This window comes from Bradyrhizobium sp. HKCCYLRH3099 (assembly GCF_051167855.1).
Lineage (GTDB): Bacteria > Pseudomonadota > Alphaproteobacteria > Rhizobiales > Xanthobacteraceae > Bradyrhizobium.
In genome coordinates this window covers 223,765-281,084 of record NZ_JBNPTW010000007.1, presented here as the reverse complement: position 1 = coordinate 281,084, position 57,320 = coordinate 223,765, and the positions used below count along the sequence as shown (strand labels likewise).

General features: G+C 65.9%; 45 protein-coding genes and 1 tRNA gene (1 of these 46 running past the window's edge). 23 read left to right on the top strand and 23 right to left on the bottom strand.

Features of this window, described 5'->3' with window-relative positions; all coding sequences use genetic code 11:
• Positions 1-200 precede the first annotated feature (200 nt).
• The 3 genes from ACQR1Y_RS17100 to ACQR1Y_RS17090 form a co-directional block, all read right to left on the bottom strand.
• Positions 201-1,550, bottom strand: coding sequence for a radical SAM protein (locus ACQR1Y_RS17100; RefSeq protein WP_434876005.1), 1,350 nt, complete (start codon positions 1,548-1,550; stop codon positions 201-203).
• A gap of 7 nt (positions 1,551-1,557) precedes the next feature.
• A complete protein-coding gene (locus tag ACQR1Y_RS17095; RefSeq protein ID WP_434876004.1) occupies positions 1,558-2,679 on the bottom strand; it encodes a DUF2336 domain-containing protein in 1,122 nt (373 codons plus the stop codon).
• Between the two features lie 170 nt (positions 2,680-2,849).
• Positions 2,850-3,728, bottom strand: coding sequence for a helix-turn-helix domain-containing protein (locus ACQR1Y_RS17090; protein WP_434876003.1), 879 nt, complete (start codon positions 3,726-3,728; stop codon positions 2,850-2,852).
• A 154-nt stretch (positions 3,729-3,882) separates the two neighbouring features.
• On the opposite strand from ACQR1Y_RS17090, the gene ACQR1Y_RS17085 reads away from it, so the two are divergent.
• Both ACQR1Y_RS17085 and ACQR1Y_RS17080 read left to right on the top strand, forming a co-directional pair.
• A complete protein-coding gene (locus tag ACQR1Y_RS17085) occupies positions 3,883-4,296 on the top strand; it encodes a hypothetical protein (RefSeq protein ID WP_434876002.1) in 414 nt (137 codons plus the stop codon).
• Between the two features lie 348 nt (positions 4,297-4,644).
• Positions 4,645-5,841 carry an acetylornithine transaminase gene (locus tag ACQR1Y_RS17080; RefSeq protein WP_434876001.1) on the top strand — a complete coding sequence of 399 codons (1,197 nt, stop codon included), beginning with the start codon at positions 4,645-4,647 and terminating at the stop codon, positions 5,839-5,841.
• Between the two features lie 29 nt (positions 5,842-5,870).
• Here ACQR1Y_RS17080 and ACQR1Y_RS17075 read toward each other — a convergent pair whose 3' ends face one another.
• Positions 5,871-6,857, bottom strand: coding sequence for an LLM class flavin-dependent oxidoreductase (locus tag ACQR1Y_RS17075; protein ID WP_434876000.1), 987 nt, complete (start codon positions 6,855-6,857; stop codon positions 5,871-5,873).
• Between the two features lie 251 nt (positions 6,858-7,108).
• Here ACQR1Y_RS17075 and ACQR1Y_RS17070 point away from each other — a divergent pair, with 251 nt between their 5' ends.
• Both ACQR1Y_RS17070 and ACQR1Y_RS17065 read left to right on the top strand, forming a co-directional pair.
• Positions 7,109-7,390, top strand: coding sequence for a hypothetical protein (locus ACQR1Y_RS17070; protein WP_434875999.1), 282 nt, complete (start codon positions 7,109-7,111; stop codon positions 7,388-7,390).
• A gap of 124 nt (positions 7,391-7,514) precedes the next feature.
• On the top strand, positions 7,515-8,267 hold the full coding sequence (locus ACQR1Y_RS17065) for a YkgJ family cysteine cluster protein (RefSeq protein WP_434875998.1): 753 nt from the start codon (positions 7,515-7,517) through the stop codon (positions 8,265-8,267).
• 21 nt (positions 8,268-8,288) lie between these two features.
• Here the strand turns inward: ACQR1Y_RS17065 and ACQR1Y_RS17060 are convergent, their stop codons facing one another.
• From ACQR1Y_RS17060 to pcsA, 3 genes are all read right to left on the bottom strand, one after another.
• Positions 8,289-9,263 carry a quinone oxidoreductase family protein gene (locus tag ACQR1Y_RS17060; protein ID WP_434860775.1) on the bottom strand — a complete coding sequence of 325 codons (975 nt, stop codon included), beginning with the start codon at positions 9,261-9,263 and terminating at the stop codon, positions 8,289-8,291.
• A 169-nt stretch (positions 9,264-9,432) separates the two neighbouring features.
• Positions 9,433-10,161, bottom strand: a complete 729-nt coding sequence (locus ACQR1Y_RS17055; RefSeq protein ID WP_434860776.1) for a TerC family protein — start codon at positions 10,159-10,161, stop codon at positions 9,433-9,435.
• Entirely contained in the window at positions 10,158-10,892 is a 735-nt protein-coding gene (gene pcsA, locus ACQR1Y_RS17050) for a phosphatidylcholine synthase (protein WP_434860777.1), read from the bottom strand. Before pcsA ends, ACQR1Y_RS17055 begins: the two co-directional genes overlap by 4 nt.
• A 119-nt stretch (positions 10,893-11,011) precedes the next feature.
• On the opposite strand from pcsA, the gene ACQR1Y_RS17045 reads away from it, so the two are divergent.
• Positions 11,012-12,211 (top strand): UbiH/UbiF family hydroxylase, encoded by a 1,200-nt coding sequence (locus ACQR1Y_RS17045; RefSeq protein ID WP_434875997.1) that lies wholly within the window; start codon positions 11,012-11,014, stop codon positions 12,209-12,211.
• 6 nt (positions 12,212-12,217) lie between these two features.
• On the opposite strand, the gene ACQR1Y_RS17040 is transcribed toward ACQR1Y_RS17045, so the two are convergent.
• Positions 12,218-13,171, bottom strand: coding sequence for an AEC family transporter (locus ACQR1Y_RS17040; protein WP_434875996.1), 954 nt, complete (start codon positions 13,169-13,171; stop codon positions 12,218-12,220).
• 131 nt (positions 13,172-13,302) lie between these two features.
• Between ACQR1Y_RS17040 and hspQ the strand changes: the two genes are divergently transcribed.
• Positions 13,303-13,635, top strand: coding sequence for a heat shock protein HspQ (gene hspQ, locus ACQR1Y_RS17035; protein ID WP_434860780.1), 333 nt, complete (start codon positions 13,303-13,305; stop codon positions 13,633-13,635).
• Positions 13,636-13,755: 120 nt separating this feature from the next.
• Here the strand turns inward: hspQ and ACQR1Y_RS17030 are convergent, their stop codons facing one another.
• Positions 13,756-14,547 carry an invasion associated locus B family protein gene (locus tag ACQR1Y_RS17030; RefSeq protein ID WP_434875995.1) on the bottom strand — a complete coding sequence of 264 codons (792 nt, stop codon included), beginning with the start codon at positions 14,545-14,547 and terminating at the stop codon, positions 13,756-13,758.
• A 260-nt stretch (positions 14,548-14,807) separates the two neighbouring features.
• On the opposite strand from ACQR1Y_RS17030, the gene ACQR1Y_RS17025 reads away from it, so the two are divergent.
• From ACQR1Y_RS17025 to ACQR1Y_RS17015, 3 genes are all read left to right on the top strand, one after another.
• Positions 14,808-16,634: an extracellular solute-binding protein gene (locus ACQR1Y_RS17025; RefSeq protein ID WP_434875994.1), complete on the top strand. Its 1,827-nt coding sequence runs from the start codon at positions 14,808-14,810 to the stop codon at positions 16,632-16,634.
• Positions 16,635-16,647: 13 nt separating this feature from the next.
• Positions 16,648-18,192 (top strand): AMP-binding protein, encoded by a 1,545-nt coding sequence (locus ACQR1Y_RS17020; RefSeq protein ID WP_434875993.1) that lies wholly within the window; start codon positions 16,648-16,650, stop codon positions 18,190-18,192.
• Between the two features lie 113 nt (positions 18,193-18,305).
• Positions 18,306-19,538, top strand: a complete 1,233-nt coding sequence (locus ACQR1Y_RS17015) for a GGDEF domain-containing protein (protein WP_434860783.1) — start codon at positions 18,306-18,308, stop codon at positions 19,536-19,538.
• A gap of 528 nt (positions 19,539-20,066) precedes the next feature.
• Here the strand turns inward: ACQR1Y_RS17015 and mfd are convergent.
• Together mfd and ACQR1Y_RS17005 are read right to left on the bottom strand one after the other, a co-directional pair.
• A complete protein-coding gene (gene mfd / locus ACQR1Y_RS17010; RefSeq protein WP_434875992.1) occupies positions 20,067-23,582 on the bottom strand; it encodes a transcription-repair coupling factor in 3,516 nt (1,171 codons plus the stop codon).
• The gene (locus ACQR1Y_RS17005) at positions 23,582-23,869 is read right to left on the bottom strand and encodes a succinate dehydrogenase assembly factor 2 (RefSeq protein ID WP_434875991.1); all 288 of its coding nucleotides are present in this window, start codon (positions 23,867-23,869) and stop codon (positions 23,582-23,584) included. The genes mfd and ACQR1Y_RS17005 overlap by 1 nt, the downstream gene beginning before the upstream one ends.
• 199 nt (positions 23,870-24,068) lie before the next feature.
• On the opposite strand from ACQR1Y_RS17005, the gene ACQR1Y_RS17000 reads away from it, so the two are divergent.
• A complete protein-coding gene (locus ACQR1Y_RS17000) occupies positions 24,069-24,632 on the top strand; it encodes a hypothetical protein (protein ID WP_434875990.1) in 564 nt (187 codons plus the stop codon).
• 70 nt (positions 24,633-24,702) lie between these two features.
• Positions 24,703-26,805 (top strand): ATP-dependent DNA helicase RecG, encoded by a 2,103-nt coding sequence (gene recG / locus ACQR1Y_RS16995; protein WP_434875989.1) that lies wholly within the window; start codon positions 24,703-24,705, stop codon positions 26,803-26,805.
• 201 nt (positions 26,806-27,006) lie between these two features.
• Here the strand turns inward: recG and ACQR1Y_RS16990 are convergent, their stop codons facing one another.
• Both ACQR1Y_RS16990 and ACQR1Y_RS16985 read right to left on the bottom strand, forming a co-directional pair.
• Positions 27,007-27,858, bottom strand: a complete 852-nt coding sequence (locus tag ACQR1Y_RS16990; protein WP_434875988.1) for a DUF1932 domain-containing protein — start codon at positions 27,856-27,858, stop codon at positions 27,007-27,009.
• A gap of 156 nt (positions 27,859-28,014) precedes the next feature.
• The gene (locus ACQR1Y_RS16985) at positions 28,015-29,895 is read right to left on the bottom strand and encodes an autotransporter domain-containing protein (protein ID WP_434875987.1); all 1,881 of its coding nucleotides are present in this window, start codon (positions 29,893-29,895) and stop codon (positions 28,015-28,017) included.
• 261 nt (positions 29,896-30,156) lie between these two features.
• Here ACQR1Y_RS16985 and ACQR1Y_RS16980 point away from each other — a divergent pair, with 261 nt between their 5' ends.
• The gene (locus tag ACQR1Y_RS16980; protein WP_434860789.1) at positions 30,157-30,531 is read left to right on the top strand and encodes a VOC family protein; all 375 of its coding nucleotides are present in this window, start codon (positions 30,157-30,159) and stop codon (positions 30,529-30,531) included.
• Positions 30,532-30,746: 215 nt separating this feature from the next.
• On the opposite strand, the gene ACQR1Y_RS16975 is transcribed toward ACQR1Y_RS16980, so the two are convergent.
• The 3 genes from ACQR1Y_RS16975 to glmS all read right to left on the bottom strand — a co-directional run bounded on the left by ACQR1Y_RS16975 (position 30,747) and on the right by glmS (position 34,598).
• The gene (locus ACQR1Y_RS16975; protein ID WP_434860790.1) at positions 30,747-31,544 is read right to left on the bottom strand and encodes a DUF502 domain-containing protein; all 798 of its coding nucleotides are present in this window, start codon (positions 31,542-31,544) and stop codon (positions 30,747-30,749) included.
• Positions 31,545-31,738: 194 nt separating this feature from the next.
• Complete coding sequence (locus ACQR1Y_RS16970; RefSeq protein WP_434875986.1) at positions 31,739-32,353, bottom strand: LysE family translocator; 615 nt, start codon at positions 32,351-32,353, stop codon at positions 31,739-31,741.
• A gap of 418 nt (positions 32,354-32,771) precedes the next feature.
• Positions 32,772-34,598, bottom strand: coding sequence for a glutamine--fructose-6-phosphate transaminase (isomerizing) (glmS, locus tag ACQR1Y_RS16965; RefSeq protein WP_434860792.1), 1,827 nt, complete (start codon positions 34,596-34,598; stop codon positions 32,772-32,774).
• A gap of 231 nt (positions 34,599-34,829) precedes the next feature.
• Between glmS and ACQR1Y_RS16960 the strand changes: the two genes are divergently transcribed.
• Positions 34,830-35,054 carry a hypothetical protein gene (locus ACQR1Y_RS16960; RefSeq protein ID WP_434860793.1) on the top strand — a complete coding sequence of 75 codons (225 nt, stop codon included), beginning with the start codon at positions 34,830-34,832 and terminating at the stop codon, positions 35,052-35,054.
• Positions 35,055-35,064: 10 nt separating this feature from the next.
• Here ACQR1Y_RS16960 and glmU read toward each other — a convergent pair whose 3' ends face one another.
• Positions 35,065-36,411, bottom strand: a complete 1,347-nt coding sequence (gene glmU / locus ACQR1Y_RS16955) for a bifunctional UDP-N-acetylglucosamine diphosphorylase/glucosamine-1-phosphate N-acetyltransferase GlmU (protein WP_434875985.1) — start codon at positions 36,409-36,411, stop codon at positions 35,065-35,067.
• A 164-nt stretch (positions 36,412-36,575) separates the two neighbouring features.
• Between glmU and ACQR1Y_RS16950 the strand changes: the two genes are divergently transcribed.
• On the top strand, positions 36,576-37,871 hold the full coding sequence (locus tag ACQR1Y_RS16950) for a hypothetical protein (protein ID WP_434875984.1): 1,296 nt from the start codon (positions 36,576-36,578) through the stop codon (positions 37,869-37,871).
• Positions 37,872-37,980: 109 nt separating this feature from the next.
• Positions 37,981-38,361, top strand: a complete 381-nt coding sequence (locus ACQR1Y_RS16945) for a hypothetical protein (RefSeq protein WP_434860796.1) — start codon at positions 37,981-37,983, stop codon at positions 38,359-38,361.
• Here the strand turns inward: ACQR1Y_RS16945 and ACQR1Y_RS16940 are convergent.
• On the bottom strand, positions 38,321-39,895 hold the full coding sequence (locus tag ACQR1Y_RS16940; protein WP_434860797.1) for a beta-(1-6) glucans synthase: 1,575 nt from the start codon (positions 39,893-39,895) through the stop codon (positions 38,321-38,323). The two genes, ACQR1Y_RS16945 and ACQR1Y_RS16940, sit on opposite strands and share 41 nt — an antisense overlap.
• Before the next feature lie 421 nt (positions 39,896-40,316).
• Here ACQR1Y_RS16940 and ACQR1Y_RS16935 point away from each other — a divergent pair, with 421 nt between their 5' ends.
• Together ACQR1Y_RS16935 and ACQR1Y_RS16930 are read left to right on the top strand one after the other, a co-directional pair.
• Positions 40,317-40,889, top strand: coding sequence for a beta-1-3, beta-1-6-glucan biosynthesis protein (locus ACQR1Y_RS16935; protein WP_434875983.1), 573 nt, complete (start codon positions 40,317-40,319; stop codon positions 40,887-40,889).
• A 336-nt stretch (positions 40,890-41,225) separates the two neighbouring features.
• The gene (locus ACQR1Y_RS16930; protein WP_434875982.1) at positions 41,226-43,928 is read left to right on the top strand and encodes a glycosyltransferase; all 2,703 of its coding nucleotides are present in this window, start codon (positions 41,226-41,228) and stop codon (positions 43,926-43,928) included.
• Between the two features lie 30 nt (positions 43,929-43,958).
• Here the strand turns inward: ACQR1Y_RS16930 and ACQR1Y_RS16925 are convergent, their stop codons facing one another.
• A complete protein-coding gene (locus tag ACQR1Y_RS16925; RefSeq protein ID WP_434875981.1) occupies positions 43,959-45,062 on the bottom strand; it encodes an acyltransferase family protein in 1,104 nt (367 codons plus the stop codon).
• 413 nt (positions 45,063-45,475) lie between these two features.
• Here ACQR1Y_RS16925 and ACQR1Y_RS16920 point away from each other — a divergent pair.
• From ACQR1Y_RS16920 to ACQR1Y_RS16910, 3 genes are all read left to right on the top strand, one after another.
• Positions 45,476-45,551 (top strand) — tRNA-Lys (locus ACQR1Y_RS16920).
• A 43-nt stretch (positions 45,552-45,594) separates the two neighbouring features.
• On the top strand, positions 45,595-46,143 hold the full coding sequence (locus ACQR1Y_RS16915; RefSeq protein WP_434875980.1) for a metallophosphoesterase: 549 nt from the start codon (positions 45,595-45,597) through the stop codon (positions 46,141-46,143).
• 309 nt (positions 46,144-46,452) lie between these two features.
• Positions 46,453-47,355 (top strand): DUF6236 family protein, encoded by a 903-nt coding sequence (locus tag ACQR1Y_RS16910; RefSeq protein WP_434875979.1) that lies wholly within the window; start codon positions 46,453-46,455, stop codon positions 47,353-47,355.
• Between the two features lie 264 nt (positions 47,356-47,619).
• Here ACQR1Y_RS16910 and ACQR1Y_RS16905 read toward each other — a convergent pair whose 3' ends face one another.
• Positions 47,620-48,183 carry a hypothetical protein gene (locus tag ACQR1Y_RS16905; RefSeq protein WP_434875978.1) on the bottom strand — a complete coding sequence of 188 codons (564 nt, stop codon included), beginning with the start codon at positions 48,181-48,183 and terminating at the stop codon, positions 47,620-47,622.
• A gap of 1,123 nt (positions 48,184-49,306) precedes the next feature.
• Here ACQR1Y_RS16905 and ACQR1Y_RS16900 point away from each other — a divergent pair.
• A complete protein-coding gene (locus ACQR1Y_RS16900; RefSeq protein ID WP_434875977.1) occupies positions 49,307-49,936 on the top strand; it encodes a LysE family translocator in 630 nt (209 codons plus the stop codon).
• A 311-nt stretch (positions 49,937-50,247) separates the two neighbouring features.
• Here ACQR1Y_RS16900 and ACQR1Y_RS16895 read toward each other — a convergent pair whose 3' ends face one another.
• A complete protein-coding gene (locus ACQR1Y_RS16895; RefSeq protein WP_434875976.1) occupies positions 50,248-51,885 on the bottom strand; it encodes an isocitrate lyase in 1,638 nt (545 codons plus the stop codon).
• A gap of 146 nt (positions 51,886-52,031) precedes the next feature.
• Between ACQR1Y_RS16895 and ACQR1Y_RS16890 the strand changes: the two genes are divergently transcribed.
• On the top strand, positions 52,032-53,498 hold the full coding sequence (locus ACQR1Y_RS16890; RefSeq protein ID WP_434875975.1) for a helix-turn-helix domain-containing protein: 1,467 nt from the start codon (positions 52,032-52,034) through the stop codon (positions 53,496-53,498).
• 13 nt (positions 53,499-53,511) lie between these two features.
• On the opposite strand, the gene ACQR1Y_RS16885 is transcribed toward ACQR1Y_RS16890, so the two are convergent.
• A complete protein-coding gene (locus ACQR1Y_RS16885) occupies positions 53,512-55,518 on the bottom strand; it encodes an acyltransferase family protein (RefSeq protein WP_434875974.1) in 2,007 nt (668 codons plus the stop codon).
• Between the two features lie 360 nt (positions 55,519-55,878).
• Between ACQR1Y_RS16885 and ACQR1Y_RS16880 the strand changes: the two genes are divergently transcribed.
• Positions 55,879-56,259 carry a hypothetical protein gene (locus ACQR1Y_RS16880; RefSeq protein ID WP_434860911.1) on the top strand — a complete coding sequence of 127 codons (381 nt, stop codon included), beginning with the start codon at positions 55,879-55,881 and terminating at the stop codon, positions 56,257-56,259.
• A 41-nt stretch (positions 56,260-56,300) separates the two neighbouring features.
• Here ACQR1Y_RS16880 and ACQR1Y_RS16875 read toward each other — a convergent pair whose 3' ends face one another.
• Positions 56,301-57,320, bottom strand: partial view of a TonB-dependent receptor gene (locus ACQR1Y_RS16875; protein WP_434875973.1) — the end only. Its footprint extends 1,251 nt past the window's final position; 1,020 of the gene's 2,271 nt are visible here — the last part of the coding sequence; its start codon lies off the right edge, out of view; the stop codon is at positions 56,301-56,303.

The following is a 57,320-nucleotide window of genomic DNA, read 5'->3' as shown; positions in this document are numbered from 1 at the left end:
TGTTCAAGCCGGCGGCCACCGCATGCCAGCGCAACACCCTCCATTCGGTCCTGATCAGTTCGAAGCGCGGCTCCCACGCTAGTCTCGCGGCCTCCGAAACCCAGCCGATTCGAACGAACGGGCGACGTCGTGGAGGGCGGATTGGAGCGCGCTCGGACATGCACCAGCTTCCTTGTTGTCGACCTCGTTGCGTTCAACGCCTACATGCGCCCGTCGAGATCGTTCACGATGTCCGTCAGCAGCGGGACTCGCCGGTCGTCGATCATTGATTGGATCAGCTTGTGCTCGATCTCGGCTCGGCGGGGATCCCGGGACAATGGCGTCTCTCCGGCGGCAAGCAGCTCCTCCTCGATCTGCACGAACAGCGCGGTCCATAGCGCGCATTGCGCGCTGCGATTGCGCCAGTCGCCGTCGATCGAAGTGCCCGGACACTGGCCCTTGCACATCGCGAAGAAGCGGCAGTCGCGGCAGCCGCCGGCCGCCTGCGGCGTGAACCACAAGGCGATGCTGCGTTCGTGACCCGGATCGTCGGATTTGATGAAGTCGATGCCGCGCTTGTTGGTACGGCCGCAATTGCTGCGTTCCCCAAATCCCTCGATGCCGTGCACCGCGCCGGTCGTATACGGATCGCAGCCGTGCCAGACACAGCCGGTCTGGTCGTCCATCCCGCGCAGCAGTGCCCGCACCTCATCGAAGATGTCGAAATGCATCGAGGTGAGCTGCTCGCGCTCGAAATGATAGAAGTGCTGAAAGGCCGCGATCGTCTCGGCATCGCTCATGGCCCAATGTGACTGCACGGCGTCGGAATCGACCTCGAGCGCATGCAACCGGACTTTTTCCACGCCCCTTGCCTGCATCTGCAACAGCCAGTCGTCCATCAAGGGCCAGTGCTGCGGCAGACCGTTGCCCCGATGTATCGTGATGATCAGGCTGGGATGCAGACCCCGCTCGCACAGACCGGCAATCGCGCGGTCGACATTCCTGGTTTGCTCCCGTGTCCTGTCGATGGACCCTGCCCAGCGCGCGTCATTCAGTGCCTCCGGACCATCGATCGAAATGCCGACATGAACCGCATAGGTGGCGAACAGGTCCATATGGCGCTCGGAGATGAGCGTGCCGTTGGTCTGGACCCGGTTTCGGCCGAAGCGCGCCAATCCGAACGCCCAGAGCCTTTCGAGATCCGGTAGGGGCATGAGCAGTGGCTCTCCACCGAACAGTGTGAACGGCTCGGCGTCCTCGGCGAGCGCGGCGAGCATTGCATCCATGTCGTAGCGCTGGCGAAGGCTTCCGCTGTCGCGGATCGGATTCTGGTAGCAATACTGACACATGATGTTGCAGGTCACGCCCAGCGGACGAAGCTCGACACCCATGCGGATCTCCTCGGCGGGAGTCATTTCTGACAGGCGGAGCTCCCGCAGGTGATCCAGACTACAATACAACCTGTGATTTAGAAAGCTGTTGGCGCATCGATGGACTGAAGCGGCAGGAACGGCTTGCTGCAGTGCAGCAAACGCTGCAGCGCCTTCCGCGGCCCAGAGCTCCAGCCTCAAGCCCTGCTCAGTGCGAAGAGCCTGTGGCTCGGAGCGACCAGAGATTCAGGAGGCGAAGCGCCTCGTCCTGCTTCAGTTCGAGGTATTTGGTCTGGAGCTTGATCAGTTCCTCAGGCTTGGTCGCGCCCGACACGAAGCGACTGTCGAGGATCGCGGCCACCGTGCTCCAGCTCAGGCCCGCGACCTTGCAGGGCACGAGAATGCCGTCGCTGCGCAGGCTCTGCATCAACGGCCTCACCAGCTCGATATTGCATTTCGCGAGCTCCGCGATGGCCGCGGTGGTCTCCGCGTAGCGGCGCTGGCGGGCGAAATCCAGCAGCATGGCCTCGTTGAGCCTACCGGTCTGCTTCAGTTGCGCAACCGAGGCCTTGGCGCCGCCGAAGTCGCGCCCCCGTGACATACCCCGCTCGGCGTCCGCCGTTGCGGCTGCAATCGCGCTGCGGATTTCCTCGTAGAGATGCGGCGGCGCCGAGGCCAACAGCCTCGCCTTCACCGCCTCGGTCGCGCCTTGCAGCAGCGTGCGGCGCAACGGCGACGGCAGATCGGCGCGAATGCCGGTCGCAATGGCCAATTCGGGATCGCCGAGCGCCTGAGACAGGATGATCGAGAAGCCCGCCGCGGAAATCCGGGCGCCTGGATTTTTCATCAGCTTGCGGCTGACGCTCGGGAAACGGCGGACCAGCAGCGCGTCGGTCACCACCTCTTGCAGCCACCAGCGACCGGCGACCGCGATCAGGTGCTGCTCACCCCTCGTATTGGCGATGTCGATGAGATCCTCGGTGCTGAGCCGCGGCGATTCCGACAGCACCGGTCCGGCCACGGCGATGTCATCGTGATTGGCCAGACGCCGGATGACCGCCACCGGCGTCTGCGGGACAGGCGCCAGCTGGGCGCTCAGTTCCGCGAGCGCGATCCGGGCGCCGACATCGGCCAGCGCGCGCAACTCGATCGTATTGACGAGACGCTCGAAGACATCGGCGAACAGGGCATATTGCTCGACATCCAGGCTGCTGGCCGACGCAATGAACAGCGATGCGACCCGCTCGGCGACGCCGGAGCAGCGTTCGGCCGAGCCGGCGGCAATCGCCGCCTGAACCTCGTCGGCGATGGTAAGATGGGGATTCGACATCGCTCGTCCTGAGCGCTTGCAATTTCAAGCTCGCTCGCACGGTAAATGTTGCCGCTAAACTTTTGGTAAAATTTGAACGAAAGAGTTCTGTGCCGGGACGACGGACGGGAGCGCGTCGGCGGCGGCCTCCCCGAGAGACGAGGCCACAAGCCGCCCTCCGTGACGCCGCATCACAGCTCGCCCATCAGGCGGTAGACCCAGAAGGGACGTTCGGTTCGGATCCGCCTGCGGAGATCCGCCGGGCTGAAACCGGTCGCCTGCTTCGTTTGCCGTACGAGGTGGGATTGATCCGCGTAACCGGCGTCGTAGGCCAGACGCGCCCAATCCTCGTGCTCAATGCCGATGCGCGTCATCATCTGGCGAAAGATCTCCTCGCTGCGCGCGAGGGTGGCCAGCTCACGTTGCGTCTGGCCCGACCAGGTCTTGAACCGCCGCTCGGCCTGACGAATGCTGCGTCCCGCTCCGGTCGTCGCGGCACGCATCGCGAGATGGCGCGTCCAATCCGTGATGCGTCTCGAGGCCAGCGTGGCCTGCGGGCGTCCGGCCTGCCACATCGGATCGAGGGCATTCTGGATCTGCTCGAACGCGGCCGCCGCGCTGCCGAGCTTCAACGCATCGATGAACAGGCCCTCCAGGGGCGGCGCCAAGGCCGCGGCCAAGTCCACGCTCTTGTCGAAATAGGCCGCCGGCTGTGGCCCGCCCATCGCCTGGAGTGCATCGGGATAGAGGCCGATCCAAAGAACGTGGACGGGCCCCAGATCGAGGCTCACGCGCGGCTGCCCCTGCGGTCCGCTGAACACGGCGGGCGGCAACGGCGTCGGCGCGGCACGACCGTGCTCCATCTCCAGACCATCGAAGAGCAGGCTGCGGCCTTCGAAGAACAGATTGATTCCGCAATAGGGATTCGCCGGAAAGTAGTTGGCGCGCTCGTCCGCGCGAAGTGTCAGGTGGCGCGTGTCGTACACCGTCGCGCAGAAGATGCAGCCCGCCAGCGACGGACGCGGCAGCAGCAGCACGCAGCCCTCGTTGAGTGACGTATCCTGCTTCATGCGGTTGTCCCGAGGGACGATGCAATGATCAAGGTCAGCCCTGCCTCTGGACGGCGGTGAAGATGCGAAACAGCCGAACCATGTCGCTTCGGTTCTATACGCCTCGGAACCCTTGCGCGACAACGGCGCCAGTGCCGCATCCCGAGAGGTGAAAATGATGACGACCAGCGAGCTCCGACTTTTCCGCGTCATGTTTGTCGCGGCCGCGATCTGGAATTTGTGTGGCGGCGTGCTCGGCTATTTCAACACGGGCGAAACGTTCCTCCGCCTGTTTGGCCGCAGCGCGGATGATCCCGTCCTGTTGTCGGTGTTTCAGGGCTCCGCCGGGACGACCTTCACCTACTTCTTCGGCTATCTCATCGTGGCGTTCGATCCGCTGCGGCACACGGGCATCGCCATTGTCGGTGGCATCGGCAAGGTCGGCTTCGCCATCCAGATGCTGAAATTCTATCTCGCCGGGCTCGCCAACGCGCATGCCCTGATCGTGGTCGTCGGGGACATGATCTTCTGCGCCCTGTTCATCGTCTACTTCCTCCGGCTGCTGAAGACCGGCAACCGGCTGATCTAGGCGTCCAGACCGCCCGCTCCCAATGACATGGGGTGGCCCTATCCTCCTCTGTCGGAGCCCTCAAGCCGCAGCCGCGCGCGGCACATGCTTGCCGCAGGCGGCGTCCCCTCCTCTTGACACTCGTCCCGCTTTGCCTGTATGGCCCGCCGCATGATCTTCAACCGGACCAACCGCCGCGCCGCCGTTTGCCGTCGTCACCGCCGTGACGATGCCGGGGCGCGCCGTGTCCGAAGACGTTGCTGATCAGTCAAACTCATCAGCATCAAGGTTTTCGAGAAGGCCGCTCCCGCAAGGAGCGGCCTTCTCGCTTTTGGCCCGTCGTTTTCCCCCTGACATAGGAGACTGCACATGCTGACCGCCCCGCATCCGTATGACGCTCTGATGGAGATCACGGCGCGTCCGCGCACCGTCTTCGTGCAGGGCAAGGGCTCCTGGCTGTGGGACGACAGCGGCAAGCGCTATCTCGACTTCATTCAGGGCTGGGCGGTGAACGCGCTCGGCCATGCGCCGCCCGAGCTTGCCAAGGCACTCGCCGACCAGGCGGCGCGGCTGATCACACCGAGCCCGGCCTATTACAACGATACGAGCCTGCAATTGGCAAAGGCGCTCACCGAGCGCTCCTGCTTCGACCAGGTGTTCTTCACCAACTCCGGTGCGGAGGCCAACGAGGGCGCCATCAAGCTGGCGCGCAGATACGGCACGCTACACAAGAACGGCGCCTATGAGATCATCACCTTCGAGGGCGGCTTCCATGGCCGCACGCTGGCGACGATGTCGGCGTCCGGCAAGAAGGCGTTCGAGCCGTTGTTCGAGCCGAAGGTGCCGGGTTTTTCCAAGGCGCGGCTTAACGATATCGCCTCGGTGGAGGCGCTGATCTCCGACAAGACCGTCGCGATCATGCTGGAGCCGATCCAGGGCGAAGCGGGCGTGTGGCCGGCAACCCCGAAGTTTCTGCAGCAGTTGCAGACGCTGACGACAAGGCACGGCCTGCTGCTGATCGTCGACGAGATCCAGACCGGCATGGGCCGGACCGGAAAGCTGTTTGGCTATGAGCATGCCGACGTCCTTCCGGACATCATGACGCTGGGCAAGGGCATCGGCGGCGGCGTCCCGCTGGCCGCCCTGCTCGCGACCAACGAAGCGTCGTGCTTCGAGCATGGCGACCAGGGCGGCACCTTCAACGGCAATCCCCTGATGTGTGCCGCGGGTCTCGCCGTCCTGGACGTGATCGAGAAACCGGAGTTTCTCAAGTCTGTCGCCGACAACGGCCTCTATCTCGAAAGCGAACTGCAGCGCATCTCGGCGCGGCATGGCCTCGGCGACGTCCGCGGCCGCGGCCTGTTGCTGGCGCTCGATGTCGTCAGGCCGATCGCGCCCTCGCTGGTCGCGCATGCCTTCGAGCTTGGTCTGCTGCTGAACGCACCGCGTCCTGACACGCTGCGCTTCATGCCGGCGCTGAACGTCACCCGCGACGAGATCGCGGGGATGATCGAGGTGCTGGATGGCATCCTGACCAAGGCCGGCGCCCCGCGCTGCGTGGCCTGAAGGCTCGAACGCGAAGGCCGGCCTGAGGATCAGTCGCTCGGTCGGCCTTCCAGGATGTGGACCCAGAACGTCTCGAGCAGGTCACAACGCCGAGCGGCTTCCGTGCTGGTCGGGACCAGCAGCACACTGCGTGGTCCGGCTACGGCGAGGTCGGCGAGCTTGGCCCGGACCTCGTCATGGCTGCCGATCAGCGAACGCGCGAGGAAGCCTTCGATATTCGTCGGCGGCACCAGGGCGCCGGGGCCCGCGGACAATTGCCGCCGGCGATCGAAGAACTGCTGCAGGAACGGCGCGGCTTCGGCAATCGCCTCGTCGCGTGTCGGCGCGCTGCAATAGAAGCGCGAGACCACCAGCCGCGGATCGGCGGCGGCATTGCGCTCCCGGTAGCTGCGCAGCATCTGCCTGACGTCATCGAGTGTCGAGGTGAGGCCGGCCATCAGGCCGTGGCCATGCGCCGCGGCATCATCGAGCGCAGCCTCGCTGGCCGACGCGATCCAGGTCGGAACGGGATCTTGCAGCGGCCGCGGCGTGAGCCGCAGACGATCGACGTGGAAGTAGCGGCCGCGATGGGACACGTCCTCCTCGGCCAGAAGCTGCTGGATCAGGTGCAGCGCCTCGAGCATGCGCGGCCGGGTCTCGTCCGGTGATATGCCGAAATTCCGGTTCTGCTCGGGAAACGGTCCGCCGCGCGCGACGCCGAAGTCGAGACGGCCACCGCTCAGGATGTCGATCGTTGCGATATCCTCGGCGACCTCGACCGGCGGCCTAAACGGCAGCAGGACGGCAGCGGTGCCCAGGCGAATGCGGGTCGTGCGGGCGGCTAGATAGCCGAGCAGCGCGAACAGCGAAGGGCTCGAGCTGCCGGCATCGAAATGATGCTCGGAAATCCAGGCCTCGTCGAAGCCCAGAGCCTCGGCCTTGAGCACCAGATCGGTCTCGGCCTGAATGGCCGCGGCATGACTGAGACCGTGATTGTCGTAGGGGCAGAAGATGCCGATGCGAAGATGGGACGTCATGATGCCAAGCTGTACCGGCATCGCGCACGAATTTCCAGAACCCGTCCGCGGTTGACCTAAATCAAAGACAGCGCGCCCCCTGAAAACCGATCTTGGCGGGGCCAAACACCTGCGGTCCGATGCATGACGGTGTATCCGCATGGATACAGCGTCGTACGGGATGTGATCAGCTCGTCAGGAACGAGGCTTGCCGGAACCAAGCTGATGATCATTCCACCGACAACGATGTCGGAACAGAAGGAGATGCAAGAATGGCGAGAGACAATCTGGCGCGGGTGCAGCCCGTCGAGGACATCCGCAGCCACATCGCCCCCGCTGCCGCGACCGAAGAAGTCCTGATCCACGTCCGCGTCTTCCCGAACTCCGACATCGATATGATCGGCGAGAAACCCGCCGGCCTCACCGCCAACCAATGGTACGAGCGGCTGCTCGACGTGGCCCGTCCGCACTATCAAACGTTTGCCGGCGGCCGCGGCTTCTTCCGCATTCCCCGCCCCTGCTTCGAGGCGATCCTCAAGGATGTCGCGGCCTGAGTCCGGCCGATGCTGTTCGGCTGAGGCAGTTGGCGTCCTCTTCTGCGTCAGTCCTGTCGACCGCGGTGCGCCGGGTGCGCCGCGGTCGCTGGCGTTCCATGGTCATGTCTGACGGAGCACGCGCATGAGCGAGGAGATCTTCAGGCACATCCAGCAGCTGTTCAGCGGCATTGTCGCCGCGACCTCCGCATCGCCCCATCTGGCGGATGCGCTCGCCGACCGCGCATTCGATCTGTTCGAAGCCAACATCGATGCCCAGACGGCGCATCTGCCGGCGCTCGCCTGTGCCAAGGGCTGCCCGTCGTGCTGTGCGCTGCGCGTGACGGCGACGGCACCCGAGATCTTCCTGCTGGCGCGCTATATCCGCCAGATCGATGCGCGGATGCCGGGGACGGCACTCGGCTCGCTGTCGCGCCGCGTCAAGCTCGCCAACCGCGCAACACGCGGATTGGACGAAGCCGAGCGCATGCGGCTGCGCCAGCCCTGCCCGTTCGTCGTGCGCGGCGGCTGCATCATCCATGCCGTACGCCCGCTGGCCTGCCGCGGCCATGCCTCGTTCGACCGGCGCGCCTGCGCCCAGGCCATGGTCGGGCGTGATGTCGACGTCCCGGTCTCTGGCCCGCATGTCGCGCTGCGCAGCCTGGTGCAGGATGCGTTGAGGGCCGCGCTCGACGGTGCTGGACTCGCCTCCGACCTTTACGAACTGAACCAGGGGCTCGCCTTGGCGCTCGCGGATCCCGATCGGGAGACCGCGTGGCGAAACGGGCAGGACAGCCTGGCGCCAGCGCGGATCGGCCCGCCAGATGCCGCGCCTAGCAATGCGGTGCTGTGGAGCCGGGCCTCCGCTCAGGACGCTGCAGTCCGCGACGACGTTTAGGACGACATCGCGTTCAGCCCGTCACGGCTTCAGGATCGACGCGCCGGTGGTGGCGCGGCTCTCGAGGTCAGTGTGGGCTCGCGCGGCATCCTTCAGCGCATAGGCGTGATTGATCGGCACGTGCAGCTTGCCGCTGATCACAGCCGAGAACAGCGTGTCGGCGCCCTCCAGCAGTTCCGAGCGCTTGCCGATGTAATCGTTCAGCTTCGGCCGGGTCGCGAACAGCGAGCCATGGCTGTTCAGCTCGGCGATCGAGAACGGCGGCACCGGTCCGGAGGCGTTGCCGAAGCTGACGAACAGGCCGCGCGGCTTGAGGCAGGACAGCGAGCCCGGAAAGGTCGACTTGCCGACGCCGTCATAGACGACGTCGCAGCCTTCTCCGCGGCTGATCTGCTTCACCCGCGCGACGAAGTCCTCCTCGTTGTAGAGGATGACGTGATCGCAGCCATTGGCGAGCGCGAGATCCGCCTTGGCCTTGGAGCCGACGGTGCCGATGACATGGGCGCCGAGCGCGCGGGCCCATTGGCAGGCCAGCAGGCCGATGCCGCCGGCGGCGGCGTGAATCAGCACGCGGTGATGCGGTTCGACCTTGAAGGTCTTGTGCAGCAGGTACCAGACCGTCAGTCCCTTGAGCATCAGCACCGCGCCCTGCTCGTAGGTGATGTGGTCGGGCAGCTTGACCAGGCGCTGCCAGGCGATATTGCGCTCGGTGGCGTAGCCGCCGAGGTTCTCGTAATAGGCGACGCGGTCGCCGGGATGGAAGTGCGTCACGCCCGGTCCGACCGCGATCACCTCGCCGGCCGCCTCGTTGCCAGCGACGAACGGCAGGCCCGGCGCCTTGTACAGGCCGGTGCGATAGTAGACGTCGATGAAGTTCAGGCCGATCGCGTGCTGGCGGATGCGGACCTCGCCGGGACCGGGCGCGGCCAGTTCGACCGGCTCATAGACGAGCGCCTCGGGGCCCCCCACCTTGTGCACGCGCACCGCCTTGGCCATCGGGCCACCCTCCCTTGCAGAACCTCGCATGGCCGGATCTGACAATCCGGTCCAGCAACCTCGGACAATTACCTGATTCTCATCGAACATCCGGCGGCGTCGAACGCGCCGGCTCGCGGCCGCCGGAAAAGCGAAGGCGATCAGGACGGGCTTGTCAACTCGGCCGTCGTCAGGCCTCGCGCTTCCTGCGGTTGCGCGAGGCCATCACGTTGAAGGCCTCCACCGCGAGCGCGAAGGCGATGGCGAAGTAGATGTAGCCGCGCGGGATATGGAACTCGAAGCCGTCGGCGACCAGCGCGACGCCGATCAGCACCAGGAAGGCGAGCGCCAGCATCTTGGTGGTCGGGTGGTTGGCCACGAAGCGTGAGACGGGTCCCGATGACACGTACATGATGATGACCGCGATGATGACCGCGGCGATCATGATTTCCAAGTCCTGGGCCATGCCGATCGCGGTGATGATCGAGTCCAGCGAGAAAACGAGGTCGATGACGATGATCTGCACGATCACCCAGAAGAAGCTGCTGCGGCCGTCGCCCGCATGCGGCCCATCGCCCTCGCGGGCCTCCACCTCGGCGTGGATCTCATGCGTTGCCTTGGCGATCAGGAACAGACCGCCCGCGATCAGGATGATGTCGCGCCAGGAAAAGCCGAGGCCGCCGATTGTGAACACCGGCTGCGTCAGCCCGATCAGCCAGACCAGCACGCTGAGCAGCATGATGCGGAAGATCAGCGCCAGCGCGAGCCCGATCTGGCGGGCGCGCGTCGACTGCGGCTCGGGGATGCGCGCGGTGATCACCGACAGGAAGATGACGTTGTCGATGCCGAGAACGATTTCGAGTGCGGTCAGCGTGAGCAACGCGGCCCAGGCTTCGGGACTGGTCAGAAGGTCGATCATGCTTTCAAGGATCTCAACAGACGGATCGCGGAGTCACTCGCGACGATATAGAGGCCGATCGCGCACAACAGCGTCGTGACGATCGGACCCGCGGCGAAATTCTTGCTCAACGCATCGATCACCAGCACGCCCCACAGCACCACCAGCGGCAGCGTCAGCCAGCGCAGCCGGCGCACGCGGACCGGATGGATGACGTGGAACGGCGCGAAGGTCAGCGCGATGAGGAGCGCGAGACCGAGCGTGGCGAGCAGCGGCGTCGGATGCAGCAGGAACAAATAGAACGCGGCGATGTTCCACAGACCCGGAAAGCCGCGGAAATGATTGTCGGCGCTCTTCATGCGGCGGTCGGCGAAATACAGCGCGCCGCTGACGGCGACGCCGACCCCGATGACCGGGGCCGCCAGCGGCAACAGCATGCCGCTCGCCGTGATCGCATAGGCCGGCACGAACACATAGGTGGTGAAGTCCACCACGAGATCGAGCACGTCGCCCGACCAGTCCGGCTGGACATTCACCACATCGAGCCAGCGGGCCAGCGGACCGTCGACGCCGTCGATGATCAGCGCCACGCCGAGCCACCAGAACATCGCGGTCCAATGCTCGCGCACAGCCTCCAACATCGCGAGCAGCGCCACGCCGGCGCCGAGCGCCGTGAAGACGTGCACCGAGAACGCGGCGGCCCGATGCAACGGCGTGGCGCTCGCAGCGCTGTGGGGCTTCAACTGATCCATGCTGCGTCAGTGCTACCAGGAATCGGAGCGAATTGCATATCGTCGCTTGCGGCGATGCGCCGCGCAGGCCGGCCGCATCACTCTTGAAAAAGCGCGGTGGGAACGTCAAATGTTCCATCATGAGCAGCACAGACGGAAGCTTCGATGTCATCGTGGTCGGCGGCGGCCCGGCCGGGCTTGCAGCGGCCATCGCCCTCGCGCAGGCCGGCGCGCGGACGGCGCTGGTGGCCCGCAAGGCGCCCTATGCCGACAATCGCACCACCGCCCTGCTCGGCGGCTCCGTCGATTTTCTGGACGATATTGGCGTCTGGGGCGCGTGCCGGGACCGCGCGGCCGGCCTGAAGACGATGCGGCTGGTGGATGATACCGGCCGGTTGATCCGCGCGCCGGAAGTGCGCTTCGTCGCCGATGAGATCGGGCTCGAATTGTTCGGCTACAACATCGCCAATGCCGTCCTGGTCGAGGCGCTCGAGCAGCGCGCCGGCGAGATCGAAGGCCTCGTGCGGATCGCCGAAGATGCCGACAGCGTCCGCAGCGACGCCGAAGCCGTGACCGTCACGACGGCGTCGGGCCATGCGCTGACTGCGCAGCTCGTGGTCGGCGCCGATGGCCGCCATTCGCTGTGCCGCGAGGCGGCCGGCATCGGCGTGAGCCGCCGCACGCTGCAACAGTCGGCGCTGACCTTCAACATCACCCATGCGCGACCGCACCACAACGTCTCGACCGAATTTCACACGCCGCAGGGACCTTGCGTGTTCGTCCCCCTGCCCGGCGACCGCTGCAGCGTCGTCTGGGTCGCCGCTCCCAAGGAGGCCGAGCGGCTCCATGCCCTCGACGATGACGCGCTCTCGGCGGCTGCGGAGCGTCAGTCGCACTCGATCTTCGGCCGCGTGCATGTCGAGCCCGGCCGACACCTGTTTCCGCTCGCGATCGAGCGGCCACAACGCTACGCGCAGAACCGCATTGCCCTGATCGGCGAGGCCGCCCATGTGGTGCCGCCGATCGGCGCGCAGGGCCTCAATCTCGGGCTGCGCGACGGCATCGACATCGCCGACGTCGTCGCGAAGGCCAAAGCGGCCGGCGAGGATCTCGGCGCGCCGCAGGTGATCTCACGCTATGGCTCGGCCCGCCGCGCCGACATCCTGAGCCGCACCTTCGCGATCGACATGGCCAACCGCTCTTTGCTCAGCGATCTCCTGCCGATGCAGTCGCTGCGCGCGGTCGGCATGCACCTGATGGGAGGCATCGGCCCGCTGCGGCGGCTGGCGATGCGCGAAGGGCTCGCGCCCTCCTGGCGCAGCTCTCGCCGCGCCGGCTGAGCCCGATCAGGGAAACACCAGCCGGCCGCTCTGGATCAGCCACATCACGCTGGTCAAGGTGACCACCGAGGCGAAGGTGCCGATCAGCACCGCCGACGAGGCCGGCTCGATCCAGCTGTCGTTCTGGCGCGCGATCACGAACACATTGAGCGCCGGCGGCAGCGCGGCCATCAGCACCGCGGTCGCGGCCCATGGCTGCGCGAACGGCCCGAACAGCAGCATCAGGCCGAACGAGATCAGCGGGTGGATCACGAGCTTCACCACCGTGAGGACCGGCACTTCCCAGGGCAGCCGCTCGAACGGCCGCAGCGCCACAGTGACACCCAGCGCGAACAGCGCGGTCGGCGCCGCGGCATTCTGCAGGAACTGCAGCGTGCGATCGAGCACGGTCGGCGGATGGATTTGAAGCGCCGCCGCAACGATGCCCGCGGCGGTCGCCATGATCAGCGGGTTCTGCAGGATCTGCAGCAGCACGGTGCGCAGGGCATGCCCGACCGAGGCATGGTCCCGCTCGGTCAGTTCCACCAGCAGCGGCACGATCGTGAACAGGAAGATGCTGTCGCAGCAGAAGATCAGCGCGGTCGGCGCCGCCGCCTTGGCCCCGAGCACGGACAGCGCCAGCCCCGGGCCCATATAGCCGATATTGCCGTAGCCGCCGGCGAGGCCGGCCATGGTCGCCTCGCGGAGCGACAGCCGGCCGATGACCTTCCCGAGCAGCAGCGCCAGCGCAAAGGTCAGCATCGTCGCGAGCGTGGTTGCAACCAGGAATGGCGGGTTGCTCAGCTCGGCAAACGGCGTCCGCGCGATGAGGTTGAACATCAGCGCCGGGAGCGACACGTAGAGCAGGAAGAAGTTCATCCAGGCGAGCCCGGATTCCGGCAGCCTCCGCCATTTACCGCAGGCGAAGCCTATGAAGACGACGCCGAAATACGGCAGGGCCAGATTGAGAATGTCGAACATGGCGCTCGGGGGGCGGCCCGCCAGGGCCTGGAATGCGGGGGCGTCAGATCACGACGCGAATCGGCAATCTCTAGATTAAATCCGCGTATCGGGCACTAGCATCGCTCCCCGTCCTGGTCTATTCGACTAGAATGATCAAAGCGCGAACTGCCAAGTTTCAGATCGGCCAGATCGTCCGGCACCGAGTGTTCTCGTTCCGGGGCGTGATCTTCGACATCGACCCCGAGTTCAACAACACCGAGGAGTGGTGGCTGTCGATCCCCGAAGAGGTCCGGCCGCACAAGGACCAGCCGTTCTACCATCTGCTCGCCGAGAACGCCGAATCCGAATACGTCGCCTACGTGTCCGAGCAGAACCTCGTCCCCGACGAGTCCGGCGAACCGATCCGGCATTCCCAGGTGGCCGAGATCTTCGTCAAGGACAAGGCGGGCGGCTATCGTCCGCGCAACCCCCTGCTGAACTGAGGACGGTCCGCGGTCGAGCTTGACCTGCCTGCCCTGCCCTCGACGCACATTCGCTGGCATCAACAAAAAAGGCGCTCCAACCGGAGCGCCTTTTGATTTGATGGAGTGTCGCGGCAGCGCTTACTGCTTCGCCTGCGGCTGAGAGCCTTGCGTCTGCTCGAGCTTCTTGCGCTGCTCCTCGGCGCGCTTCTGCAGCTCTTCCTGCAGCTTCTTCTGCGTCTCTTCGAACTGCTTCGGATCGGTCGGCGGGCCGTCATAGGCCTTGGCGAAGCTGCTGTTGCCTTCCTGCAGCGGCAGCGGCAACGTCAGCGCGGTGCCGTTCGAGTTGATCGCCTGCACGTACAGGGTCTGGCCCTTCTTCAGGCTGTTCACGAAATCAGGCGTCGCTTCGTAGTCCGACATGCAGCCGTTCTGGAAGCAGATGACGTACTTGCCTTCCATGAACTGATTGTTGTCGATCACGATGCGGGTGCCGGGCTGCAGCTGCATGCCGAGCGGCAGGGTCACGCGCAGGATTTTCTTCGGCTCGCCTTCCGGCTCGATGATCACGGCAGCAACCACCGGCTGACCGGACTCGATGCGGCCGTCCTTGCCGATGAAGCAGACCTGCTTGGCGTTGGCGTCCTGGCCCTTCAGGCAGAACTTGGTCCAGGGCGCGTAGATCAGCTGCGGCATCTCCTGCTGCTGCTGGGCCTGCTGCTGGCCCGCCGCCGGAGGCGCGCCGGCAGGAGCCTGCGCGGCCGGAGCGGGAGCCTTGGGAGCGGCAGCCGGAGCTTTCGCCTTGGGCGCGGCGGGCGGCTGGGCCTGCGACTGCGCCTCGGAGGCGAACGAAACGGCCAGCGCGGTGACCGCCAGCAGGGCGACGAGCCGCCCACGCGGCCCAACCGACGAGGCCAAGTCACGGAAATTCATTGCGGAAAACCCTTTCTGAACGGCAGCGCCCGAGACCGCCAAAGGCGCCAACCAAGCCGTCGAAGCGGCTGTCTCCTCAGGAAATGAGGCGGTTAAGTGACAGGCGTTGCCGCCGTAACTCAATCGCCCGCCTTCTTAACGCGGTATGCGGAAGAATCAATGCCGCGAGACCGTGTCGCGGCTGCGGTCTAGCGCTGGCGAGGCTGTGGTAAAAGCCCCTCGTGAGCTGTTCCGAATCAAATGCTTGCGCCTTCGTCCTGATGCTGCAGCGCAGGTTGAGCGTGGCTGCGTGCACAAGCGCGCTGATCCTGGCGCTGTTGCCGCCGATCTACACTTCCAAGGCAAACGCGGCCGAAACTGCGGCGATCGCCATGCACGGCGACCCGGCCCTGCCGGCCGGCTTCGATCACATGCCCTATGCGAACCCGGATGCGCCGAAGGGCGGCCGCCTGGTGTGGGGGCTGCTCGGCACGTTCGATAGCCTGAACCCGTTCATCGTGCGCGGCATTGCAGTGCAGCAAATTCGGTCCCATGTGGTCGAGAGCCTGCTGACGCGCGGCAATGACGAGGCGTTCACGCTCTATGGCCTGCTGGCCAGGAGCGTCGAAACCGACGAGCGCAGGACGTTCGTCACCTTCCGCATCGACCCCCGCGCCCGCTTCTCCGATGGCCGGCCGGTGACCGCCGAGGATGTCGCGTTCTCCTTCGCGCTGCTGCGCGATCACGGCCGTCCCAACCACCGGCAGTTCTATTCCAAGGTGGCGCGGGCGGATGTGCTCGATCCGCTGACGATCCGGTTCGACTTCGGCGGCAGCGAAGATCGCGAACTGCCGCTGATCCTGGGGCTGATGCCGATCCTGCCGAAGCACGCCACCGACGTCGCGAGCTTCGAGGAGACGACGATGGCGCCGCCGATCGGGTCCGGCCCCTATCGCGTCACGGCAGTGCAGCCGGGATCGAGCGTCACCCTGACCCGCAATCCGAACTATTGGGGTCGCGATCTGCCGGTCAATCGCGGCTTGTGGAACTTCGACGAGGTCCGGCTCGATTATTACCGCGAATCGAACGGCCAATTCGAAGCCTTCAAGCGCGGGCTCTACGACTTCCGCATCGAGACCGAGCCGTTGCGCTGGCACGACGGCTACGATTTCCCGGCGGCGCGCAACGGCGAGGTCATCCGCGACAGCATCACCTCCGGCACGCCGCAGCCCTCGCAGTTCCTGGTGTTCAACACGCGCCGGCCGGTGTTCGCCGATATCAGGGTCCGCCGGGCCTTGACCTTGCTGTTCGACTTCGAGTGGATCAATCGCAACTACTTCTTCGGCCTGTACCGCCGCAGCGGCGGCTATTTCGCAGGCTCCGAGCTATCGGCCTATGGCCGCCCCGCCGAAGCCGTCGAGCGCGAGCTTCTCAAGCCCTTCGGCGCGCAAATCCCCGCCGACATCATGGACGGCAGCTATCGCCTGCCGGTCACCGACGGCTCGGGGCGCGACCGCGCGACGCTGAAGGCCGCGCTCGATCTGCTGGCTGAGGCCGGCTACGGCCTCGACGGCACGGTGTTGCGGCACCGGACGACGCGCGGGCCGCTCGCCTTCGAGATCCTGGTGACGACGCGCGACCAGGAACGCATCGCGCTCGCCTATGCCGGCAGCCTCAAGCGCGCCGGCATCGCGGCTTCGATCCGGGTCGTCGATCCCGTGCAATTCGACCAGCGCCGCCTGAGCTTCGAGTTCGACATGATCCAGAACCGCTGGGACCAGTCGCTGTCGCCCGGCAATGAGCAGGCGTTCTACTGGGGCAGCGAGGCCGCCGACCGGACCGGAACACGGAACTACATGGGCGCCAAGGACCCGGCGATCGACGCGATGATCGCGGCGCTGTTGCGGGCCCGCGACAGGCCCGAATTTATCTCGACGGTTCGCGCGTTGGACCGTACCCTGATGGCGGGGTTCTACGCTATTCCAGTGCTCAATGCCGCCGAGGAATGGATCGCTCGGTGGAATCGTATAGAACGGCCCAAGAGGACAGCCTTGACGGGAGCGCTCCCGGAGAGCTGGTGGCAGCGGCCGGAGCCGGCAACCAAATGACCAACCGGGGCAGTTGGTCGGCCGGGTCCGTGAAAGTACGGGGCAACAGGTGAATCAGGCCAATACGTCGCCGACGCTCGACGCGTTGTTTCAACGCATCCTGGCGCGCAAGCCGGATGCGGTGGCGTTGATCGATCCGATCAACAAGCAGCGCGTCACCGGTCGGCCTCCGATGCGCCTGACCTATGCGGAAGCCGATCGCGTCATCTCGGCGCTCGCGGCGCATTTCATCGACGCCGGCCTGCCCGCGCATTCGGTGATCGCGGTTCAACTGCCCAACACCATCGAGTTCGTGCTCACGGTTCTGGCCGCGCATCGCGCCGGTCTTGTGGTGGCCGTGTTTCCGCTGTTGTGGCGGCAGTCGGAGCTGGTGGCGGCGCTGAACCGCACCAGTGCCCGGGCGATCGTGACGATGGCCAAGATCGACGGCGTCGTCCATGCCGACCTGGCGATGAACGCCGCGGCCGAAGCCTTCTCCATCCGCCATGTCTGCGGTTTCGGCAACGACCTGCCGGAGGGCATGTACTCGCTCGACCAGTCGATCGCCAAACCGTCGCGGTCGACGCGCGGACTGATGCCGGATGGCCGCAAGGCCGCGATCGTCTCCTTCGATGTCACCCCGGACGGCTTCCGCGCCGTGCCGCGCACCCATCTCAGCCTCATCGCCGGCGGTCTCGCGGTTTCGCTCGAGAGCGATCTGCCGCAGGGCGTGAACATGATGTCGGCGTTCCTGCCGTCATCCTTTGCCGGCCTCGCCGCCTCCGTCGTCACGTGGTTGCTGTCCGGCGGCAGCCTCGCGCTGCATCACCCGTTCGATTCCGAGGCGATGGAGCAGCAGCTCCAGCAGCTCGGCTGCGACACGCTGATTGTTCCCGCCCAGCTCGCCCTGCGGCTCGACGAGGGCGATCTCGCCGTCCGGCTGCCCAATCTGCGCTACGTGCTCGGCATGTGGCGCGCGCCGGAGCAGGTGGCGTCGAGCCCGTCGTGGAAGACGCGCGACATCGAAATGACCGATGTCTATCTGTTCGGCGAAGCCGGCCTGTTCGCAATTCGGCGCACGTCGGCCGATGGCAGCCCGGGGCCGGTCAAGCCGGGACGCCAGGGGGCTCCGCGCGAACAGGCGGGATCGTCGATCGCCGGCGAGATCCTGGTCACGCCCAAGGGCACGCTGGGCCTGCGCGGACCGATGGTCGTGGTTGCCGCCTATGCGCCGCCGCCCCCGCCGAGCGACTCGCTGATGCCGGCGCCGCCGCGCGATTTCGTCGACACCGAATATGCCGTCCGGCTCGATCGCGCCCATGACACGATCTCGATCACCGCGCCGCCGGCCGGCGTGATGGCTGTCGGCGGCTACCGCTTCCTCGCGCAGGACCTGCACGAATGGTCGCGCCGCCTTGGCCAGGGCGCGCTGCTGACCGCCCTGCCCGACCGGCTCAGCGGCCACCGCCTCGCGGGGCGTGCGATGGACAATGCCCGCGCCCGCGAAGCCCTGGCCGAGCTCGGACTCAACCCGCTGATGGTCGAGGCCTTCCGCGACCGAGCCAGCTCGGGCGGCTGAAACTGCCGTCCGGGCAAATGCGGAACCGGCGTCTCTGGAACAGGATTGACGCCGCGTTAACGGGAGAGACCTAGGATCGCGACGTATCGTCCGCGTATCCTGAGTTCTCCTTGATGTCCCAACAAGGCCCGCTTCTCATCGTCTCCAAGTCCACGCGGCCTTCGCTGACGGCGGCTCTCGCCGCAGCGCAAATTCTCCCCACCGCCGAAGCCCGCTGGGGCGATGCGTCCGGCGCGATCGCCCGGATGCAACCCGCGGCCGTGCTTGCTGTCATCGACGGTGCCGACGAGGCCGACATCGCAGCGCTGTCGCGCCATGTCAGTGCGCGAGGACCCTATATTCCGATGATCGCGATCGATCCGGGCGATACCGTGCTGCCCGACAACGCGATTCCTCTGCACGGCAGCGACAATCATGAGCGGCTGCTGGCGCGGCTGCGCGCGGCGCTGCGCATCCGCACGCTGCACACGATGGTGCTGCGTCGGCTCGACGAGAAGAAGTCGCCGGACGCTGTGCTGCCCGACACCGATCCGCTCAATGACGCGACCGTGCTGCTGCTCGGCCGCGGCGCCTCGATGCCCGGATTGTCCGTCGCGCTCGGCGAGCGCATGGCCGTGGTCGGCGCGCTCAGCATCGAGGCCGCCGCCAAGCATCTGTCGAGCCGCGACATCGACGGCATCGTGCTCGGCGAAGGGTTTTCGCCGCGGGTGGTCGATGCCTTCCTCGCGGTGCTCGCCGAGGACACCCGCTTCCGCAATCTCGGCGTCGTCGTCACCGCCAACCAGCCGGCGCCGTTCCAGGAGCTCGCCAATCTCGAGATCATCGCCGGCGATCCACAGCGCATCGCGGCGCATGCTTTGCCGCTGATCCGCCAGCATGCCTTCGAGAGCCGCCTCAATCGCACCCTGCGCGCGATCGAAGCCGGCGGCATGCTCGATCCGCAAACGGGCCTTCTCACCCGCAACGCCTTCGCCCGCGATTTCGCCACCGCCGTCAGCCAGACCCAGAAGAGCGGCGGCAGCCTGGCCGTCGCCCGCTTCGCCTTCGATCCGGTCAACCCGCGCGCGCAATATGACGGCGCCCGCATCATCAGCCGCCTGATGCGCCGGATGGATTTCGGCACCCACGAGGACAACGGCTCCGTCGTCGTCGTGTTCGCCGAGACCGACCTGCGCTCCGCCCATGCCATCGCCCGCCGCCTCTCCAGCGTGATGCGCCACACTTCGCACGGCAAGCGTGACACGCGCTCGGAGCCATCGATCACCGTCGCAGCGCTGCAGCCGAACGACACCGCGCGGACGCTGCTGGCCCGCGTCTACGGCGAGGCCCAACGCGCGGCGTCGTAAGTTTGAGGCGCCGCTCCTAGCCCCACGTCATTGCGAGCGCAGCGAAGCAATCCAGGGGCGTCAACGGGACTCTGGATTGCTTCGCTACGCTCGCAATGACGCTTGGAGTTATCAGCTCGCGTCTACCCAATGATGCTGGACCGTAGGGTGGGCAAAGGCGCATGCACGGTCTCGCCACAGACGAGCTATCAGATAGCGCCGTGCCCACCATCTCACGACGCGCCATGCCGCACGACAGTGGGCACGATGCCGCACGGCGGCCGCTTTGCCCATCCTACGGACCGTTTTCCCTGATCACGATCTCAGCCCAATACGTGCATGTTGAGATCGCGCATTTGCCCAACTCGTCTGCTGCAATCGACGATCGCTCGAGGCATCCAACGAAGCGGAGCATGCGTCATGCGGAACCGGCAATCCTGCGAGGAGACTGATTGGGTCAGCGTCGTGGCGATCGTGTCCGTGTTTCTGATCGCCAGCCTTGCATTGCATTTCGGCTGGCAGCTTCGGTGATGGCGGCCCGGCGGCGTGTTACGCCGCCTTCTTCTTCTCCGCGAGCTCCGCCAGCTCCTTGAGAATATCCGTCGTGCCCGCCAGCCGCTCCTCCGGCGTCTCCCAGACCTGCAGGAACACCACCTTCATGTCGGGGCGTACCTTGGCGGCCTGGCCGTGGCGCTTGATGAAGGCGACAAGACGATCCGGATACGCAAAGCTGTTGTCGCGGAAGGCGATGACGGCGCCCTTCGGGCCGGCGTCGACCTTCTCGACATTGGCTCTCCGGCAGTAGTTCTTGATCGCGGCGACCTTGAACAGATAGCGCGTCTCGTCCGGCAGCTTGCCGAAGCGGTCGCGCAGCTCGGCGGCGAAATTCTCGATCTCCTCGTCGGTCTCGAGATCGGCGAGGCGGCGGTAGAGCGACAGCCGCACCGAGAGATCGGAGACGTAGTCCTCGGGGATCAGCACGGGCATGCCGATCGTGATCTGCGGCGACCAGCGGTCGACGGTCGGCTCGGTGATGCCGGCCTTGAGGTTCTCGATCGCCTCCTCCAGCATCGACTGATAGAGCTCGAAGCCGACCTCCTTGATGTGGCCGGACTGCTCGTCGCCCAAGAGATTGCCGGCGCCGCGGATGTCGAGATCGTGGCTGGCGAGCTGGAAGCCGGCGCCGAGTGTCTCCAGCGACTGCAGCACGCCGAGCCGCTTCTCGGCCTGCGCGCTGACCTTGTGGGTCGACGGCAGGGTGAACAGCGCATAGGCGCGCAGCTTGGAGCGGCCGACGCGGCCGCGCAGCTGGTAGAGCTGCGCCAGGCCGAACATGTCGGCGCGGTGCACGATCAGCGTGTTGGCACGGGGAATGTCGAGGCCGGATTCGACGATGGTGGTCGACAGCAGGATGTCGAACTTGCCGTCGTAGAACGCCGAGATGATGTCCTCGATCACGGTCGGCGCCATCTGGCCGTGCGCGACCGCGACCTTCATCTCCGGCACGGTCTTGTCGAGGAACTCCTTGACCTCGGCGAGATCATCGATGCGCGGCACGACATAGAACGCCTGGCCGCCGCGATAGCGCTCACGCAACAACGCTTCGCGGATCATCACGGGATCATGCGGCGCGACGAAGGTACGCACGGCCAGGCGATCGACCGGCGGCGAGGCGATGATCGACAGCTCGCGCACACCGGTCAGCGCCAGCTGCAAGGTGCGCGGGATCGGCGTCGCCGACAGCGTCAGCACGTGGACCTCGGCGCGCAGTTGCTTCAACCGCTCCTTGTGGCTGACGCCAAAATGCTGCTCCTCGTCGACGATGACGAGGCCGAGGTCGCGGAACTTGACGGTCTTGCCGAGCAGCGCATGGGTGCCGACGACGATGTCGACCGAGCCGTCGGTGAGGCCCTTCTTGACCTGGTTGAGCTCCTTGGTTGAGACGAGCCGCGAGGCCTGGGCGACGTTGACCGGAAAGCCCTTGAAGCGCTCGGTGAACGTCTTCGCGTGCTGGCGCGCGAGCAGCGTGGTCGGCACGACGACGGCGACCTGCTTGCCGTCGAGCGCGACCGCGAAGGCCGCGCGCAGCGCGACCTCGGTCTTGCCGAAGCCGACGTCGCCGCAGACGAGGCGATCCATCGGCCGTCCCGCTTCGAGATCGCCGAGCGTCGCCTGGATCGCGGCGAGCTGATCCTCGGTCTCGTCATAGGGAAAGCGGGCGCAGAACTCGTCATAGAGGCCGGCCTGCACCGGCATCTTCGGCGCCTCGTGCAGCATGCGTTCGGCAGCGATCTTGATCAGCTCGCCGGCCATCTCGCGGATGCGGTTCTTGAGCTTGGCCTTGCGCGTCTGCCAGCCCGAGCCGCCGAGCTTGTCGAGCTCGACATTGGTCTGGTCGGAGCCGTAGCGCGACAGCAGCTCGATGTTCTCGACCGGCAGATACAGCTTGGTCTCGCCGGCATAGCGCAGCTCGAGACAGTCGTGCGGCGCGCCGGCCACTTCGAGGGTCTGCAAGCCGACGAAGCGGCCGATGCCGTGGTCGACATGCACGACGATGTCGCCGATGGCGAGGCTCGTGACCTCCGAGATGAAATTGTCGAGCTTGCGGCTGGCGCGGCGCGGCCGCACCAGGCGGTCACCGAGGATGTCCTGCTCGGAGATGACCGCGATCTGGTCGGTCTCGAAGCCGGTCTCCAGGCCCAGCACCGCCAGCATGGTCTCGTTGCGCGGCGTCGCCTGCACCATGCGCCAGGTGTTGACGCTGGTGACGTGGATCAGCTTGTGGTCCTTCAACATCGAGGCCATGCGGTCGCGCGAGCCTTCGCTCCACAGCGCGATCACGACCTTCTTGCGCAGAGATTGCAGCGCCTGAACGTGGGCCACCACGGCCTCGAATACGTTGACCGCGGCGTCGTTGCGCTCCGGCGCGAAGTTGCGGCCGGCCCGCGCGCCGATGTCGACGACGCCGGCGCCCTCGGGCACGGCGAACGGCGTCACCTTCGCGAGCGGAACAGCGGCGAGCCGCTCGGCCCACTCCGTGGACGTCAGATACAGCCGGTCGACCGTCAGCGGCTTGTAGATCGCGCCGCCGCCAGGATGCTCCATCGCCTCGCGTCGTGCGTCGTAATAGTCGATGATCTGCTTGAAGCGCTCCCGCGCCGCGTCCTCGCCCTGCGGCTCGATCACGATCGGCGTGTTCGGCAGGTAGTCGAACAGCGTCTCCATCTTGTCGTGGAACAGCGGCAGCCAGTGCTCCATGCCGGGATAGCGGCGGCCTTCGCTGACGGCCTCATACAGCGCATCGTCGCGGTCGGGCGCGCCGAACTCGGCGACATAGCCCATGCGGAAGCGGCGGATGGTGTCGGTGACGAGCTGGAATTCGGAGACCGGCACGAGATCGAGCGAGCGCATGTCGAGCAGGGTGCGCTGCGTCTCGGCATCGAACGTGCGGATCGACTCCAGGCTGTCGCCGAAATAGTCGAAGCGCACCGGCTGGTCGAGGCCGGCGGGGAAGAGGTCGAGGATGCCGCCGCGCACAGCATATTCGCCGCTCTCGCGGACAGTCGAGGCCCGGACGTAGCCGTTGTGCTCCAGCCACGCGACCACCGAATCCATCGGCACGACATGGCCTGGCGCGACCGACAGCGCCTGCCCTGCCATGGTGTCGCGCGACGGCACGCGCTGGACGATGGCGTTGACCGTGGTCAGCACGATCAGCGGCTTGTCGCTGCCGGCGAGGCGCGACAGCCGCGCCAGGGTCGTGACGCGCTGGGCCAGGATGCCGCCATGCGGCGATACGCGGTCATAAGGCTGGCAGTCCCACGCCGGGAACTGCATGACGGGCAGATCAGGCGCGAAGAAGTCGAGCGCCCGCGCCAGCTGCTGCATCCGGTTGCCGTCGCGGCAGACCACGGCGAGGCTGACCGCCGGCGGCTTCGGCCTGGCGGCGATCGCACGCGCGAGGTCAGAGACGACGAGCCCCTCGGCGCCCTCGGCGACATTGGCGAGCGTGAGCGCACGCCCCGGCGCGAGATGCTCGGCGGGCGACTTGACCGGACTCTTCATCAATCGGCGTCCACCGCGCGGAAGCTCTTGATGCGTTCGAACAGCGCCGGCGTCTGCTCGGGCGGCAGCGGCCGGGCGCCGGTGATCGCGGCGTAGAAGTCGGGGTCGGAGACCTCCAGGAGCTGTTCGAGCTGGTCGAGCTCGCTTTCGGTCAGTGTCCCGATCTCGGCGTCGGCAAAGCGGCCGAGAATCAGATCCATCTCACGGGTGCCGCGATGCCAGCAGCGGAACAGCAGCCGCTTGCGGCGGTCGTTGAGGCCTTGGCTCGAACGAGTGGTCCCGGTCATTGAAATTGCCCTGCAAGTCGAAACGCCAAAAGCCCGGACATGCTGCCGGGCCAAGGTCATATAGCGTCGGGCAGGATCGAAGTCAGCAACCATTCTCGAAGGGGTAGACCGTTGATTTGCATAGATTCTTGGCCTGAAACGGCTTCGTCAAGACTATGATGGGTGGAACGCCCCCTGACCGAAAGCACAGGATGAACCGATGGCGGAATCGCTCGATCACCCCCATGACCAGAAGCGCTTCATCGAGCGGCTGACGGAAACGATCGCCTGGTGTACGGTCGCGGGGAGCATGTCGCAGCCGGATACGTCCCTGAGAACATGTCGGCCGGACTGCCAGGACCTCGCATCCCAATCCCACCAAGTGTTCGCCGTCGCGCATCGGCGATGGGGACGCCTGCGATCGATCGGACAACGTGACCTCACGGCCGTGAGCGATCTGTGCGGAGGTCGGCTCGTTGCCTATTTCCCGGACGACAATCTGGCGTGCGGTACCGCACAGGACCAATCGCGCGGATTTTTCGACGTCAACAACATCCCTCCCTACGACACCTGGGTGTGGATGGTTGGAAATACCAGAACGTATGACCGGACCGACGGCAGCAAGGGTCAACACGACGCCAACTATCTGGTCGCCTGGGTACCGCCCGATTTCATTCAGCTTGCAAGCGAAGGCATCGCAGTGAACCCCGAGGAATGCATCCTGTGGCTCGACACCCTCGACGATGAATTCGTGCAATCGCTTCGGCGGCTAAACCTCTTGTAGCGTGCACTTTTTCGTGGATTCCCGACAGAAAGCCGGACGAGACCGACCGAGACGGCTTTAAGTACCGCCCATGCGCCCTGCCATCCTCAACCCGCTGTTTACACCGGTCACCACCCTCTCCGGAGTTGGCCCGAAGCAGGACAAGCTGCTGCGCTACCTGCTGAGCTGCAGCGAAACGCCGCGGCTGGTCGACCTGCTGCTGCACCTTCCGGCCTCGGTCATCGACCGCCGCAACCGGCCCAAGGTGCGCGACGTCGAGGTCGGCACGGTCGTGACCCTGGAGGTGACGGTCGATCGCCATCGTCCGTCGCGGAACGCCCGCGCGCCCTATCTGGTTTACGCCAGCGACGAGACCGGCGATGTCGTGCTGACCTTTTTTCGGCCCAAGGGCGACTACATCGAGAAGATCCTGCCCGTCGGCGCCAAGCGCTACGTCTCCGGCACGGTGCAGATGTATGACGGCGTGCCGCAGATCGTGCATCCCCACCCCATTCTGGATGAAGCTGCGTTTGCCAAACTGTCAGGAATCGACCCGGTCTATCCGCTGACCGAAGGCCTCGCGCTCGGCTCGCTGCGGCGGGCGATCGCGGCGGCTCTGACCAAGCTGCCGGAGCTGCCGGAATGGATCAGCCCGGAGGTGCTGAGCCGCTGCAACTTCCCGCCGTTGCGGGAGGCGCTGACGCGGGTGCATGTGCCGCAGGAGCTGACGGATATCCTTCCCGAAAATCCGTTCTGGTCACGGCTTGCCTTTGACGAATTGCTCGCCGGGCAATTGGCGCTGGCGCTGGTGCGCGCGCAACTGCGCCGCCCGGCCGGCAACCGTCATGCCGGCGACGGCCGGCTGCGCCGCCGGATCATCGACGCCCTGCCCTATGCGCTGACGAACTCGCAGGCCCAGGCGATCGAGGCGATCGCGGCCGATCTCGAAAAGCCGGTGCGCATGCTCCGCCTGCTGCAGGGCGATGTCGGCTCCGGCAAGACCGTGGTCGCGCTGCTCGCCGCGGCCGCGGTGGCCGAGGCCGGCAAGCAGGCGGCGCTGATGGCGCCGACCGAGATCCTGGCGCGGCAGCACGCCAAGACCATCGCGCCGCTCGCCGAGCGCGCCGGCATGAACGTCGCCATTCTCACCGGCCGCGAGAAGGGCAAGGAGCGCCGCGACATCCTCGCCCGGCTCGAGGCCGGCGAGATCGACCTGCTGGTCGGCACCCACGCGCTGATCCAGGATGACGTCGTCTTCAGATCGCTCGCGCTTGCCATCGTCGACGAGCAGCACCGCTTCGGCGTCCGCGAGCGACTGGCGCTGACGTCGAAGGGCGAGGCCGTCGACGTGCTCGTGCTGTCGGCCACGCCGATCCCACGCACGCTGGTCCTGACCTATTTCGGCGACATGGACATTTCCGAGCTGCGCGAGAAACCGGCCGGCCGGCAGCCGATCGACACCCGCGCCGTGGCCGACACTCGCCGCACGGAGGTGATTGACGCCGTCGGCCGCGCGCTCGACGCTGGCAAGCTGGTGTACTGGATCTGCCCGCTGGTCGAGGAATCCGAGGCCGAGGGCATCGATCATCTCACCAATGCCACCGACCGCTACGAAAGCCTGCGCGAGCGTTTTGGCGAGCGCGTCGGGCTCGTCCACGGCAAGATGAAGGGCAGCGAGAAGGACGACGTCATGGGCCGCTTCGCAGGCCATGAGCTGCGGCTGCTCGTCGCCACGACGGTGGTCGAGGTCGGCGTCGACGTGCCCGCGGCGAGCATCATGGTGATCGAGAACGCCGAGCGTTTCGGCCTCGCCCAGTTGCACCAGCTGCGCGGCCGCATCGGCCGCGGCTCGGAAGCATCGACCTGCATCCTGCTCTACCACGAGCCGCTCGGCCAGATGTCGAAGGCCCGGCTCGCGGTCATCCGCGAGACCACCGACGGCTTCCGCATCGCCGAGGAAGATTTGAAGCTGCGCGGCGAAGGCGACGTGCTCGGCATCCGCCAGAGCGGCCTGCCCGGCTATCGCATCGCGCGGCCCGAGGTGCACGCGCAGCTGATCACCCAGGCCCGCGACGAGGCGCTGCGGATCCTCAAAGAGGATCCCAAGCTGAAGGGCCCGCGCAGCGAGGCGCTGCGCTGTCTGCTGTACCTCTACGAACGCGACGAGGCGATCCCGCTGCTGACGGCGGGGTAGTCTGGCCGAAAGTGCCTCAACGAACTCCGCTGTCGTCCCGGCCTCCGAGCCGGGACCCATACCCCCAGGCAGCAGTTTGAGGCAGGCGGGCCATTGGCTTTTTCGCGCCTCACAGGCGCCGCGGAGTATGTGTTCCGGATCTGCGCCGCGACGCGCTTTGCGCATCGCAGCTTGCCCGGTACGACGAAGTGAGATGAAGGCTCACTTCCCCTTGCAGCTTTCCGCGAACGCCACAAGCTGCGCCGCCTCCGTCCCCTCGCCCTGCACGTCCGCCGCAATGTGCTCGAACAGCCGCGCAAACCCCTCGTAGATCAGCGCCGCCGGATGATCATCGCCGAGAAAGCCTGCGATCTCGCGCATCTCGGCGACCCAGCGATAGGCCTTCGGCAACATGTCCGGCAGCGCGCTGCCGAGCCGCGCCTGGACGTGCGGCAGGCTGAGCGCGAGCTCGTCGCGCAGCGCATCCGCAGCGCCGGCGCGCGTGGCGGCCAGCACCATGGCGGCCCCCAATCCCGTCAGGCCCTTGTTAATGCCCGCATAGGACATCTTCAGCGCCGACGCCGCACCGATCGGCCCCTCGATCATGCGCAAGTCCAGCCCGAGCTGCCCGAGCACGGCGACATCGGCCGCCGTCTCACCGCTAACATAGAACGCAGGGCCCTTCGTGCCCGGCTTCGGCGGCAGTCCGATGATGGCGGCGTCGACCAGGCGGGCGCCCGAGGACAGTACGATGTCCTCGATCCTTCGGATGGTCTCGACGTTGACGGCGTTGCAGTCGACGATGACGGGCTTCTTTGCACTCCGATTGATGGCGGTGGCGAGCTGCTCGGCGAGCGCCACGGCTTCGCCCGGCGGCACGATCGACAGGATGATGTCGGCCGCAGCGATCTCGGCCTCGCTGGCGCCGATCATTCCGGAAGCCGCCGCCCGCGCCTGCGTCGCGGCGCTACGGCCCTCCAGCGAGGTCAGGATCTTGCAGCCATGCTCGGCGAGGCGAGCGGCGATGGCGCTGCCCATGGCGCCGGGCGCGATCACGGCAATGCTGGGGGGCATGAGGACAACTCCGATTCCGACGATGCTCCCGAAACACTATCCGGCTTCGATGACGAAACGGAACACGCGAAAACGGAGGGGCAGCCCTTCCGGACTGCCCCTCACCCTGGCCGTAGCGGCAGTCGCGCCCCCCAGCGCCTGCTGCTCCGACCGAGCTCAGAACGAGATCTTCAAGCCGCCGCTGCCGAAGAAATCGTCGCCGCCGGTGCGGCCGATGGTCCGCGAGACGTTCGCCGTCAACGCGACGTTGCTCCAGAACGGCGCCACGACCCCGGCACTCACGCGCCCATAGACATTGTGCGAAGTGCTGTTCGGGACGGTCCAATTGTTGACGATCACGGGCGCCGAGGTCGCGCTGTACTGGATCAGGCGGCCATTGCCGATGAGGTCGTCGTCGAGCGTCAGGTTGAGATACGGATTGATCGTCGCGCCCTGCAGTTGGAACGGCGTCCGCAACTGCACGCCGACGCTGCCGACCAGGGTCTCCGCCGTCTGCGAACCGACGCTCAGCGTCAGCGCGGGATCGCCGGCCTCGGTAAAGCCGTCGACCTTGGCCCGCGCATAGGTCAGCCCGCCGATCGGACCGAGCTTGGCCGCACCGGCGTCAAACAGATAACCGGCCTTGCCGGCGACGACGAAGGTCGTGCCGCCGGGGTTCGAGGTGATGGTGTCGACCACGCCCGGCCTGGTGTTGCGAAAATCCTGATGGCCGATCGTGGCGAGGCCCTGGGCAAACAGGTTGCTGCTGGCCCAGGCGCCGTAGAATCCGAACTGATAGGAGTTCGCATCCGTCGTGCCGGCATTGCCGAACAGCCGCGCCTTCGGGTTGGAATAGTCGAACGCGGTGCCGAGCATCGCGTTCGCCGACAGGCGATATTCGACTCCGATGGTGCCGCCGACGCTGTCGAGATTGAAGCCGTTTGCGGCGACGTTGCCCTGCCGGTCGCTGATCCCGCCATTTCCCTGCATGTAGAACGACCACGGATTGACCGCCGCGAGCGGCGGCGCTTTCACATAGGGCGCCTTGGTGACAGCCGCATAGGAATTCATCGTCGACGGCGAAAAGCCCGCGGTCTCGCGGAACTGATCGAGCTTGCCGAACAGGGTCGAGGCAAAGCCCATCGCGGTGATCGACGCCACGTCCCCTTGCGGGGCGAAGGTCAGCGGCGCGTTGAGGCGGTTGACGATGTACTGGCCCAGCACCTCGAAGCCGTGCGAGGTCAGGTGCACGCCGTCGACATAGAACAGATACTGGTTCTGCAGCGCAGGATTGCCGATGCAGGCGACTGGACAGGCGCCGACATTGCTGAAGCCGTAGCGAGACGGATTGGCCTGGATCAGCGAGCCGATCAGGCTAGTGTCGACATATTCGACGCGCACGCCGGAGCGCGCGACGCCCGCGAGCGAGGCCTGCATCAGTGCATTGTAGGTCGTGCTGTAGAGCTTGCCGGTCGGGGCATTGGCGTTGCCGACGGCTTCCGGCAGCGTGCTGACATCGCCGGCCGTGAACACGATGCTGCGCGCGCCGGCGCCGACCAGTGCGTTGATGCCGGTCATCGCCTGCTGCGCGGTTACGGCAGCCGCGACCGGCGCGCCGGCGAACGAGCCGCCCGCGCGATAATAGGCCCGCGCATCATTGCCGCCGATCGAGATCTCGACGAGGTCGGTCGACGAGATCCTGCCGGAGAAGCCGGTCAACCCGCTCCACTCCTGGACAAAGCCGGGAATGCCGGGACCGGCGACATTGGTGGTGCCGCTGGTCGCGCCGCCGATCGCGTAGTTGAGCTGGGGAATGCCGAGCAGCGCCGAGGTCGTATCGACGAAATTGGTGCCGCCGCTGAAGCGGCCCGTCGGATACAGCGGCAGCTTGCCGAGACCGCCGGTGAAGGTCCAGAGATTGCCCGTGTCGGCGTAGCTGTCACCGAAAGCTTGAATGCGCGTGTAGGTTGTTTGGGCCGATGCCGGTTCCGTCTGTTGCAGCCACGCCCCCGACAGCACGATCGCCCCCACCAACGACGCCTGACTCATACGCCTCATCACGCGACTCCCTACGCCTTACTTTTGTTTGTCTGATGTTTCCATAGCGGCGGATTAGGACACCACCGACCCTAGGTTGTAGGGCCGCGGACGGCGAAAGGCTGTGCCTTCGCGGCATCATCATGCGGTGCAAAGCACCGCTCTCCGCACGACTGCTCGCTGGCCGCACGTCAGAAAACACTGCTGACAAGATCTGGCAGGAGGCCGCGCTAAGTCCGTCGCCGAAGCGCCGACGCCGGCGCTGACAGCGGAGACACACCCATGCCCGACTTCAACTTCCTGATCCTCTATGTCGACAACCCGCCGAACAGCGCGGCGTTCTATTCGGGCCTGCTCGACCGGCCCGTGCTGGAGCAGTCGCCGACCTTTGCGATGCTGCCGCTGCGCGAGGGCGTGATGCTGGGCTTGTGGTCACGGCACACGGTCGAGCCGGCGGCCGCTGGCGGACCGGGCTGTGGCGAGGTCGCATTCGCTGTCGGTGATGTCGCCGAGGTCGAAGGCCTGCACCGGGACTGGAAGGCTCGCGGCCTGCCGATCATTCAAGAGCCGACGCGGATGGATTTCGGCACGACCTTCGTCGCGCTCGATCCGGACGGGCATCGCCTGCGCGTCTTCGTTCCGCAGGATGCGGGCTGAAGCATGCGAAGGTCCAGGACGAACGCTTCCTTGAAACAGGTTGTCTTCGGGGCGCGTTCTGGCCACCGCTGCATGCTCCGCGAAAGCGGGGCATCCAGTACTCCGCGAGGTGAGAGATTCACCGAGATGTCACGGCGTACTGGATCGTCCGCTTTCGCGGACGATGACAGCCTGGGGTGACATGATCGCTGTGCTGGGGCTTCGGAAACGCTCGTTTAGTCGACCTTGGCCGGTTCCGGCTCCAGCTTCGGCGATGGCTGTTGGGCCGCTGCGTTGGCAATGCGGGCGGCGTTGGCCGTGCTCGCGAGCGCGGCGACCTTCTTCTGCTGATCAGATCCTGGCTGCACCACGCCGCAGGACATGATCAAGGTCGCCGCATCCTCGGCGCTCATGTCGACCTCGATGATCTTGCTCTTCGGCAGATAGAAGAAGAAACCGGTGGTCGGGTTCGGCGCGCAGGGCAGGAACACGGAGATCTGCTCCTCGTCGCCAGGCAGCCGGTTCGCGACCTCCTCGCTCGGCGGCTGCGAGATCAGCACGATCGACCACATGCCGGGCGACGGGAACTCGACGAGACCGACGCGGCGCAGGCTGGAGCCCTTGCCCGAGAACAGCGTCTCGAACACCTGCTTGAGGCCGCGGTAGACGGCGCGCACCGCAGGAATCCGTCCCAGCAGCCGCTCTCCGAGATCGACCAGCGTGCGGCCTATCAGGTTGGCGGTGAGGAAGCCGAGCAGCGTCAGGCCGATCACGGCAACGATCAGCCCGGACCCGGGCACGCCGAACGGCAGGTAGGTCTCAGGCCGGTAGGCGAGCGGAACGAACGGGCGCACCAGCCCGTCCACCCAGGTCACGAACCACCAGGTGATGTAGAGGGTGATGGCGACGGGGCCGGCGACGACGAGGCCGGTCAGGAAATAGTTTCGGAACCGAAACATCAACCCGTGGTGGCTTTCCGGGGGGACTTCGGTCAGGGAATCAGGCTTTGGCGGCAGGTCGTCGCGGGAACTCATGCGGACTTCCGGGTCGGATCAGATCTCAGGTGGGTGTCTTAGCAGATTTTTGAAGGACCAAGGCCCTCTTTCCGACACACCGCACGCTTTGCCGCTGGCCTGTGACCCCGCCACCCCTGCCCCAAGGCCGCCAGTGGCCCGCGTGCTCGCAGCATGTTCTCGACGGCCCCCTCAAATCCCTCCGGCATCCGCACTCAGGCGCTGCGCAGCGGCAGGGCGAGACCGACGGCGACGAAGATACCGCCGCACACCTGATTGAACCGCCGGCCGACCCGCGCGAGCCACGGCCTGACGCGGGCGGCCGCACTGGCGATGGCGACCTCGGTGATGAACTCGGTGATCGTATAGGTCACGGCCACGATCGCGAATTGCAGGCCGAGGCTGCGGGCGGGATCGATGAATTGCGGCAGCAGCGCGCTGAAGAACAGCAGGCATTTCGGGTTCGTCGCGGCGGTGAGGAAGCCCGCGCGAAACAGCGAAGGCCCGGTGGCGGTCACCTTCTCGCGGCCGAAGTCGACCGCCACCGGCGGCGAGCGCCACAGTCTGATGCCGAGCCAGGCGAGATAGAGCCCGCCGACCCATTTGAGGATGACCAGCAAGGTGATCGAGGATTGCACGAGCGCGCCGATGCCGAACATGCACAGCGCCATGATGAGGGCGAAACCGATCAGTCCGCCGGTGATCGTGAACAGCGTCCGGCGCCCGCCGTGCAGCGCACCGTGCGTCAGCGCGAGCAGGCCGTTCGGCCCGGGTGTCAGCGAAATGCCGATGCTCGTGAGCAGGAACAAGAGCCAGGTGTCGAGAGCCATCGTGTTTCCCGTGATGGACTGGGCCGAGCGACCCGCCGCCGGAGTCATCCGGCACACGCTGATGTCGGATTGTCAATCAGATGGCAAGCGACGGAGTTTGCTGCGACTGCTGCGCAATCCAAAAAACGATCGCGCGCTCGCGCCTCGATGACCGGTGAGCTCGAATAAAAACTGGTGTCGTCCCGGACAAGCCCGACAACGCAACAGCGTTGGCGGGCGCCGATCCGGGACCCATACTCCCAGGATGCGGTTTGGGGCAGGCTGCAGCTGACAGCGCAGCCAACCATGAAGCGCGGTGGTTATGGATCCCGGCGTTCGCCGGGATGACACTGAATGTGCGGAGGCCGCGTCGCAACTAACGCCCACGGCTTCATGGCGAAGCGAGAGCATCGTCCTGAAACCAGCCGCATGCGGCGGCCTACTCCACCGTCACCGACTTCGCGAGGTTGCGCGGCTGGTCGACGTCCGTGCCCATCACCACGGCCGTATGATAGGCCAGGAGCTGCACGGGAATGGCGTAGACGATCGGCGTGAAGGTCGCGGCCATGTCGGGCATGGTGATCGTCACCAGCGACTCCACCGTCGCCTCCTCGGCGCCCTTGGCGTCGGTCATCAGGATGATGTTGCCGCCGCGGGCGGCGACCTCCTGCATGTTCGACACGGTCTTCTCGAACACCTTGTCGTACGGCGCGATGACGACGACCGGCATGGTCTCGTCGATCAGCGCGATCGGGCCGTGCTTGAGCTCGCCGGCGGCATAGCCCTCGGCATGGATGTAGGAGATCTCCTTGAGCTTCAGCGCACCTTCGAGCGCGAGAGGATACGACGTGCCGCGGCCGAGATAGAGCACGTCCTTCGACTTGGCGATCTCGCGCGCCAGCTTCTCGATCTGGTGCTCGGTCGTCAGCGCCGCCGCGATCAGGCGCGGCACCTCGACGAGGCCATGCACCAGCTTGGTCTCGTCGGCCTCCGACAACTCGCCACGGCCGCGGCCGGCGGCAATCGCAAGCGCCGCGAGCACCATCAACTGGCAGGTGAAAGCCTTGGTCGAGGCGACGCCGATCTCGGGACCTGCGAGCGTCGGCATCACGATCTCGCTCTCGCGCGCGATCGTCGAGGTCGGCACGTTGACGACCGACAGCGTATGCACTCCCTGCGACTTCGCGTAGCGCAGCGCAGCCAGCGTATCGGCGGTCTCGCCCGACTGCGAGATGAAGATCGCGAGATCGCCCTTGCGCAGCGGCGCCTCGCGATAGCGGAACTCAGAGGCGACATCGAGCTCGACCGGCACGCGCGCGAAGCGCTCGAACCAGTATTTGGCGACGAAGCCGGCATAGCTCGCGGTGCCGCAGGCCGTGATCGAGATGCGCTGAATGTCCTTGAAGTCGAACGGCAGCCGCGCCGGCAACATCACGCGCTCGGTGCCCATGTCGACGTAGCGCGCAAGCGTGTGGCCGACGACCTCCGGCTGCTCGTGGATCTCCTTGGCCATGAAGTGGCGGTAGTTCGCCTTGTCGACCAGGAACGACGACGCGCCCGACTTCAGCACGTCGCGCTTCACCACCGCGCCCGAGGCATCATGAATGATGCCGGACTCGCGGGTGATCTCGACCCAGTCGCCATCATCGAGATAGCTGATCGTGTCGGTGAACGGCGCCAGCGCGATCGCGTCCGAGCCGAGGAACATCTCGCCGTCGCCATAGCCGAGCGCCAGCGGCGAGCCCTTGCGGGCGCCGATCAGCAGATTGCCATGGCCCTTGAACAGGAAGGCCAGCGCGAACGCGCCCTTCAACTGCGGCAGTGACGCAGCCACCGCCTGCTGCGGCGATTGCCCCTTCGAGAGATAGGAGTTCACGAGGTGGACGACCGTCTCGGTGTCGGTCTCGGACTCGAACGCGGCGCCCTGCTTTTCCAGCTCGGCGCGCAGTTCGCGGAAGTTCTCGATGATGCCATTGTGCACGACTGCGACACTGGCGGTCGCGTGCGGATGCGCGTTGCTCTCGGTCGGCTTGCCGTGCGTCGCCCAGCGTGTATGACCGATGCCGGCATGGCCTTTCAGCGGCTCCCGCTCCAGCCGCTTCTCGAGATTCTTGAGCTTGCCCTCGGCGCGCCGCCGCTCCAGATGATCGCCTTCGAGCGTCGCGACACCGGCTGAATCATAACCGCGATATTCGAGGCGCTTGAGGGAATCGACGAGATGCTCGGCGACCGGCCCGCGTCCCAGGATCCCGATGATTCCGCACATCCGCGTTAGTCCCCAAATCGTCGAGAGAGATTCAAATGCGTGGCATTGTCTTAACGAAAACCGCGCGCTTTCAGGATTCAATAATTATTGCGGATTGCGACAGGGTTAAGTGGAAGCCTTAACCGCGCCGGCCAATGCGCAACTCCGGTTCGATGCGGAGGCGTAGCTGAACGCCGGCTTAACGCCCGATCAACGCTTCCACGGCGACACTGTCGTGTCGGAGAGGACGCCATGACCTACAACCGCCGCCCAACTGATCCCAAGGGGACCACCTCGCTCAGCCTGTCGCACCCGTCCGGAAGCCATCTGGCTCACTGGCCGCCGCCGACCATGGGGCATGAGCTCAAGCCGATGCCGATCAGGCATCACACCAATGAGCCGATCAAGCACGCCACCCGCCGTGGCTGGCGGCTGACGCGCGAGATGTTCGCCGAGTTCCTCGACGAAAAGGACTGACGGGCGAATCTCATTTCTTGGAGCGCGACTTCGCGCTCCGGAAACGCGCGGCCGCGCCTTCCTTCGTGGTCTGCGGGCTGCGCTCCAGCGCCAGCGCATCATCCGGCACGTCGCGCGTGATCACCGACCCCGAACCGATATAGGCGCGCGCGCCGATGCTGATCGGCGCCACCAGCGAGGTGTTGGTGCCGATGAAGGCGCCCTCGCCGATCCGGGTCTTGTGCTTGTTGAAGCCGTCATAATTGCAGGTGATGGTGCCCGCGCCGATGTTGGAGTTGGCGCCGACATGGGCGTCGCCGATATAGGACAGGTGGTTCACCTTTACGCCGGGCTCGAGCACCGCGGCCTTGGCCTCGACGAAATTGCCGATCTTCGCGCCGTCGCCGAGCGAGGTGCCCGGCCGCAGCCGCGCGAACGGGCCGAGCAGCGTGTTGCGGCCGAGCGTCGACTGCACGATGTGGGAAAAGGAATGCACGACGGCGCCGTCGCCGATCGACACGCCCGGCCCGATCACGACGAACGGTTCGATCGTCACGTCCCGGCCGAACGTCGTGTCGGCGGACAGATAAACGGTCTCGGGCGCGATCAAGGTCACGCCGGCGTCCATCGCCGCGCGGCGCAGCCGGGTCTGCATCACGGCCTCGGCCTGCGCGAGCTGCGCCTTGGTGTTGATGCCGCGCACCTCATCCTCCGAGGTCTCGATCACGACAGCGTCGAGGCCCTGCTCGCGCGCAATCGCGACGGCGTCGACGAGATAATATTCGCCCTTGCTGTTGGCGTTGCCGATCTTGTCGAGAATGGCCAGCGCCCGACGGCCGTCCATCGCCATCACGCCGGCATTGCATAGCGTGATCGCGCGCTCGGCCTCGCTTGCGTCAGCCTGCTCGCGAATCGCGACCAGCTTCGTCCCATCCATCAGCAGCCGTCCATAGCCGGTCGGATCGGCCGCGCGGAAGCCGAGGACGGCGAGCGCCGCGCCCTGCGCGAGCGGTGCCCGCAGCCGGGCGAACGTCTCGGCTGTGATCAGCGGCGTGTCGCCGAACGCGATCAGCACATCGTCGGCGCCCCGTGCGATCGCGTCCCGGGCAGCCAGCACCGCATGCGCCGTGCCGAGCCGCTCACGCTGGACGAAGATGTCGGCATCGGGGCGCAGCCGCCGTGCTTCCTTTTCGACCGCAGCGTGATCAGGCCCCACGACGACGGCGACGCGGGCGCCCTCTCCTGACGGTGTGGCCGCCAGGACATGGGCGAGCAATGATTCGCCGGCGACGGGATGCAGCACCTTTGGAACGCTCGTGCGCATCCGCGTGCCCTCTCCCGCCGCGAGCACGATGGTCAGACTGGAACGAGCGGTCATCAAACACCCCGGGAGATAGCTGAGCGGCACATGGGTCGAAGTCCTGGGCCGGTGTCTTCGGCCGCTGTCATAAAGCGTTTTCCGCCAGCGGCAAACCGCACCGGCTGAAACCTATGCGGGTTTTCCTGTTAATGTCCGCTTCGTGATTCGATTAAGGCAGGTTCATGGCTAAGGACTCCCACAAATCAGTCGTCGCGCATGGAGCTGAGAAGACGGGCGGATCGCTGTCCGGACTGTTTGCGGATGAAAACGACTTCGACCGCCGCGCGATGTGGCGGCTCGGCTGGTGGGGTGCGGGCGCGGTCGGTGCCGTCGGCTTGGCCGTGTTCGCCAGCCAGGCCGCACAGGGATGGCGGCACGACCGTATTTCTGCGGCCGAGCTGTCGCGCCAGGCGCAGCTGCTGCAGTCCTTGGCCCGCGAGACGCAGGGCGAGGCGCGCCAGCTCGGCGCGGCCATCGAGACGCTGAACAGCGACCGCGACCGGCTTTACGCACGCGTCACCGTGCTCGAGCAGGGACTGGACTCCGTCACCGGAGCGCTCGCCAAGCAGAGCGCCCAGGCGAGCGCTCTGCCGCCTGCCGCCAGCAAGCCTGCGCCTGCCCCCCAGATCGCGACCGTGGAGACGCAGCCGGCGCCCGCTCCGGCGCCCGGTTCCAATGCACCGGCTCCATTGCCGGCCTTTGCCAATGCCTCGCCGTTCATGCCCATCCCAGGCGGAGCCGCCGGACTGAGCCAGCCGGCCACGCCATCGGCGATGGCGAGCGCGGACCGGACTGGCCGGGAGCCGGCGAAGCCCGCGTCCGCCGCCACGCCCGCCCCCGCTTCGCCCGTGCCTTCGGCTGCGACGGTCGCACCTGCGCCCGGCAAGCCGGCCGAACCGGACAAGCTCGCGAAGGCGGAGCCGGCGGACACTGCCAGCGCGAAAAGCAGCGATGCGGCCGAGACCGCCGTGACCGCCGTCGAAAAGACCGAGTTCGCGGTCGATCTCGGAGGCGCCAACTCGCTTGCGGGCCTGCGCGCGCTGTGGCGGGACCTCGTCAAGACCAACGCCGATCTCGCCGCGCTCCGGCCCATCGTCATCCTGAAGGAAGGCCGCAGTGGTCCGGGCATGCAGCTGCGGCTCGGGGCTGGTCCCCTGGGCGATGCGGCGGGCGCAGCCAAGATCTGCGCCGCTCTTGCCGAGAGCCAGCGCCCTTGCGAGACTACCGTCTATGACGGCCAGCGCCTGGCCATCCGGGACGAGCCCGAAGCGGCCGAGCCGGCCAAGCCGGCGACCCCCGCGGCCGCCTCCCAGAAGTCATACCAGCAGCGCCGGCGCCCGCCCTCGCCGCAGGCCCAGCAGCGCCATGGCAAGCGCGAGGAGCCGCCGGCGCCTGCCGCGGCCCCTCCGCCGCCGCCGGCTGAAGCCCCGAAGCCCGAGCAGCCCTCGACGCTGTCGTCGTTCTTCCGCCGCTCCTGAAAGCTCAAATCATCGAGGTTCCGAAGACGGTTGCAGCGGATTGTGAAAGCAGTCCGCGAACCGGCTTTGCGGCTTGTCGATAGCTTCGTTCCGCAGCATAGTCCCGCGCATGAAAAAGACCCCGTTCCGCCTCTCGCCGTATCAGGTGCAATGGCTCCTGATCGTCGGCTTCGTCACCGTCGGCTATGCCCTCTATCTGCGCTATCTCGCGATCGAGCTGTCGAGCGTCGCGCTTGCCTGCGACGCAGGGATGCAGACGCTCGCCTGCAAGAGCCGGGCGGTCGCGACCACGCTGTTCAAGAATTCGGTGTTCGGCGCCACCGCTCTCGTGATCGCGGTGCTGCACGTGATGCGGCCGTCGATCGTGCTGCTGACCGGCGGGCTGATCGCCGCCGGCCTTGGCATCGTGCTCTACAACATCGTGCTGTCGGGCCTGGCGATCGGCCTGCTCATCCTCGGCTTTGCACGGCCCGCGCCCGCCACAGCGTAAACGCCAAGGTCAGGTACATCGCGCAGGTCCACAGCGCCTGCCAATTGTCGCGGCCCTCGTTGTAGATCACATAGACCGAGGAGATCGCCAGCAGGCCGGCGAAGCTCGCTTCCGCGATCGGCCGCGGGCCGTCCGCCGGCCGGTTGCCGAGCAGCATCGCAAACGGCACCACCGCCATGGTGAGGCTGGCGAACGGAAAGTCGCGGTAGCGCGGATCGAACACGAAGCCGAGCGCGGTCTCGGCCGCGATCAGCACGGTCACCACCAGCACCAGCCCGAGCGCATAAGTCAGCTTGAGCTGCTTGCGGCCGTCATTCGGCCCGAGCAGGTCGAGGAAGGTCGGCAGCGGCCGGCCGGCCATGATGGCGTTGGCCGCCAGGATCGGCGCCAGCACGCCGGCCGCGAGCAGCGCGCCCCATTGCAGCCAGCCGCCGATCCCGAGGCTCTCATAAAACATCTTGTCGGCCGCCATGCCGAGCAGCACGCCGCCGGTGGTCGCGGAAATTCCGACCCCGATCCAGGCCGAGATGTGCGGCGGCCATGGCCGGCGGCGCACCGTCAGCCAGCCGGCGAGGAAGACGATGAAGGACAGGATCATACCGGCGCCCATCTGCATCTTCCACAGCGGATAGTTGCTGACGGGCTCGCCCGGCGGATATTTCAGCGCGCGCGTATCGTCGCTGATCAGGCCCCAATAGCCGCCGACTGTGCCCTCGAGCTTGCGCTTCCACGGCTGGTCATAGGCCTCGATCAGGTTGACGCGGAAATTCTCGCGCTTGGCCAGCGACAGGATCTCCGACACCACGCGCGCCTGGTTGGCGCGCGACGGCAGCGCACCCTCGCGCATGCGGCCCTCGCTCGGCCAGCCGGTCTCGCCGATCAGGATCTCCTTGCCGGGAAACGCCACGCCGACCTGCTGGCGGATGGTGTCGACATGGGAGGCGGCGAATTTGGCGCGCACCGGGATGTCCTCCCAATAGGGCAGGATGTGAACGGTGACGAAGTCGACGATGTCGTAGAGCTCGCGGTTGCGCAGCCAGAATTCCCAGACGTCGGCATAGGTCACGGGAACCTGGACCTGCGCCTTGACGCTGCGGATGGTCGCGGCGAGGTCGGCGGTCGTCATCTCGCCGCGCAACAGCACTTCGTTGCCGACGACCACGCCGGTGATGACCTTCGGATAGCGCTTGATCAGGTCGACGGCGATGCCGATCTGCTGCTGGTTCTTCAGCTTGTTCGAGCCGAGCCAGATGCCCTGGATGACCTTGATGCCGACGCGGGAGGCGATCGCCGGCACCTGGTCGAGGCCGTTCTCGATCGAATAGGTGCGCACGCATTCCGATATCTTGGCGAGTTGCACCAGATCCTGCTCGATCTGCTCGGCATCGATATGCGTGGTCGGATCGAGCGGGCTCTGCTGTCCCCGGAACGGCGCGTAGGAGACGCACTGCACCTTCGAATCGAGCTCGATCGGCGCGCGGGCGAGCGTGATGGGCTTGGCCAGCCACCACCAGGCCGCGGCGATGACACCCAAGGATACGAGCAGAAGCGCCAGCGGCGTAGGGAGGGATTTCAGTTCCGTGTCTCCAGGCAGGTGGTGTCGATTACCCGGTCGGCGGCGATCTGCCAAGTAGGCGATCGAACAGGCGATCGGCTAGGCGATCCGCGGAGGCTGACGTGGCGCCCTCCCCGTCTCCAATCAGGCCTTTACGATGCGGCGAGAAAGTTGGCGCGTTGCTGGACAAAATCCGAGATTCCGGTCATTGGGAATCCCCGGTTGATCTGCCCGTCGCGCTCGAAGTTCTGAGGTGCCGTTCATGCGCCCGTTAGGAACGTCATTTTAGGAACGGCATGGGACGGACGGAATCAACCTCCCGCCGCAATCGGGGCCGATTTGATCGGCATCAATACTGCGTCCCCCAGGGGACGGCATGAAGGCAACAATCGGGGAATTTATGGGTCGACGCGTGCTCCAGTCCAAGTTTTCGGTTTCGCGCCTGGTTGCGGCCGTGGGCCTCGCGGTCCTGGTCGGCGTCCCCGGCGCCTTCGCCCAGAGCGGCAACGATCACCCCCAGGACCAAAAGCCGCAGGCCTCGAGCCCGGCCGATCTCAAGGAAAACCAGCGCAAGGCCGATGAATTCAACGAGGCCGCGCAGGCGCTGAGCGGCGGACCGGCCGGCAATCCGGAATGCGTCTGGCTCGGCCGGCGCGTGGTGCAGCTGATGTACCGCGACGACCTCGATACCGCCTTCCGCCACCTCGACCTCTATGACCGCTTCGGCTGCCCCGGCGGCCACATCCAGGCGTCGTTCCGCTGCCTGACGCGCTTCGTCGGCCAGATCGACGACAAGGTACCGAACTCGCTGAACAACCATGTGCACACCTGCTGGGTGAACCCGGAAGCCAAGCCGCAGGTCGCAGCCGCGCCGGCGCCGGCCGCGCCCCCGGCGCCCGCCGGCTCCGCGCCGCAGGCCGCCCAGCCGGCCGCGCCGCAGGCCGCGCCCTCGCCGCAGCCGGCGAAGCAATAGGTTGCCCCGGGCGCGGCCCCTGCCCGGCCTCGCGCAGCAGGGCTGACCGGACGAATCCGGCCCTGCGGCAGTTGTCTATTCGCGCTGCAGCGTTATCGTGTCGCAGGCGGTTCGGCGTCGATCTGTCAGGCGGTTCAGCGCTCGTTCAGTGATGAACCCGCCTTAATGTGACCACCGGCAAGGCCAATGACGGACCTGCCGGTGTCTGATCGAAGCCGCGCTTCGCCTGACGTGCCTGGGCAGCACGCAGGACGGGCGCACTGCCGGTGTTCGCCGCGCGTTCCCGCGCCGGAACAGCCGCTCCTCTTTCTCCCGCCCGCCACGGTGTCCCGCCAGATGCGCTTGATCGCAGCCGTCATCCTGTTCGTCACCGCAGCCCATGCCGCGCTGTGGGGCGTCCTGCAAACCAAGCAGAGCGCGCCGGATTTCACCGGCATGCTGCCGAGCGTCTCCTACGATCCGCACGAAGGCACCGCGCATCCCGACGTCGACACCGTCGCCTCGCCGGAGCGCATCCGGGCGGACATGAAGAAGCTCGCGACGATGACGCGCGCGATCCGGCTTTATTCGTCGACCGGCGGCCTCGAGCAGGTGCCGCCGCTGGCGGCCGAGGCCGGGCTGAAGGTCACGCTCGGCGTCTGGCTCGACAAGGACACGATCCGCAACGAGAACGAGGTCGCGACCGCGATCAAGCTCGCCCGCCGCAACAGCAACGTCATCGGCATCGTCGTCGGCAACGAGACGCTGTACCGCGGCGAGCTCAAGCCGGACGAGCTGATCGACTACATCAAGCGGGTCAAGAAGTCGGTCACCGTTCCGGTCACCACCGGCGAGATCTGGAACCTGTGGCGCGATTACCCGCAGCTCGCCTCCAACGTCGACTACATCGCCGCGCACGTGCTGCCCTATTGGGAATTCTTCAACAGCACCCAGGCCGTCGACCAGGCGGTCGACCGCTACCAGGTTCTGCGCGACAAGTTCCCCGGCAAGCGCGTCGTGATCGCCGAGTTCGGCTGGCCCAGCCAGGGCTACAATCGCGGCATCTCCGATCCCGGCCCGTTTCAGCAGGCCTGGGTGCTGCGGAACTTCGTCGCCCGCGCCGAAGCCATCGGCATGGACTACAACATCGTCGAGAGCATCGACGTGCCCTGGAAATATTTCGAGGGCGGCGTCGGTCCCTATTGGGGCCTGCTCACCGCCTCGCGCGAGGCCAAGTTCTCCTGGACCGGCCCGATCGTGAACCCGGACTATTGGAAGCTCGCGGCCATCGCGCTGCTCGTCGGCGTGCTGCTGTCGCTGCCGATCGTGCGGCTGCGCCAGCCGACAATGATGCAGGCGATGGTGCTGGCGATCACGGCGCATGGCGTCGGCGCCTGGGTCTCCAACGTCTTCGCCTATTGGAACACGCATTATTTTGTCTGGGGCTCGACCTTCGCGCTGACTCTCGGCCTGATCCTGCTGGTGCCGTTGATCCTGATCGCGATGGCCCGCATCGAGGAGATCGCCGCGATCGCCTTCGGCCGCGCGCCGCGCCGGCTGCTCACCCGCGACAAGGTCGCCCGCGACCGGGCCGCGATGCCGCAAGGTTACTGCCCGAAGGTCTCGATCCACGTGCCGGCCTATTTCGAGCCGGTCGACATGATGAAGCAGACGCTGGATGCGCTGGCGCGCCTCGACTACCCGAACTACGAGGTCGTCTGCATCATCAACAACACGCCTGACCCTGCGTTCTGGCAGCCGATCCAGGATCACTGCCGCATGCTCGGCGAGCGCTTCAAGTTCATCAACGCCGAGAAGGTCAAGGGCTTCAAGGCCGGCGCCTTGCGCATCGCGATGGAGCGCACCGCGGCCGATGCCGAGATCATCGGCATCATCGACGCCGACTATGTCGTGACGCCGGACTGGCTGTCCGACCTCGTGCCGGCCTTCGCCGATCCCGCCGTTGGCCTGGTGCAGGCGCCGCAGGAGCATCGCGACGAGGATCTGTCGCTGATGCACTACATCATGAACGGCGAATATGCGGGGTTCTTCGACATCGGCATGGTCCAGCGCAACGAGGAGAACGCGATCATCGTGCACGGCACGATGTGCCTGATCCGCCGCGCCGCGATGGACATGGCCGGCGGCTGGTCGAGCGACACGATCTGCGAGGACACCGACCTCGGGCTGGCCATCCAGGAGCTCGGCTGGAAGACCCACTACACCGCCACCCGCTACGGCTCGGGCCTGCTGCCCGACACCTACGAGGCCTTTAAGAAGCAGCGCCATCGCTGGGCCTATGGCGGCTTCCAGATCGTCAAGAAGCACTGGCGCCGCTTCCTGCCCGGCAAGAGCCGGCTGACCGCGGACCAGAAGCGCGAGTTCTCGCTCGGCTGGCTCAACTGGCTCGGCGCCGAGAGCCTCGGCGTGGTCGTGGCGATCCTCAACCTGATCTGGGTGCCGATTGTGGCCTTCGCCGGCATCGCCATCCCCGACAGGATCCTGACCATCCCGATCATCGCCGCCTTCGTGGTCTCGCTCGCGCACTTCCTGATCCTCTACCGCCTGCGCGTCGCGGTCCGGCCCTGGCAGATGTTCGGCGCGATGATCGCCGCGATGTCGGTGCAATGGACGGTCAGCCGCGCCGTGGCGCAGGGCCTGATCACCGAGCACCTCGCCTTCGCCCGGACGTCCAAGGGGGGCCTGTCGCGGATGTCGATCGAATTCCAGGCGTTCTGGGAGGCCGTGATCGGCGCCCTGCTCCTGATCGGCGCCGCCATCCTGATCACCACCAACTACCTGGCGATCACCGAGCTCTACATCTTCGCCGCCGTCCTGATCCTGGAGAGCCTGCCGTTCCTGTCCGCGGTCGCGATCGCCGTGCTGGAGATGTCGCGCATCAACTCCTTCGAGTTCTGGCGCTACACCAGGGTCCGCACCGCCGAGCTGATCGGCCTGCGCCCGGTCTGGGTGCCGGAGCTGGCGGGCCCGGGCATGCTGCAGCCGATCCAGCCGGCGCCGCTGAGCGCGGCGGCCACCAAGGTGCCGGAGAAGGTCTGAGCCGCGCGAGGCGTCCGCCGAAAGGCGCGATCAGGAGCTCGCGCCGAGCCGTGGCGCGGCTTCGGCCAGCTCGCCGCGTCCGCTGTCCGCCGCCCTCCGCCGGCCAGCCCAGGCGCGCAATCCCTGCCCCACGCCCGCGCCGGGCTTGCGCAGCGGCTTGTCCACGAAGTGATAGGCCAGCACGGCGGCGGCGAGCGAGATCACGACGTGGGTCACGCCGGAGTTCAGGTCCGGATAAGCCTTGAACAGCGAGCTGCTGACCACGAACAGCACGGGGTAATGCAGGATGTACAGCGGGAAGCTGATCTCGCCGAGATAGTCGAACATGGCCGCAACCCGGCCGCCGGCATCGCCGATTCGATAAAACACCAGCATCAAGGTGCCGATCCAGGCGACGGCATTGACGGCCGCCGAGCTGACATTGGTGACATCGAAGAACCGGGCCTGGGTCGCGATCGACGCCAGCCCGGCGAGGCCGAGCCAGGCCAGGTAACGCCGATGGCCGGGATGCGCATAGGCGATCCAGCCCGCCAGCCACGCCCACAGCATCACGATGCCGGTCAGCCAATAGGAGCTGCGGCCGGCGACATATTCGTTGCGGAACAGCGGCCAGGCGACGAACAGCACGCTGGATGCGATCATCAGCGCCGGCACGTGCGGCCGCCCCTCCAGCTTCCGGAACAGCGGCGCCAGCAGGTAGTACACAGCCTCGATCGACAGCGACCATGCGGGATACAGAAACCCGATCATGATCGGGAAGACCGCCTCCAGCAGCAGCAGGCAGCCGATGAACTGCCACACGCTCGGCGGCACCGGCGGCGTGCCGTAGCCGCCGGACAGGCCGAGCACCGACCAGCCGAACCAGCCGATGCCGACCGCCAGCGCGTTCAGCGGCAGGATCCGCAGCAGCCGCCGGCGGAGATAGCCCTCTGGCCGCATCGCGATCGAATGGTGGATGCTGAAGCCGGAGATGACGAAGAAGCACATCACCGCCATCAGGCCGCTCCGGGTCAGGACCGGAATGGCGCGCTCGGCGGGCCCGAAATTGTAGGTGTGGTCGAACAGCACCCACATCGCCAGCAGGAATCGCAAGCCCCCCAGCACAGGCCAAAATTCGCGATGGGGCTGGATCATGTCGTTTCCTCGAGCGATGGCCGGGCGGCGGACGCCAGGACGGGCCATGCACAGTCACATTCGGAAACAAACGCTAACGGGAGAACGGCCGCCAATCGAAGCGTTTCGCGGCCGCCAGCCCCTGTTTGGGTCCGCCTGTCACCCTGCGGCCACACCGCCGCCGCCCGGCACCCCGCCTGCACAGCCCCGATCGATCCCGCCGCCGGTCTGTGGGTCGCCACGCGCGCCTATTGACCCGACCGCACCCACCCCCTACACAGCGCCCACGACAGGACGCGGCCCACGGCCGGGGTTTGACCACTCCGTTCCCGAAACCCGCAGTAAACCACGGCGACGCCTCCAGCGTTCTGATGGACACCTGCCGAAGATCCGGACAGTGACGGTCCAGCCGTCACACCGCTTCCACGGGAAGCGAGCGCGTAGCTCAGCCGGTAGAGCACGTGACTTTTAATCATGGGGTCCCGGGTTCGAGTCCCGGCGCGCTCACCACCCTTCCTTATCCCCACCACGATCCCCCGCCCGACGCGGAGGAATGCGGAGACGACCAACCATCAACATCTTCTTCACGGCTGACCGCCATTTCGGTCACGCCCGTATCATCGAGCTGGCCAAGCGCCCGTTCTCCTCTGTCGCTGAGATGGACAAGATCATGATCGAGCGCCACAACAAGGTGGTGAGGCCGGGCGACATCGTCCACGACCTCGGCGATTTCGCCTTCGCCGACCACGAGCCTTACCTCCGCCGCCTCAACGGCCAGATGCATCTGACGCTCGGCAATCACGACAATTCGAAACGCGTCAAGGCCGCCCGCCATCTCTGGGCCAGCATCGAGAGCCTGCGCAACATCACGCTGCCCAACGGCACGCACGTCACGCTCTGTCACTACGGCCTGCGGGTGTGGTCGAAGTCCCACCACGGCGCCCTCCACCTCTACGGGCACAGCCACGGCCGCCTCCCGGGTGACAGCCAATGCTGCGACGTCAGCGTCGACTGCTGGGATTTCACGCCGGTCTCGATCGAGGAGATCAAGGCGCGGCTGGCGACCTTGGCAAGGCGGCGGGAGCCTGATCAGCGGTCGTAAGCGAGTAAGACGCAGCGCGCTCGGCTTCTAAGCTCAAGACTTTCATGCACCGCCACCGTCATGGAGCTGGCCATGACCCCAGCGGACGTTAGTCCAAAACACCGCTGGACTGTATGGCCGCTAGGGGGGGCACTATCTGAAGTTGCCTTTTTTTTGTTTTCTTCCCCGACCCTTCGTTGTATTTGGCAGGATCAGCTCTTTCCATAGCACGGCGCGAATGCATTAGGAGCAAGTTAGTACTCTCCACAATCTCTAGCGATCTTATCAATTGCACTGTCATCTTCCCCCTCTATCAGCAGAGAAATTGAAGTGGGCGAGTCGAAACGACGAAAACAACAAGATCCGAGTTACGGAAAGCCGATACGCGGCCTGATCATAACTTCCGAGATTATAAAGGGTCCGGAAGGGACGCGGGTAAGCGCCAGCATTGAATCCCAGCAGCTACGTTACGCCCTTCTCTTTTGGGACAAGCTAGTCTGGCCTTCCAACAACTTCATCTTTGCCGCCGGCAACTCAGACACTAAATTTCTTGAAACAACTGGGGTTCTCGAGCGACCTCGCTACAACTTCGTTTCCAGCACAGATACAGCTGAACCGTTTGTTCGGTCGCAAATTCAAGAGTTTCAAAAGCGCGAAAGTACCGGCAAAGGAATCTGGGATCTGTGTCAAAACACTGGCGTTCTTCTTGCATCAGCCGGTGAGACGACGCATTTTGGCGGACTAGGAATCGAGCTTATCCGAGCAATTCCAGTGCCTGATAAGGATGTACCTCTTAACGAGATCTTAGAATTCAAGCGGAAGCGTCACGCCGAATTCGAAGCACTCCGGACCGAAATCGACGCTCTAGGCGCCAGATTGGTATCCGCAAGCGATTCAGCTGCCGAACTTAGAGAGCTAACAAAGCATATAGATAAAGCTTGTGGCGATGCTCTTCGTGTATCTAGCGAATGGCAATTTCCGGTCCGGCTCGCGAGCAAGAAAATGGCACTTGATCTTAAACCATTTGAGCTTGTCGCAGGGGCTCTCGGCGGAGTACTCGGCGCCGACTACATGAACATGAGTACGTCCCAGACTATCCTTGCCGGCATTGTTGGTACGGTCGCGGCTGCTAAATCGGCTCTCAAATTCACGTCCGACATCGGTCTTCAATCGATACGCAAGCCTAGATCTCCGTTTTCGTACGTCGCGCAGGCCCACTCCGAGCTATTTTAAAGCTGCCGCTCTTCCCGGTGAATCCAACTACGGAGCCTCAAGGTGGGTAGCCGCTGCTGCATTCGCAGCTGTCGACCTATGGCCAAGCTCATCCTCAAGCGCACGGAGTGGTAGGAATAGTGGGGGATGAAATGTACTCAGCTTTTTTAGATCTGCGGTAATTCCGAAATCGTTTCTGTGCTTCGATCGAGTGCGTTGTCGCGCGAAACTCGGTAACCCGCCCGCCCGCAACTGCCGTCACCTCAGCGACGACAGCTCCGTCCCTCATCTCCCGGACGGCGCATCAGCCTCCAACACCACCTTCGCCACGGGATAACGCCAGTCGTTCTTCGTGTTGTCGGCGGCGGCGTCGATGCCGGCGACGATGACCGCGCCGAGGATGCCGCCGTTGGCGCCGCTGGCCAGGCGCGCCTGGCGTGTTGCGTCATAGGGCGCGACCGTGATCATGCGCTTCTGATAGCCGGGCTTCTGGCAGGTCACGGCCAGCGTGCTCGACTGGCCGCGGTAGAGCGGCACGCGCACCTTGGCGGGGCTGGTCATGGTTGCGGTGAAACCGGAGGCTTCCAATGAGCAGGAGGCCCCGGCCATCTCGACCTCGCCGCTCTGTTCGGGATTGTGGAACGTCCGCACTTCCACGAGCTGGTCGCCGGCGAAATCGGGCGCGCTTGGATCCGTTCGGCGCTTCGTCTCGTAGACGTCGATCCCTCGGCTACCCGTGGTCGACCTGATGTCGGTCACGTTGTTGACCGCGAGCGGCGCGGCACAGCCGCCAAGACACGCCGCTCCCATGATGGCCAGCCCGCTGGCCATCCGACGCAAACCGTTCATTTCAGCCCCCACAGTACCCCTACTGTCGTCGATCAGCGGTAGCAGGGGCCGTCCGGGGGAACAATAGCCGCAACCTCGGGGAGAATAGAGCGATTATCAAAAACCGATGACGTTGCGGGCAGGACACAGTCGCAACCGTGCCCCGGTATCGAAACTGCTCCGGCGGCGCTTCGGACCCGTGTGATAGTTGGGCGCAGGCCGAACTGCTGAGAGGATCATCGATGAAGGCGGACAATCGTCTTGCACTCGCGTGCATGGCGCTGATCGCTGTCCTGATAGTCCTGCTCCTGTTAGCCAAATATGAGGATTGCCAATCGCGCGGACGACCCGAGGCCGAGTGTTTGCGGCAAGCCTAGTTGCAGCCTCCGACGTGGCGCCCCTGAGCGAGCCCGGCAAAGGTCTCCGCGGCGGCACCGGACCGCATGCGTCGGAAAAATTATTCCGCCAGCGCGCTCAACACGATCACCCCTGTCCAGTCCCGTTCCGAGAAATTTTTGACTTCACTTTTTCCGAATTTTATGATTGACTGTCCGCATCCCGTGCTCCTCGAGAGGGGCGGATCGCGATCGTCACGGACGTAGGGTGCGGGGAGCGGTGGCCGCGAGCTGGTTGCAGCGCGCCTTGCGTGCGGACGAACAGCCGGTCGCGGACATGAAATCGCGTGGTCCTGGCGCCCCGATGCTGGCGCCAAGTCCTGGGGGATGATGACCCCTCGGGGCGACGGTGGCTATCAAGCCGGACACCGGGGAGATCGCGTATAAATGTTAAGACCACCGCGCGGGGAATGCCGGATGTCGGCTGAACCTGTGGTGACTGCCGCCTGCTTTCTTGTCTGCAGGCGGGCCATGGGTTGCGGCCAGCAGCCCGGCATTCCCCGCGCCCTCTGTTTGTTGGAGGGCGAGACGACCGGACAAATTCGGGCGCGAACGCGCCGCGATGACGGTCGAACGCGTCCCCTGCCCTGATGTCCCTCGTGCGCCGCGGTGTCGGCCCGCGCCATGCCCGGGCGGTTCTCGGCCACGTGAAACGCGGCCCGCTATCGTCCGACGGCGCGGCATGGAATGTTGGGTTTTGATTTCACAGACGCCGGCCGCCCTCGCGGCCGCGAACCCGGGAGCCTCCGATGTCCACTGCCTTCCTGCTGACCTCGCTGATCGTGGTCGCCTCGCCCGGAACCGGCGTGCTCTATACGCTCGCGGTGGCGCTGACGCGGGGCTCGCGCCTGAGCGTCGCCGCGGCGTTCGGCTGCACGCTCGGCATCATCCCGGCGATGCTGGCTGCGATCATAGGCCTCGCGGCGGTGCTGCACACCAGCGCGCTGGCCTTTGCCGCGCTGAAATATTGCGGTGTCGCCTATCTCCTGTACATGGCCTGGCAGACACTCGGCGAGCGCGGCGCGCTGTCCGTGGAGGCCAAGGATGATGACAAGCAGGATGCGGATGCACGCTCGGCCGTGCGTGTGGTGCTGACCGGCTTCCTGATCAACATCCTTAATCCAAAACTGTCGATCTTCTTCCTCGCCTTCCTGCCGCAGTTCATCGCCGCCGACGAGGCGCATCCGCTCGCCGCCATGCTGGAGCTGTCGGCCACGTTCATGGCGATGACCTTTGCGGTGTTCGTGGTCTACGGCCTGTTCGCGGCCGCGGTGCGCGATCGCGTCGTCTCCCGGCCCCGGGTGATGACATGGCTGCGCCGGGCGTTTGCTGGTGGCTTTGCGTTGCTCGGGGCTCGGCTGGCGCTGAGCGAGCGGTGAGGAGGTCCAGCCGAGGAGGAAGATGGCGACCCGGACCACGGCCTTCTCTCCTCACCCTGAGGAGCCCGCCGCAGGCGGGCGTCTCGAAGGGCGAGGCCCGACTGTGGCCTCATGGTTCGAGACGCGCCGCAAGGGCGGCGCTCCTCACCATGAGGGTTGAGATCGGAAGCCGGAGCACCTTGGTGATGAGCAGTGTGTTCGTCGATAGGGATTCGAAGAGCGCCCTGGAAATTCCGCGCAACAGCAAAACCCGCCTGGAGCGTTGCCGCTCCAGACGGGTCTCATCAGTTCAGCGATTCACCCGGCAGAGCTCAGCCGAACTGGTTCATCGTATTATGCGCGCCGCCAGCCTTCAGGGCCTTCTCGCCGGCAAAATACTCCTTGTGGTCGTCGCCGATATCCGAGCCAGCCATGTTCTGGTGCTTGACGCAGGCGATGCCCTGGCGGATCTCGGCGCGCTGGACGTTCTTGACGTAGCCCAGCATGCCCTGCTCGCCAAAGTACTCGCGGGCGAGGTTGTCGGTCGACAGCGCGGCCGTGTGATAGGTCGGCAGCGTGATGAGATGATGGAAGATGCCGGCGCGCTTGGCCGAATCCGCCTGGAAGGTGCGGATGCGCTCGTCGGCTTCCTTCGCCAGCGGGGTGTCGTCGTACTCCGCCTTCATCAGCTCGGCGCGGTTGTACTTGCTGACGTCCTGGCCCGCCTCCTTCATCGCGTCATAGACCTGCCAACGGAAGTTGAGGGTCCAATTGAACGACGGCGAGTTGTTGTAGGCGAGCTTGGCGTTCGGGATCACCTTGCGGATACGGTCGACCATCTTGGCGATCTGCTCGATATGCGGCTTCTCGGTCTCGATCCACAGGAGGTCGGCGCCGTTCTGCAGCGAGGTGATGCAGTCGAGCACGCAGCGGTCCTCGCCGGTGCCGGGGCGGAACTGATAGAGGTTAGAGGGCAGCCGCTTCGGACGCATCATCTTGCCGTTCTGGTTGATGATGACGTCGCCGCTGCGCGCGGTCTCGGGCGTCACTTCCTCGCAGTCGAGGAAGCTGTTGTACTGGTCGCCGAGATCGCCCGGCTGGCTCGAGAACGCGATCTGCTGCGTGAGACCAGCGCCGAGCGAGTCGGTGCGGGTGACGACGATGCCGTCCTCGACGCCGAGCTCCAGGAAGGCGTGGCGGCAGGCGCGGATCTTGGCCAGGAAGACGTCATGCGGCACGGTGACCTTGCCGTCCTGATGGCCGCACTGCTTCTCGTCGGAGACCTGGTTCTCGATCTGCAGCGCGCAGGCGCCCGCCTCGATCATCTTCTTGGCGAGCAGATAGGTCGCCTCGGCATTGCCGAAGCCGGCGTCGATGTCGGCGATGACCGGCACGACGTGGGTCTGGAAGCCGTCGATCTTGGCGATGATCTCGGTCTCCTTCGCCTTGTCGCCGGCCTTGCGGGCCGCGTCCAGCGTGCGGAAGAGATCGTTGAGCTCGCGCGAGTCGGCCTGGCGCAGGAAGGTGTAGAGCTCCTCGATCAGCGCGGGGACCGAGGTCTTCTCGTGCATCGACTGGTCCGGCAGTGGACCGAACTCGGAGCGCAGCGCCGCGATCATCCAGCCGGAGAGATAGAGGTAGCGGCGGTCCGTCTTGCCGAAATGCTTCTTGATCGAGATCAGCTTCTGCTGCGCGATGAAGCCGTGCCAGCAGCCCAGCGACTGCGTGTACTTGGTGCTGTCCTTGTCGTAGGCGGCCATGTCTGCGCGCATCACGGACGCGGTGTAGCGGGCGACGTCGAGACCGGTCCTGAAGCGGTTCTGCAGGCGCATGCGCGCCACGGCCTCGGCGGTGACACCATTCCAGGTCGGGTTGGCCTCGAGCAGCGCACGCGCCGCCTCGACCTCGGCCTGGTAGGACGAGGAGCCTTGGAGAGCTTGGTCGTTCAGTCCACGCGGTTGGAAGTTCATGTCCGTGATCCCTTGGTTAAGGACAACCTGGGACCTGTTGTAAGCGCGCTGCGACAGCGGACCAGACATTGCGCGGAAAACTTGTCACACTTTACAAATATCTCGTGTATAGCTGTAAGGAGCTTACAGAGGGGAGATGACCGGCCATGAGTACCGCCACGGCGCGCTCGATCTTCATGGGCCCGCGCCTGCGCCGGCTCCGGCGCGAGCTCGGCCTGACCCAGGCCGACATGGCCGCGGACCTCGAAATATCAGCGCCTTACGTGGCACTCCTGGAGCGCAATCAGAGGCCGGTCACGGCCGACATGCTGCTGCGGCTGGCCCGGACCTACAAGATCGACCTGGCCGATTTGGCCGGCGACGGCGGCGCAGACCATACGGCGCGGATGCAATCGGTGCTGAAGGACCCGATGTTCTCGGACATCGACATCCCCGCGCTGGAAATCTCCGACCTCGCCGTCAGCTATCCCGGCATGGCCGAAGCCTTCCTGCGGCTCTACACCGCCTATCGCGAGGAGCAACTGGCGCTGGCCGAGCGGGCGCCTGCGGTCTCCGGCGGCGGGCCGCTGCCGGAAGGCTTTGACGCCAACGATCCCGTCGCCGATGTCCGGCGCTTCCTCGCCGCCCGCCGCAATTATTTCGCGGGGCTCGACGACGCCGCCGAGCGGCTGGCGCAGGCGGTCTTTCAGGGCTCGGCCACCGGATCCCCGCAGGTCTCGGCGAGCCCCGCGGGCTTCATCGAGCGCTTTCGCGAGAAGCACAAACTGCAAGTCCGCTACATGCCGCCGAACGTCATGCTCGGCTCGCTCCGGCGGCTCGACCTGCACCGGCGGCAGTTGCTGATCGAGGATTCGCTCGACAGCGCGAGCCTGAAGTTCGAACTGGCGCGGCAACTCGCTTATCTCGAGCTGGACAACGAGATTGGTGCAGCACTGGAGGACGGCAAGTTCGCCAGCAAGACGGCCGAGCTCCTGGCGCGCCGCGCGCTCGCGGCCTACGCCGCGGCGGCGATCATCATGCCCTACTCGATCTTCGCCAAGGCCGTGGACAGCAGGGCCTACGATTTTGAAGCCCTGGCGCGGCAGTTCGGCACCAGCTTCGAACAAACAGCGCATCGCGTCACGACCTTGCAGAAACCGGGCGCCGAGAAGATTCCGTTCTTCCTGATCCGCATCGATCCCGCCGGCAATGTCTCAAAGCTGCTCGACGGCGCCGGCTTTCCGTTCGCGCGCCACGGCGGCGCCTGCCCGCTGTGGTCGGTGCACGGCATCTTCAAGACGCCGCGCCAGATCGTGACGCAATGGCTGGAACTGCCCGACGGCCGCCGCTTCTTCTCGATCGCGCGCACCGTGACCGCCGGCGGCGGCTCCTATGGCGCGGTCCGCGTCGAGCGCGCCATCGCGGTGGGCTGCGCGGCCGAACATGCCGGGCAGTTGATCTACACGCGGGACGGCCATGGCCCCGACGCCAGCGCGCCCACCCCGATCGGCACCGCCTGCCGGGTCTGTCACCGGCCGAAATGCGCCGCGCGGTCGGCGCCGCCGATCGGCCGCGAGATCCTGCCGGACGATTTCCGGACCTCGTCAGTGCCGTTCGGCTTCTCGGCGGATTGAGATGACCGGGGCCTCAGCGATCCAGCGACGCCGGCGGGTTGCCGCTGACGCGCTGGGGCGTCGGCTGAAGCCTGTCGAGAAAGGCATCCAGTGCCGGCGCCAGCCGCTGCATCACGTAGAGCGAGCCCTCCGGCGTCAGATGCAGCGTGTCCCACACGATGGTCGTTTCGTCATCGACCTTCAGCGGGCACGGCCGGTCGCCGCACACGGAGTCGAGAACCGAGATGAAGCTGACATTGCGCTGCTGGGCGGCAAGCTGCTTCAGATGCGCATCGGCGGCGAAACTATCGGGCCTGACCTCCAGCGTTCCCTTCGTGGGAAGATGGGTCATCTCATAGCGCACCAGATTGGCGGCCAGCGGCAGGGCAAACTCGAGCGATTGCCCCAGCAGCAGCACCGGGACGCGCGCGGCTTCGGCGGCCGACAAGGTCGCGGTCAGATATCCGTCGAATTTGCGGCTTCGCCCCGCGCCATCCCGCTCGGGCCGAACCGCGTAGAGTTCGAGATACGAGCGCCAGCTGCCGGACAGGATGACCGCGGCGATGCGGCCTTCGCGCAGCACGTCGCGCAATGTCGCGTTGACCTCGTCGCAATTCTTGGATTGGCGCTGGTGCAGATCGACGAATGGCGCGCAGGCTCCGGACGTCAGTTGCAGCAGATTGACCTTCGACCCGAGATGCTTGCGCAGGGCCCAGGCATAGTGCGCGGCGGTGCTGTCGCCGAACAGCAGGACGTTCGGCCGATCGCCGACAGGCGTCAGGCACACGTCGCGGCGATAGCTCGCGAACGGATGATGCGGCTGCAGGAAGCAGGTGGATTCGCCATAGAACGGCGCCATGACGCCGACGTTGAAACGCAGCATGCGCTGCGCCGCCTGCGGAAAGCGCGCGGGAAAGCCGTTCTGCAGCACACCGACGATCCCGATCGCCAGCAGCAGCGTCGCGGCTGTCGCGATCAGGCCCGACATCCTTACTCCGTGCCACACCGGCCGGGTGCGCACCGGCTGCTCGACGAGGCGATAGGAGGCATAGGCAAGAAGGAACGAGCCTGCGAGCATCGCCGAGGTCGCGACCGGCCCCGCCCAGGTGATCGGCATTGCTGCCGTGCCCAGCACGAACACCGGCCAATGCCAGAGATAGAGCGAATAGGAGATCTTGCCGAGGAAGAGCCCGGTGCGCCGGAATGGCAGCCAGATCGGCTGCCCCTCGTCGCGGCTGAAGGCGATCATGAAGAGCGCGGCCCCGAGACACGGCGGCAGCGCATGCAGCCCGGGGAATTTGGTGGCTTCCGTGAACGTCACGGCTGGCACCAGCATCAGCAGCACCCCGCTCAACGCCATCGTCCAACGCGCGCGGATGTCGGCCGGCGCAAAGCGATCGAGCAGATAGGCCAGCCCCCCGATCAGGAATTCCCAGCCGCGCAGCGCCGACAGGTAGAACGCTGCCGAGGCGGAATTCCTGATCAGGAGCTCGTTGGCGATGCACAGCGCCACGGTGCCGGCGAGCAGCAGGCCGAGCGAGACCCGCGAGGACGGATCGCGAAAGCGTCTGCTCCAGACGACGGTGAGCAGCGGGAAAAGGAAGTAGAACTGCTCTTCGACCGACAGCGACCAGGTGTGGATCAGCACCTTGCCGACCGACGGCAGATCGAAATAGTTGGCCTGGAACCAGAAGAAGATGTTCGAGGAGAACAGCAACGTCGAGACCGCGCTGCCGAAGAACATGCGGTAGTCGTCCGGCGGCGCCAGGAACCAGGCCCCGATCCCGGTGCCCAGCACCATCACGTAGAGCGCGGGCAGCAGGCGGCGGGCGCGGCGGTCGTAGAACGTCCAGAACGAGAAATCGCCGCGATGGATCCCCGCCCAGATCAGCCGGGTGATCAGGTAGCCGGAGATGACGAAGAAGATGTCGACGCCGACGAAACCGCCCTGGAAGCCGGGGATGCCGTAGTGGAATCCGATCACCAGGAGAACGGCGACGGCCCGGAGGTAATCGATGTCCGCTCGGAATCGCAGGTCCATGCCCCCGGCCGTTCCTTGTTCGCCGGCCGGGTCGCCAGCTCCGCAATTCCCGTAGATTTACGGGATGTGACACGCTCAGACGCAGACAGCAATCATTAGATACCGTTAGCAATGTATTGTAATGTGCAATGTGGCCCATGGGAGACAGGACAAGGGCCGGACCGCGGCCGTGATGCAGCTGCGCGAGCGCTCTCCGTGTCGGCGGGCGAGCGCCCCGTCCCCGGCGGCTCGGCGACAGTGCCAAGGGAACAAATTCCCCGTCAGGGCAGCCCACCCTTGCGCAGGGGCCACAAACCGGACAAAGATTGCGCCAAAATGTCGCGGCGGAGGTGTTCCATGAGATACGTCGACGGCGCGGTGATGTTCTTCAGCCTCTGGCTGCTGGCATCCATGCTTCTTGACGCGCTGACGCCGCCCGAGCTGACCTTCTACATGATCGGCCCGGCGATCGCGCCTGCGGTGGTCATCGTCGGGTTTCTGTACTGGCTGCGCATCCCTCCGCTCGATTGCGCCCTGGTGATCGCCACGCTTTGGATGGTGTCGGAGATGGCGCTGGAAATGATTTCACCGAAGCCGCTGTCGCCGCTGATGGCGGTCGCCGCCATCCTGCCGCTGCTGGTCGCCGGGATCGTGCGGCACGTCTATCACTGGCGCCAGTCGCGCCCGTCGGGGATGCAGCCGGTCGCCCTCAACGGCCTGCAGAGCCCCTCCGGATCGATGGCGAGCCGCCATCGGCTCTGACGGCCGCGGGACCGAGACGATGTCGATCCGGCGGCGCATGGTCAGAACTTGACGTTGACCGCGAGCTGCGCCGTGCGCGGCGGGCCGAGCAGCCACTGTGTCGTGCCGCCCGACGTCGCATAGATCGCGTCGAACAGATTGAAGACGCGGAACGACACCGTGGTGTTCGCATCCGGCTTCCATTGCACGCCGGCATTGACGACGCCGTAGGCCGGCCGCGCCAGCGTGTTGGCATTGTCGGCGAAGGTCCTGCCCACGACCTGGACGCCGGCATTGGCCGACCAGTTCGGCGCAAACGCCCAGGTCGCCCAGATGTTGGAGACCGTCTGCGGCACATTGACCGGAACGTTGCCGGCATAGTTGACGGCGACGCCGCCGACCGACTGGACGAAGTCGTCATATCTGGCGCGCAACAGCGCGGTGCTGGCATCGACCCGCCAGCCATGGTCGAGCGCGAGGCCGACCGCGGCCTCCACGCCGCGCGACGATTGCTGGCCGACCTGGACCGTGACGGCGGGATTGGCGGGATCGCGCGCCAACAGATTGTTCTTCACGATCTCATAGGCCGCCAAGGTCCACTCCCCCCGCCCGCCCCAGAACGACTGCTTGACGCCGACCTCGACCTGCTTGCCGCTCGACAGCGCGAAATTGCGGTTGGCCGCCGACATCGTGATCAGATTTCCGACCGGATCGACCGCCACGGCGTACTGGCCATAGAAGGCCAGATCCTTGATCGGCGTGTAGACGGCGCCGACGCGCCAGCTCGTGGCATGATAGGATTTCTCGTAGCTGTTGCCCGGCGTGACGTAGTCGGTGCGCGCGATCGTCGGCTCGTCCTGACGGATGCCGCCGATCAGCGATAGCTGGTCGGTCACCGACAGGCGGTTCTCGGCAAACAGGCCATATTGGTTGGTCGTGCTGCCGAATCCCGGCACGGTGCGATTGGGGCTCGCGAACACGCCTGGATCGAAGTCGTAGAGCGCGACCGAGGACGTGCCGCCATAGGGCGAGTTGTTGGTGTGGGTAAAGCTGATGTTGTTGACATCGAACCCGGCCACGAA

Coding starts and splice junctions, on each gene's coding strand:
- ACQR1Y_RS17095 (WP_434876004.1), bottom strand. CDS start 2,679: ATGTCGAATCCCCATCTTACCATCGCCGACGAGGTTCAGGCGGCGATT.
- ACQR1Y_RS17090 (WP_434876003.1), bottom strand. CDS start 3,728: ATGAAGCAGGATACGTCACTCAACGAGGGCTGCGTGCTGCTGCTGCCG.
- ACQR1Y_RS17085 (WP_434876002.1), top strand. CDS start 3,883: ATGATGACGACCAGCGAGCTCCGACTTTTCCGCGTCATGTTTGTCGCG.
- ACQR1Y_RS17080 (WP_434876001.1), top strand. CDS start 4,645: ATGCTGACCGCCCCGCATCCGTATGACGCTCTGATGGAGATCACGGCG.
- ACQR1Y_RS17075 (WP_434876000.1), bottom strand. CDS start 6,857: ATGACGTCCCATCTTCGCATCGGCATCTTCTGCCCCTACGACAATCAC.
- ACQR1Y_RS17070 (WP_434875999.1), top strand. CDS start 7,109: ATGGCGAGAGACAATCTGGCGCGGGTGCAGCCCGTCGAGGACATCCGC.
- ACQR1Y_RS17065 (WP_434875998.1), top strand. CDS start 7,515: ATGAGCGAGGAGATCTTCAGGCACATCCAGCAGCTGTTCAGCGGCATT.
- ACQR1Y_RS17060 (WP_434860775.1), bottom strand. CDS start 9,263: ATGGCCAAGGCGGTGCGCGTGCACAAGGTGGGGGGCCCCGAGGCGCTC.
- ACQR1Y_RS17055 (WP_434860776.1), bottom strand. CDS start 10,161: ATGATCGACCTTCTGACCAGTCCCGAAGCCTGGGCCGCGTTGCTCACG.
- pcsA (WP_434860777.1), bottom strand. CDS start 10,892: ATGGATCAGTTGAAGCCCCACAGCGCTGCGAGCGCCACGCCGTTGCAT.
- ACQR1Y_RS17045 (WP_434875997.1), top strand. CDS start 11,012: ATGAGCAGCACAGACGGAAGCTTCGATGTCATCGTGGTCGGCGGCGGC.
- ACQR1Y_RS17040 (WP_434875996.1), bottom strand. CDS start 13,171: ATGTTCGACATTCTCAATCTGGCCCTGCCGTATTTCGGCGTCGTCTTC.
- hspQ (WP_434860780.1), top strand. CDS start 13,303: ATGATCAAAGCGCGAACTGCCAAGTTTCAGATCGGCCAGATCGTCCGG.
- ACQR1Y_RS17030 (WP_434875995.1), bottom strand. CDS start 14,547: ATGAATTTCCGTGACTTGGCCTCGTCGGTTGGGCCGCGTGGGCGGCTC.
- ACQR1Y_RS17025 (WP_434875994.1), top strand. CDS start 14,808: ATGCTGCAGCGCAGGTTGAGCGTGGCTGCGTGCACAAGCGCGCTGATC.
- ACQR1Y_RS17015 (WP_434860783.1), top strand. CDS start 18,306: ATGTCCCAACAAGGCCCGCTTCTCATCGTCTCCAAGTCCACGCGGCCT.
- mfd (WP_434875992.1), bottom strand. CDS start 23,582: ATGAAGAGTCCGGTCAAGTCGCCCGCCGAGCATCTCGCGCCGGGGCGT.
- ACQR1Y_RS17005 (WP_434875991.1), bottom strand. CDS start 23,869: ATGACCGGGACCACTCGTTCGAGCCAAGGCCTCAACGACCGCCGCAAG.
- ACQR1Y_RS17000 (WP_434875990.1), top strand. CDS start 24,069: ATGGCGGAATCGCTCGATCACCCCCATGACCAGAAGCGCTTCATCGAG.
- recG (WP_434875989.1), top strand. CDS start 24,703: ATGCGCCCTGCCATCCTCAACCCGCTGTTTACACCGGTCACCACCCTC.
- ACQR1Y_RS16990 (WP_434875988.1), bottom strand. CDS start 27,858: ATGCCCCCCAGCATTGCCGTGATCGCGCCCGGCGCCATGGGCAGCGCC.
- ACQR1Y_RS16985 (WP_434875987.1), bottom strand. CDS start 29,895: ATGAGGCGTATGAGTCAGGCGTCGTTGGTGGGGGCGATCGTGCTGTCG.
- ACQR1Y_RS16980 (WP_434860789.1), top strand. CDS start 30,157: ATGCCCGACTTCAACTTCCTGATCCTCTATGTCGACAACCCGCCGAAC.
- ACQR1Y_RS16975 (WP_434860790.1), bottom strand. CDS start 31,544: ATGAGTTCCCGCGACGACCTGCCGCCAAAGCCTGATTCCCTGACCGAA.
- ACQR1Y_RS16970 (WP_434875986.1), bottom strand. CDS start 32,353: ATGGCTCTCGACACCTGGCTCTTGTTCCTGCTCACGAGCATCGGCATT.
- glmS (WP_434860792.1), bottom strand. CDS start 34,598: ATGTGCGGAATCATCGGGATCCTGGGACGCGGGCCGGTCGCCGAGCAT.
- ACQR1Y_RS16960 (WP_434860793.1), top strand. CDS start 34,830: ATGACCTACAACCGCCGCCCAACTGATCCCAAGGGGACCACCTCGCTC.
- glmU (WP_434875985.1), bottom strand. CDS start 36,411: ATGACCGCTCGTTCCAGTCTGACCATCGTGCTCGCGGCGGGAGAGGGC.
- ACQR1Y_RS16950 (WP_434875984.1), top strand. CDS start 36,576: ATGGCTAAGGACTCCCACAAATCAGTCGTCGCGCATGGAGCTGAGAAG.
- ACQR1Y_RS16945 (WP_434860796.1), top strand. CDS start 37,981: ATGAAAAAGACCCCGTTCCGCCTCTCGCCGTATCAGGTGCAATGGCTC.
- ACQR1Y_RS16935 (WP_434875983.1), top strand. CDS start 40,317: ATGGGTCGACGCGTGCTCCAGTCCAAGTTTTCGGTTTCGCGCCTGGTT.
- ACQR1Y_RS16930 (WP_434875982.1), top strand. CDS start 41,226: ATGCGCTTGATCGCAGCCGTCATCCTGTTCGTCACCGCAGCCCATGCC.
- ACQR1Y_RS16925 (WP_434875981.1), bottom strand. CDS start 45,062: ATGATCCAGCCCCATCGCGAATTTTGGCCTGTGCTGGGGGGCTTGCGA.
- ACQR1Y_RS16915 (WP_434875980.1), top strand. CDS start 45,595: ATGCGGAGACGACCAACCATCAACATCTTCTTCACGGCTGACCGCCAT.
- ACQR1Y_RS16905 (WP_434875978.1), bottom strand. CDS start 48,183: ATGAACGGTTTGCGTCGGATGGCCAGCGGGCTGGCCATCATGGGAGCG.
- ACQR1Y_RS16900 (WP_434875977.1), top strand. CDS start 49,307: ATGTCCACTGCCTTCCTGCTGACCTCGCTGATCGTGGTCGCCTCGCCC.
- ACQR1Y_RS16895 (WP_434875976.1), bottom strand. CDS start 51,885: ATGAACTTCCAACCGCGTGGACTGAACGACCAAGCTCTCCAAGGCTCC.
- ACQR1Y_RS16890 (WP_434875975.1), top strand. CDS start 52,032: ATGAGTACCGCCACGGCGCGCTCGATCTTCATGGGCCCGCGCCTGCGC.
- ACQR1Y_RS16885 (WP_434875974.1), bottom strand. CDS start 55,518: ATGGACCTGCGATTCCGAGCGGACATCGATTACCTCCGGGCCGTCGCC.
- ACQR1Y_RS16880 (WP_434860911.1), top strand. CDS start 55,879: ATGTTCTTCAGCCTCTGGCTGCTGGCATCCATGCTTCTTGACGCGCTG.